42 protein-coding genes and 3 pseudogenes (1 of these 45 cut by a window edge) are annotated in these 51,600 nt (G+C 66.5%); 22 read left to right on the forward strand and 23 right to left on the reverse strand.

Annotated features, from left to right (window positions below; translation table 11 throughout):
- On the reverse strand, positions 1-135 hold the 5' end (the start) of the coding sequence (groES, locus tag F7R19_RS04265; protein ID WP_061958978.1) for a co-chaperone GroES. Its footprint begins 156 nt before the window's first position; 135 of the gene's 291 nt are visible here — the first part of the coding sequence; its start codon is at positions 133-135; the stop codon falls past the left edge of the window.
- 336 nt (positions 136-471) lie between these two features.
- Here groES and F7R19_RS04270 point away from each other — a divergent pair, with 336 nt between their 5' ends.
- Positions 472-2,790 (forward strand): patatin-like phospholipase family protein, encoded by a 2,319-nt coding sequence (locus F7R19_RS04270; RefSeq protein WP_150979498.1) that lies wholly within the window; start codon positions 472-474, stop codon positions 2,788-2,790.
- Positions 2,791-2,916: 126 nt separating this feature from the next.
- Here F7R19_RS04270 and F7R19_RS04275 read toward each other — a convergent pair whose 3' ends face one another.
- The 5 genes from F7R19_RS04275 to F7R19_RS04295 form a co-directional block, all read right to left on the reverse strand.
- Entirely contained in the window at positions 2,917-4,131 is a 1,215-nt protein-coding gene (locus F7R19_RS04275; protein ID WP_150979460.1) for an alpha/beta fold hydrolase, read from the reverse strand.
- On the reverse strand, positions 4,128-5,417 hold the full coding sequence (locus F7R19_RS04280) for an MASE1 domain-containing protein (protein WP_061958975.1): 1,290 nt from the start codon (positions 5,415-5,417) through the stop codon (positions 4,128-4,130). Before F7R19_RS04280 ends, F7R19_RS04275 begins: the two co-directional genes overlap by 4 nt.
- Positions 5,418-5,535: 118 nt before the next feature.
- On the reverse strand, positions 5,536-5,820 hold the full coding sequence (locus F7R19_RS04285; protein WP_150979461.1) for an ArsR family transcriptional regulator: 285 nt from the start codon (positions 5,818-5,820) through the stop codon (positions 5,536-5,538).
- 274 nt (positions 5,821-6,094) lie between these two features.
- Positions 6,095-6,478: a cupredoxin domain-containing protein gene (locus F7R19_RS04290; RefSeq protein ID WP_150979462.1), complete on the reverse strand. Its 384-nt coding sequence runs from the start codon at positions 6,476-6,478 to the stop codon at positions 6,095-6,097.
- Between the two features lie 2 nt (positions 6,479-6,480).
- On the reverse strand, positions 6,481-7,374 hold the full coding sequence (locus F7R19_RS04295; RefSeq protein ID WP_150979463.1) for a metallophosphoesterase family protein: 894 nt from the start codon (positions 7,372-7,374) through the stop codon (positions 6,481-6,483).
- A gap of 183 nt (positions 7,375-7,557) precedes the next feature.
- On the opposite strand from F7R19_RS04295, the gene F7R19_RS04300 reads away from it, so the two are divergent.
- On the forward strand, positions 7,558-8,181 hold the full coding sequence (locus F7R19_RS04300) for an RNA polymerase sigma factor (protein ID WP_150979464.1): 624 nt from the start codon (positions 7,558-7,560) through the stop codon (positions 8,179-8,181).
- On the forward strand, positions 8,168-8,986 hold the full coding sequence (locus F7R19_RS04305) for an anti-sigma factor family protein (RefSeq protein WP_150979465.1): 819 nt from the start codon (positions 8,168-8,170) through the stop codon (positions 8,984-8,986). The genes F7R19_RS04300 and F7R19_RS04305 overlap by 14 nt, the downstream gene beginning before the upstream one ends.
- A 110-nt stretch (positions 8,987-9,096) precedes the next feature.
- Here the strand turns inward: F7R19_RS04305 and F7R19_RS04310 are convergent, their stop codons facing one another.
- The 5 genes from F7R19_RS04310 to F7R19_RS04330 form a co-directional block, all read right to left on the reverse strand.
- On the reverse strand, positions 9,097-9,717 hold the full coding sequence (locus F7R19_RS04310; RefSeq protein WP_150979466.1) for a hypothetical protein: 621 nt from the start codon (positions 9,715-9,717) through the stop codon (positions 9,097-9,099).
- Positions 9,718-9,824: 107 nt separating this feature from the next.
- Positions 9,825-12,071 carry a xanthine dehydrogenase family protein molybdopterin-binding subunit gene (locus F7R19_RS04315; protein ID WP_150979467.1) on the reverse strand — a complete coding sequence of 749 codons (2,247 nt, stop codon included), beginning with the start codon at positions 12,069-12,071 and terminating at the stop codon, positions 9,825-9,827.
- Positions 12,072-12,082: 11 nt separating this feature from the next.
- Positions 12,083-12,541 carry a (2Fe-2S)-binding protein gene (locus tag F7R19_RS04320; RefSeq protein ID WP_061958968.1) on the reverse strand — a complete coding sequence of 153 codons (459 nt, stop codon included), beginning with the start codon at positions 12,539-12,541 and terminating at the stop codon, positions 12,083-12,085.
- Between the two features lie 163 nt (positions 12,542-12,704).
- Positions 12,705-13,583 carry a c-type cytochrome gene (locus tag F7R19_RS04325; RefSeq protein WP_061958967.1) on the reverse strand — a complete coding sequence of 293 codons (879 nt, stop codon included), beginning with the start codon at positions 13,581-13,583 and terminating at the stop codon, positions 12,705-12,707.
- A gap of 183 nt (positions 13,584-13,766) precedes the next feature.
- The gene (locus tag F7R19_RS04330) at positions 13,767-14,177 is read right to left on the reverse strand and encodes a nuclear transport factor 2 family protein (protein WP_061958992.1); all 411 of its coding nucleotides are present in this window, start codon (positions 14,175-14,177) and stop codon (positions 13,767-13,769) included.
- 453 nt (positions 14,178-14,630) lie between these two features.
- Here F7R19_RS04330 and F7R19_RS04335 point away from each other — a divergent pair.
- From F7R19_RS04335 to F7R19_RS04355, 5 genes and pseudogenes are all read left to right on the forward strand, one after another.
- A pseudogene (locus F7R19_RS04335) lies at positions 14,631-18,012 on the forward strand (diguanylate cyclase).
- A 323-nt stretch (positions 18,013-18,335) separates the two neighbouring features.
- Positions 18,336-19,643, forward strand: a complete 1,308-nt coding sequence (locus F7R19_RS04340) for a dicarboxylate/amino acid:cation symporter (RefSeq protein ID WP_061958991.1) — start codon at positions 18,336-18,338, stop codon at positions 19,641-19,643.
- Between the two features lie 338 nt (positions 19,644-19,981).
- On the forward strand, positions 19,982-21,865 hold the full coding sequence (locus F7R19_RS04345) for a sensor histidine kinase (RefSeq protein WP_061958965.1): 1,884 nt from the start codon (positions 19,982-19,984) through the stop codon (positions 21,863-21,865).
- Positions 21,855-23,228, forward strand: coding sequence for a sigma-54-dependent transcriptional regulator (locus tag F7R19_RS04350; protein WP_084004172.1), 1,374 nt, complete (start codon positions 21,855-21,857; stop codon positions 23,226-23,228). Before F7R19_RS04345 ends, F7R19_RS04350 begins: the two co-directional genes overlap by 11 nt.
- Before the next feature lie 517 nt (positions 23,229-23,745).
- Positions 23,746-24,345 carry a helix-turn-helix domain-containing protein gene (locus F7R19_RS04355; RefSeq protein WP_061958964.1) on the forward strand — a complete coding sequence of 200 codons (600 nt, stop codon included), beginning with the start codon at positions 23,746-23,748 and terminating at the stop codon, positions 24,343-24,345.
- A gap of 238 nt (positions 24,346-24,583) precedes the next feature.
- On the opposite strand, the gene F7R19_RS04360 is transcribed toward F7R19_RS04355, so the two are convergent.
- On the reverse strand, positions 24,584-25,699 hold the full coding sequence (locus F7R19_RS04360; protein WP_150979468.1) for an ornithine cyclodeaminase: 1,116 nt from the start codon (positions 25,697-25,699) through the stop codon (positions 24,584-24,586).
- 9 nt (positions 25,700-25,708) lie between these two features.
- Positions 25,709-26,587, reverse strand: coding sequence for a dimethylarginine dimethylaminohydrolase family protein (locus F7R19_RS04365; RefSeq protein WP_150979469.1), 879 nt, complete (start codon positions 26,585-26,587; stop codon positions 25,709-25,711).
- A gap of 233 nt (positions 26,588-26,820) precedes the next feature.
- On the opposite strand from F7R19_RS04365, the gene F7R19_RS04370 reads away from it, so the two are divergent.
- The 7 genes and pseudogenes from F7R19_RS04370 (at position 26,821) to F7R19_RS04400 (ending at position 33,625) form a co-directional block, all read left to right on the forward strand.
- On the forward strand, positions 26,821-27,243 hold the full coding sequence (locus F7R19_RS04370; protein WP_061958961.1) for an Lrp/AsnC family transcriptional regulator: 423 nt from the start codon (positions 26,821-26,823) through the stop codon (positions 27,241-27,243).
- A 125-nt stretch (positions 27,244-27,368) separates the two neighbouring features.
- Complete coding sequence (locus F7R19_RS04375; RefSeq protein WP_150979470.1) at positions 27,369-28,505, forward strand: HPP family protein; 1,137 nt, start codon at positions 27,369-27,371, stop codon at positions 28,503-28,505.
- An 89-nt stretch (positions 28,506-28,594) separates the two neighbouring features.
- Positions 28,595-29,698: an AI-2E family transporter gene (locus F7R19_RS04380; protein WP_061958989.1), complete on the forward strand. Its 1,104-nt coding sequence runs from the start codon at positions 28,595-28,597 to the stop codon at positions 29,696-29,698.
- A 31-nt stretch (positions 29,699-29,729) separates the two neighbouring features.
- Positions 29,730-30,413, forward strand: a complete 684-nt coding sequence (locus F7R19_RS04385; protein WP_150979471.1) for a paraquat-inducible protein A — start codon at positions 29,730-29,732, stop codon at positions 30,411-30,413.
- Positions 30,410-31,165, forward strand: a pseudogene (locus tag F7R19_RS04390) (paraquat-inducible protein A); the annotation flags it as partial. The gene F7R19_RS04385 and the pseudogene F7R19_RS04390, both read left to right, overlap by 4 nt.
- 184 nt (positions 31,166-31,349) lie before the next feature.
- Positions 31,350-32,984: a PqiB family protein gene (locus F7R19_RS04395; protein WP_061956772.1), complete on the forward strand. Its 1,635-nt coding sequence runs from the start codon at positions 31,350-31,352 to the stop codon at positions 32,982-32,984.
- Positions 32,981-33,625 carry a PqiC family protein gene (locus F7R19_RS04400; protein ID WP_150979473.1) on the forward strand — a complete coding sequence of 215 codons (645 nt, stop codon included), beginning with the start codon at positions 32,981-32,983 and terminating at the stop codon, positions 33,623-33,625. The genes F7R19_RS04395 and F7R19_RS04400 overlap by 4 nt, the downstream gene beginning before the upstream one ends.
- A gap of 10 nt (positions 33,626-33,635) precedes the next feature.
- Here F7R19_RS04400 and F7R19_RS04405 read toward each other — a convergent pair whose 3' ends face one another.
- From F7R19_RS04405 to F7R19_RS04415, 3 genes are all read right to left on the reverse strand, one after another.
- Positions 33,636-34,187, reverse strand: coding sequence for a nucleoside 2-deoxyribosyltransferase (locus tag F7R19_RS04405; protein ID WP_150979474.1), 552 nt, complete (start codon positions 34,185-34,187; stop codon positions 33,636-33,638).
- Positions 34,188-34,261: 74 nt separating this feature from the next.
- The gene (locus F7R19_RS04410) at positions 34,262-35,116 is read right to left on the reverse strand and encodes a tetratricopeptide repeat protein (RefSeq protein ID WP_150979475.1); all 855 of its coding nucleotides are present in this window, start codon (positions 35,114-35,116) and stop codon (positions 34,262-34,264) included.
- A gap of 37 nt (positions 35,117-35,153) precedes the next feature.
- Positions 35,154-37,238: a bifunctional 2',3'-cyclic-nucleotide 2'-phosphodiesterase/3'-nucleotidase gene (locus tag F7R19_RS04415; RefSeq protein WP_150979476.1), complete on the reverse strand. Its 2,085-nt coding sequence runs from the start codon at positions 37,236-37,238 to the stop codon at positions 35,154-35,156.
- 318 nt (positions 37,239-37,556) lie between these two features.
- On the opposite strand from F7R19_RS04415, the gene modA reads away from it, so the two are divergent.
- Genes modA through F7R19_RS04430 form a run of 3 tightly spaced genes read left to right on the forward strand, consistent with a single transcriptional unit; the run spans position 37,557 to position 39,806 of the window.
- Positions 37,557-38,333, forward strand: a complete 777-nt coding sequence (modA, locus tag F7R19_RS04420; protein WP_150979477.1) for a molybdate ABC transporter substrate-binding protein — start codon at positions 37,557-37,559, stop codon at positions 38,331-38,333.
- A 32-nt stretch (positions 38,334-38,365) separates the two neighbouring features.
- Positions 38,366-39,076 carry a molybdate ABC transporter permease subunit gene (modB, locus tag F7R19_RS04425; protein WP_150979478.1) on the forward strand — a complete coding sequence of 237 codons (711 nt, stop codon included), beginning with the start codon at positions 38,366-38,368 and terminating at the stop codon, positions 39,074-39,076.
- Between the two features lie 7 nt (positions 39,077-39,083).
- The gene (locus F7R19_RS04430; RefSeq protein WP_061956768.1) at positions 39,084-39,806 is read left to right on the forward strand and encodes an ATP-binding cassette domain-containing protein; all 723 of its coding nucleotides are present in this window, start codon (positions 39,084-39,086) and stop codon (positions 39,804-39,806) included.
- Positions 39,807-39,825: 19 nt separating this feature from the next.
- Here the strand turns inward: F7R19_RS04430 and F7R19_RS04435 are convergent, their stop codons facing one another.
- The 5 genes from F7R19_RS04435 to F7R19_RS04455 form a co-directional block, all read right to left on the reverse strand.
- A complete protein-coding gene (locus F7R19_RS04435; RefSeq protein WP_150979479.1) occupies positions 39,826-40,341 on the reverse strand; it encodes a class IV adenylate cyclase in 516 nt (171 codons plus the stop codon).
- Position 40,342: 1 nt separating this feature from the next.
- Positions 40,343-41,149 carry a TOBE domain-containing protein gene (locus tag F7R19_RS04440; protein ID WP_150979480.1) on the reverse strand — a complete coding sequence of 269 codons (807 nt, stop codon included), beginning with the start codon at positions 41,147-41,149 and terminating at the stop codon, positions 40,343-40,345.
- 42 nt (positions 41,150-41,191) lie between these two features.
- Positions 41,192-41,434, reverse strand: a complete 243-nt coding sequence (locus F7R19_RS04445) for an RNA recognition motif domain-containing protein (protein ID WP_061956762.1) — start codon at positions 41,432-41,434, stop codon at positions 41,192-41,194.
- A gap of 86 nt (positions 41,435-41,520) precedes the next feature.
- Entirely contained in the window at positions 41,521-42,300 is a 780-nt protein-coding gene (fabI, locus tag F7R19_RS04450) for an enoyl-ACP reductase FabI (protein WP_061956760.1), read from the reverse strand.
- 136 nt (positions 42,301-42,436) lie between these two features.
- Positions 42,437-44,776, reverse strand: a complete 2,340-nt coding sequence (locus tag F7R19_RS04455) for a DUF3141 domain-containing protein (RefSeq protein WP_150979481.1) — start codon at positions 44,774-44,776, stop codon at positions 42,437-42,439.
- A gap of 267 nt (positions 44,777-45,043) precedes the next feature.
- Between F7R19_RS04455 and F7R19_RS04460 the strand changes: the two genes are divergently transcribed.
- Both F7R19_RS04460 and F7R19_RS04465 read left to right on the forward strand, forming a co-directional pair.
- Positions 45,044-46,000, forward strand: a complete 957-nt coding sequence (locus F7R19_RS04460) for a phosphate acetyltransferase (protein ID WP_061956758.1) — start codon at positions 45,044-45,046, stop codon at positions 45,998-46,000.
- A gap of 23 nt (positions 46,001-46,023) precedes the next feature.
- The gene (locus tag F7R19_RS04465; protein ID WP_150979482.1) at positions 46,024-47,247 is read left to right on the forward strand and encodes an acetate/propionate family kinase; all 1,224 of its coding nucleotides are present in this window, start codon (positions 46,024-46,026) and stop codon (positions 47,245-47,247) included.
- A gap of 69 nt (positions 47,248-47,316) precedes the next feature.
- On the opposite strand, the gene F7R19_RS04470 is transcribed toward F7R19_RS04465, so the two are convergent.
- Positions 47,317-48,069: a tyrosine-protein phosphatase gene (locus F7R19_RS04470; RefSeq protein ID WP_317851301.1), complete on the reverse strand. Its 753-nt coding sequence runs from the start codon at positions 48,067-48,069 to the stop codon at positions 47,317-47,319.
- A gap of 326 nt (positions 48,070-48,395) precedes the next feature.
- Between F7R19_RS04470 and F7R19_RS04475 the strand changes: the two genes are divergently transcribed.
- Together F7R19_RS04475 and F7R19_RS04480 are read left to right on the forward strand one after the other, a co-directional pair.
- Positions 48,396-49,916, forward strand: coding sequence for a DASS family sodium-coupled anion symporter (locus F7R19_RS04475; RefSeq protein ID WP_150979484.1), 1,521 nt, complete (start codon positions 48,396-48,398; stop codon positions 49,914-49,916).
- Between the two features lie 80 nt (positions 49,917-49,996).
- Positions 49,997-51,046 carry an Ldh family oxidoreductase gene (locus F7R19_RS04480; RefSeq protein ID WP_150979485.1) on the forward strand — a complete coding sequence of 350 codons (1,050 nt, stop codon included), beginning with the start codon at positions 49,997-49,999 and terminating at the stop codon, positions 51,044-51,046.
- 153 nt (positions 51,047-51,199) lie between these two features.
- On the opposite strand, the pseudogene F7R19_RS29660 reads toward F7R19_RS04480, so the two are convergent.
- Positions 51,200-51,600: pseudogene (locus tag F7R19_RS29660) on the reverse strand (T6SS phospholipase effector Tle1-like catalytic domain-containing protein); the annotation flags it as partial.

Consider the following 51,600-nt stretch of genomic DNA (forward strand, 5'->3'; position numbering starts at 1 on the left):
CGGGCCGATGGCGAGCACTTCGCCTTGATCGGGCTTTTCGGCTGCATTGTCGGGAATCACGATGCCGGACGCGGTCTTGGTTTCGTTGTCCAGACGCTTCACGATCACACGGTCGTGCAGAGGACGCAGGTTCATACGGACTCCTAGATACAAAAAGTGAGATTTGATTCACAAATGGCCGTCATGGTCAGGCGGCCATCAAGTTTTCAGTCTACCGCCGGGGTCGGCTGTTAGCACTCTCCCCCAGGGAGTGCTAATTATAGGGACGGGGTGAGTCGTTTTCAAGACAACGACTTAATGGGGGTATACCCGAGGCCGCGTGGGAATTGCGTCGATCCCCGCGACACCCTACCCTGCGAGGCGTCCGGCGTGTCGTCGCAAACCCCCGCCGCCGCGTTTGCCTGTGTGGCGCCGCGCGCGCCGCGCACCGCCTCTCGTCCCACCGCACCTTACCCGTCCGACGCCATCGTCATGTCAAGTCTCGCCATCGGGCAGCGCCGCATCGCGTCGCGCTGTCTTGCCATGTTTTGCCTTCTGCTCGCGCTGGTCGCGATGCGGCAGGCCCACGCGCAGGATCCGGCCAGCCCGCAAGCGGCGCGGGCCGCACCCGACGGCGTCCGACCGCGGGTCTGCGTGGTGCTGTCCGGCGGCGGCGCGCGCGGCTATGCGCATATTGGCGTGCTCAAGGCGCTTGAGCGCATGCGCGTGCCGGTCGACTGCATTGCCGCCACCAGCATGGGCGCCGTGGTAGGCGGGCTGTACGCCAGCGGGATGTCAGCCGATGAACTCGACGCGCGGCTGTCGCGCACCAATCTGAGCGACATCGTGTTCGACCGCAACGAGCGCGCGCAGCTGCCGCAGGCGCTGCGCGAAGATGACTTCCAGTATCCGATCGGCATCTCCGCCGGCATCGGCGACGGCCGCGTCAAGCTGCCGGTGGGCCTGGTGCAGGGCAACAAGCTGTTTACGCTGCTGCAGGACTGGACCGCCGCCTGGCCCGGCGATGTCGATTTCAACACGCTGCCCATCCCGTTCCGGACCATCGCCACCGACCTGGGCACCGGCGCGCCAGTGGTGCTCAGCCGTGGTTCGCTGCCGCGCGCGATCCGCGCCAGCGTGGCCGTGCCCGGCCTGTTCGCGCCGTTCAGGCTCGATGGCCATACGCTGGTCGATGGGGGCCTGGTCAGCAACCTGCCAGTGCAGATGGCGCGCGACATGGGCGCCGAGGTGATCATCGCGGTCAACGTCGCCACGCCGCTGGATGATCCTGCCACGCTCGATTCGCCCGCGGCCGTCACGCAGCAAATGGTGACGATCCTGACCAACCAGAACGTGGCGCAGCAGAAGGCGCTGCTCGGCGCGCGCGACATCCTGCTGGAACCGGACCTGGGCACGCTGTCGTTTGCCGATTTCTCGCACGCCAAGGACAGCGTGCAGCGCGGCTACGACGCCGCGCAGGCCATGGCGCCAAGGCTGGCCGCGCTGGCGCTGCCGCGCGAAGCGTGGGACAACTACCTGACCGCGCGTGCCACCCATGTTGCCGCCAACGACCCGCGTCATATCGACGCGATCGAGGTCCACACGTCGGGCCGCATCCCGGCGTCCTATGTGAAACAGTACCTGCGCGCGCGCGAAGGCGACCGCTACGACACCGCCGCGATCAATCACGATCTGACGCAGCTGGCCACCAGCGGCGATTTCGAGAGCGTGACGCAGGACGCGGTGACCGAGAACGGACGCACCGTGCTCAAGGTGGACGCCCAGGAAAAATCGTGGGGACCGCAATTCCTGCTGTTCGGCTTCGGTATGTCCACCACCTTCGACGGCAAGGGCGCGTTCAACCTGCAACTAGGCCACCGCTATCCGTGGCTGACCCAAAGCGGGCTGGAATGGCGCAACGATATCGTGCTGGGCAGCAACCAGGCGAAGTGGCATACCGAACTGCGCCAGCCGGTGTTCGACCGCCTGGGCTTCTATGTGGCGCCGTATCTCGAATATGGCCGCAAGCATGTCGACATCTATCCGGACAACAGCCGCGACCGCAACGCCACGCCGGTGACCGCCGTGCGCGTCGACACGGCGATAGCCGGCCTTGACCTCGGCATGCCGCTGGGGCGCCTCGGAGATTTCCGGCTTGGCGCGAATTACCAGCAGGTGCGCTACCGCTCCGATTACCTGCTGACCAACGCACGCGGCGGCCAGTTCAACAACAGCTACGTGCGGCAGCCGGTGGTACGCGCCCAGTTGACCATCGACCAGCTCGACGATCCGCTCTACCCGCGCAAGGGCTACTACCTGTTTGCGGTGAACCAGTTTTCGTTCGGCGGCGCGGACAACACCTATGACGATGTGCACGCCAAGGCGTTGTGGGCCGGCAGTGTCGGGCGGCATACGCTCAATATCGCCGCCGAAGGCGCGATGACCTACAACGACCATCGCACCGACCGCAGCGTCAGCGGCGGACTGGGTTTCACGCTGGGTGGATTCCAGCGGCTGTCGGCGTACGCGCCGGACCAGTTCTCGGGCAACTATCTGCTGTACGGTCGCCTGACCTACCTGAACGAGCTGCGCGAATTCGTGCTGCCCGGCCTGCGCACCACGGTCTTTGGATCGAGCCTCGAAGTCGGCGATGTCTGGCTGACGCGCCGCAACTTCGGCAGCGGCCCGTACAAGTCGAGCGCCAGCGTGTTCATCGGCGGCAACAGCGTGATCGGGCCGCTCTACTTCGGCTTTGCGGCGGCGCCGGCCGGTGTGTGGAACGTCTATCTGCAGTTGGGCCGCGTGTTCTAGGTCGTCGCGGCAGCCGGTGTATCGGCGGGGAATCGGCCATGCGATTCGGGCGAGTCGGGCGATTCGGCGGCATAGCACGCGATGCGCCGGCCGGCGGCCGGACCCGCCGTCGAACCCTCCGACGGCTTAGCCCGGCAGCGCCTCGGCGCTGGCCTCGGACATGGCCGAGCGGTATTGCACCGCGCCGATGCGGCCGTTGCGCAGCCGCAATGTCTGCGTGCCGTGGCCCTGCATCGGCACGCCGTCTAGCAGGTACGACACGGCGATATCGACTTCCACGATCTGCCCGTCGATGCGCGGCGCGCCCGCCACGTCGATGCGCACCGTGTCGCCGCTCAGTTGGGCAATCCGCTGGAACAGGCCGATCACGGCATCGCGGCCGTTGTATTCGCCGGCCAGTGGATGATTGCCGAGGTGTGTCCAGACGATGTCCGGATCGAGTTGCGAGTACAGCGTTTCGAAATGGCGCGTGGTCAGCGCCGCGAGGTAATCGTGCACCAGTGCCGCCACCGCTTCGGCCGACATCGGCGCTTCGACCGCGCGGCGCGCGCGCATGCGGCCCGCCGATGCGTCGAGGCCGAGAAAGTCGAGCACGCTGGCCATGACCTGCTCCCGATCGTTGTCGACGCAGATCATGTGGTAGCTGTTCTCGACGATCACGCCCGTGGCCTGCGGCACGTTGGTCAGCAGGAAATCGGCCGAACGCGTCGAGGTCAGTTCGTCCTCGCGCGCATGCACCACCAGCGTCGGGGACGGCACGCGCCGCGCGCCGTCGAGCACCCAGCGGCGCAGCCGGTCGACCTGGCGGATGCAGGTGAGCGGCACCCAGCGATAGTGGAAATTGTCGCCGCGCTCGAACTTGGCCTTGACCACGGCGCGCACCAGATCGCTCTTGATGCCGAACGGCTCGTTTTCCTCCACCCGGATGCGCGCCGGCAGCAGCGGCAGGCGATAGACCACATGGCGCAGCCAGCGGTACGGCGGCGTGGACCAGCCGTCGATATAGACCGGCGTCGACAGGGCCACCAGCCGCCCCTTGCGATGCTGGCGACGTTCGCACAACGCCACGGCCAGCAGCGCGCCCATGCACATGCCGATCACGTGGAAGGTTTCGTACTGGTCCACCAGCGCGTCATACGCTTCGGCAACCGTCGCCATCCATTGCTCGGCCCGCACGGAAAGAAGATCCGCGGGCGTGCCGCCGTGGCCGGGCAGCGTCACCGCGTGCGTTTCCACGCCCGCGCGCCGCAGCACCTTGTGCATCGGCCCGAGGTCGTACTGTGTGCCGCCAAGACCGTGGATCAGCAGGGCTCCGGTACGCGGAGCCGGGTCGATCGTCATGCCGCGCGCCGTCCCTCGGTGTCATGCGAGGACGCGATGCGCCAGGCGCCGGCAATCAGCGCCACCGAATCATCCCCATCGAGCAGCGGGCCGCTCATGTCGACCACCGTCGTCACGGCCCCGGCCGGCAGCATCAGCCTGAAGGTCAGGTCGCCGCGCGCCTCGCCGTCGCTTTCGCGCAGCCAGCGGCGGCGCACCTCGGCGCGATCGTCCGGATGCACGCGCGCCAGTACGTCGTCGAGCGTGGCCAGCGACGCTTCGGCCAGGCCAAACGCGCGTTCGACACTGCCGCTCCAGCGCAGCCGTCCGCTATGCGGATCGAGGTTGTAGACCAGTTGCCCGCTGGCAGCCAGCGCCAGCTCGACGTCGTTCTGGCGGCTGGCAGCCTGCTCGTGCAATTGCTGGCGCGCCGTGCTCAGCGTGCTGATCAACAGCGTCAGCAAGGCCGCGACGGCCAGGTACAACTGCGCCACCAGCAGCGAATAGCCGTGATAGACGGCCGTGTCGGCAAACGGGCCGTCGCCCTGCGCGGTGTTGACGAGCACCAGTGCCGACAGCAGCGCCACGGCGATCGATCCGCCCCGTCCGCCCAGCAGCAGCGCAACGATGGCCGTGAAAAACAGCGGGATATAAGTCAGCGCGTACGACACATCGAGCGACAATCGCACCACGCGCGTACCGTCGAACACGACCGCCGCGGTGACCAGCACGGCAAGCAGCGCGGCAATGCCGAACACGAATTCGCCGCTGCGGCGCCCGCCCGAGCGTGCGGCACTGAAGCGCGCCCATCCGGCCAAGACCGGCGTGACGATCAGCACGCCAACGAAGTCGGCCGCCGCCCACACCTTGGCGGTGGGCCAGAACGGCACGTCCATGAACAGCCAGAACCAGCCCGCGCCGAAGACCGCGCCGCCGACGCTGCTGACCACGCCCGCCAGCAGCAGTCCGCGCAGGAACGCCAGCCCTTCGAGCGAAAACTGCATCATGTGGACCAGCGCCACGGCCAGCGCCGCAAAGCCGATCTCGTCCAGCGAAAACAACAGCATGCGGAACGCGTCGCGCCCTTCCACCACGCCCAGCAGCATCTGCGCGGCCAGAAATGCCAGACCCAGCCCCACCCAGCGGCGCGCCGGCGCCAGCATGAAGGCTGCCACCGACACACCGGCAGGCAGCCAGATATAGCCGGTGGCGGCAAATGGCCCGTTGATCTTGTGCGATGCGTAGCCGAAAACGAAATACAGGACCGCCCACAACGGCAGCGTGACGATCCGGTTCGATAGATTCACAGTTGGATTCCTGGGTGCAAGGCAAGGTACGGCGCACGCAGGCGCCGCCCTCAATGAACGGGAAATGCGGCCCGTCAGTTGACCGGGACGGGCCGTTTTTGCGCAGAAGAAAGCACAATCAGTTCAAGCCGCTGCGATCGACGTACTCGAGCGCCTCGCGCACGGCCCGACGCGCCTTGAGCACGTAGCAGACCTGGCGGTCCCGGATCACCAGCGACAGGACGTCGGCCTGCACCATTTCCTGAAAGAAATGTGCCGCGCGCCGCACCGTCAACCCGGCGGCGGTCGCCAGGGCGATGGCAGGCTGGCCCTCGTCGCCCGCCTCCAGCAGGGCGCGGCAGATTGCTGCACGGGCCGGCACCGTCAGCAACGCTAGGGTCAGGGTGCTTTCCTGGGTCTCCATGTTCTTCTCCGTCGATGGAATTGCCGCGTAGGCATCGATGATGCACCACTACGAGCCATCGCACGTCGGAAATAAGCGCCAATATGCCGGCCGTATCGCGCATACGACGCGCAATCACTGCCTGTTGCGTCAGACGATCGATTTACGGCCCGGCATCCTCCCCGGCCGCCGCCGCGCGGCGAACGGCCGTTTGCAGGTGCGCCAATCCACGGCATGGAGAAGCGCCGGGAACAAAGGGAGGCAAGGCGGCGGCCAGTCTGGCGGCCGGCCAACGCTATGCGACGTCGATCGTGCCGCCCATGCTCTCGTGGCCCGATCCGCAGAAGATGTCGCACAGGAATCCATAGCTGCCGCGCTTGGTGGGCGCGGTCAGCCGCACTTGCACCGCCTTGCCGGGCGGCAGGTCGGCGCGCACGTGCATATCGGGCGCGAAAAATCCCATGATCACGTCCTCGGCGGTAATCGCCAGCAGCACGGTTTCGCCGGGCTTCAAGACGATGCGGTCGGGAATGAAGACAAAACGGCGCGCGCGCATCGCGATCACGCGCGGCGCCGCCGCATCGCCCTGCCGGATCATCGGCACCATCACGGCGGCGGCGATCCAGCGCAGCACCGTGCGCCGCCCGACCGGCTTGCCGCAAAAAACGGGCGTCGTCATGGTCAGCCCCGTCCGGTGACCGGCTGCTCGGCCAGCCGGAACGCATCCGGTCCCGCCGCCGGCGTGGCCGCCACCTCGCGCCAACCCAGCCCCTGATAGGGATGCGCGGCGTCCCACGGCACCGGCAGGCGGCGCGGCTGCGATCCGGGCGGCGGCAGCGGAAACATCAACGACCGCGCGGCGTGATGGGCGATATGTCCGGTCATGCGGTGATGCTCCTGGTGGATATGGCCATAGAACACCGTGACGTTGGAATACGGCATCAGCGTGTCGATCACTTTGGCGCCATCGCGCGTGGCCCAATCCCACTGCGGATACAGGTCGAACAACGGCCGGTGGGTGAACACCACGATCCGCGCGTCGCGCCGCTGCTTCGACAGATCATCGGCCAACCAGGCCAGTTGCGCTTCGCCCACTTGCCCTGCGGGGTCAGATACGTTGTCCAGCACGATCGCGTGCAAACCCTTGTGATCGAAGGTGTAGTGCGTGGGCCCGAACAGTTCGCGATACGCCTCGCCGTTGTCCAGGCTGGCGTCGTGCTCGCCAGGCATCAGGTGCACCGCGCCGGCGCGCAGCGGCGCGATGATGTCGCGGAATTCGCGCATGCGGCGCCGGCGTTCGGCGGCATCGTCGGTAGTGTGGGTCAGGTCGCCCGTGAACATCACGAAGTCGGGCGGCTGCGGCAGCGCGTTGACGGCGGCGACAGCCTTGGGCAGCGTGCCGCGCGCATCGGGATTGGGCGGCCCTTCGAAGCCCCAGTGCGCGTCGGACAACTGCACGAACACGAAATCCTCGTCGCGGCCGGCGGCCCAGCCCGGCAAGGCGGAGACGAACACGGCGCCCGCCGCGGCGCCAGCCAGGCGCATCACATCGCGCCGATTCCAGTTTCGTTGCATGAAAACCTCCGTTCATGGCGTGGGTCGTGCCTGTCATACCGGGGCGCGCGCCGTTTTATTCCCTGCGGGTCTACCCCGTTGGCGCGCGGTGCGGCGCGGGAATAGAATCGGCGCAGCCCCGGTAATACGAAGGAGATGCACGCATGCCGCAGTGCCCGTTCGATCCGCTACCGAAGGACTGACTTGGACGCCGCCAACACGCGCCGCCGTTTCGAATCCCTGGTGCTGCCGCATCTGGACGCCGCCTACAACCTTGCGCGCTGGCTGTGCGGCAACGCCAGCGATGCGGACGATGTGGTGCAGGAAGCGTTTCTGCGCGCGTTCCGGCTGTTCGGCAGCTTTCGCGGCGACCAACCGCGCCCGTGGCTGCTGGCGATCGTGCGCAATACGTGGTTCACCACGTGGCAGAAGCGCCGGACGGCGGCGGAAACCGGCTATGACGAAGCCGCGCTCGATGCCTCGGGCGCGGCCTTGCCGGACTGGCACGGTGCACCGGGCGATCCGGAACAGTGGCTGCTGCGTGAGGAGGACGTGCGGCTGGTGCATGCCGCGCTGGAAACCTTGCCGGTGGCCTTTCGCGAGGTGCTGGTGTTGCGCGAACTCGAGGAACTGCACTATCGCGATATCGCACGCGTGGCCGACATTCCGGTCGGCACCGTGATGTCGCGCCTGGCGCGCGGGCGGCGCATGCTGGCCGCGGCCGTCGTAGCGCTGCGCGATGGCGCCCCGCCGCAGGCCCGGCCTGCGTCCGCACCATTGCCGGCATCGGCACAACCGGCAGGAGACACGCGCCATGGATTGCAATGAGGCCCGCCATCTGCTGCAGGCAACCGCCGACGGCGAAGTCGGCGCGGCGGACAGCGTACGGCTGGAGCGGCATCTGGAAGATTGCGACGGCTGCGTCGAAAGCCTGCGCAACCTGCAGGCCTTGCGCGCCGCCACGCGGCACGGTGCCCCCTATCATCGCGCACCGGCAGCATTGCGCGCACGGATTCTGGAAGCGCTGCCGGGCACTTCGCCCGATGCCTCGCCGGACGCCTCTTCCACCGCGGCGCAGGACGTCGCCGATATGCGCCAAGGCTGGCGCCGCTGGTTTGCATGGCCACCGGCCGCCACCGCCGCGCTGGCGGCATGCACCATCGCGGCCGTGGGCCTGAACCTGTTTCAGTACAGCACGCAGCCGTCGTCGGGCGACCTCGCGGCCAACGCGATCGTTGCCAGCCACGTACGCGGCCTGATCTCGAACCGCGCCATCGATATCGCCTCCACCGACCAGCACACGGTCAAACCGTGGTTCAACGGACGCATCGACTACGCACCCGATGTGCGGGACCTCGCGTCTGCAGGCTTCCCGCTGGTGGGGGGACGGCTCGATTATGTCGACGGTCAGCGCGTGGCCGTGCTGGTCTATCGCCGCAACCAGCACCCGATCGACGTCTTTGTGATTCCCGCCGACCGCTCGGGTGGCGCCAGGCAGCATGAACGTCAGGGATATCAGATCGACAGCTGGACGTCCGGCACGATGCGTTATTGGGCCATCACCGATGCATCGGCAGACGACTTGCGCAAGTTCATGCAGGCGTGGCGCAGCGCGCAGGGCCCGGATCGGTAAGCGATGATGTCACGCGGTCTTCGCACCAACGTCCAAGCCGAATGTCGGGATCCAAGCTGTCATTTGAGTACACAGAGACCACGCAGGCCGGAGGGCGTCGGCGCTCAAGCTCAGCCATCCATTCCGACGTAGCCGCGCGCCTCCAGCCGCTGGCGCCTGGCCTCTTCCTTCATCGTGCGGAAGTCGATAAAGCGGTGCGCCGGTAACAGCCGCGCCACCGCGGGGATGAGATTTTGCTCGCGCAATGTCGGCGGCGGAGAATAGTGCCCGCTGCCGTTGGACCATGACACGAGCCGGCCTTGGTCAAAGTCGATCTCGCCGGCATAGAGCACGTCGGCGCGTCTGGACAAGGACGTATGCCCTTGCACACCGTATCGCGGATCGGCGCCCGCCAGCGAGCCCTGCGGGGCGCCGCAATAGATCCGCCCCGGATCGGCCGCAAGGATCACGTAGAAGAACACGCCGTGTGCAGGCGGCACGGGCGCGCCGGGTACATGCGGTAGCAGGTAATAGTGCTCGGCGCTTTTGCGCTGCAGTTCGAAGACCTGCGAAGGGCGGGCGGGGACTTGATAGCCGTCGTGTTGTACGGGGATGGGTTGCATGCGCGCGCGCGCCTCGAAAATCTCCCCGATACGGTGCAATTGATCATGCGACAGCATCTCCCACCTCTCTTTCCGATGAAACCTGGGATTGTCGACGCTGGCCTTCGCGCGGCAATTGACGCTCATCATGACGCCACTGCCCGCAAAAAGAAAGAGCCCTGCCGGCAGGCAGGGCTCTTGAGCGCGACAGTCAATATCGGACTCGCCAACGGTCTGGCGCGGCCCGGATCGATGCGTCAGGTCAGCACGAACGGCAACTGACGCTGGCGCTTGCCGGTGAGGCGGAACAACGCGTTGGCCACCGCCGGCGCGATGGTCGGCGTGCCCGGCTCACCCAGTCCGGTGGGGTTGTCGTTCGACGGCACGAAGAACACATCGACCACCGGTGCATCGGGCATGCGCGGCGGCGGGTAGTCAGGGAAGTTGCTGTTCTTGACCACGCCGTTTTCGATCTCGATGGCAAACCCCGGCTTGGTCATCGACAAGCCGAACACGCAACCGCCCTGGATCTGCGCCTCGGCACTGAGCGGATTGACCACGCGATTGGCGTGCACGCCGGCGGTCACGCGATGCACGCGCGGCTCGCCCTTGACCAGCGACACGTCGACCACATACGCCACCACCGACCCGAACGACTCGTGCACGGCCACGCCCCAGGCGTGTCCCTTGGGCAGCTTCTTCTTGCCGTAGCCCGATTTGTCCACGGCAAGCTGCAGCGCGGCGCGATGGCGCGCATGCGCCTTTTCGTCGAGCCGCGCCATGCGCCATGCCACGGGATCCTGTTTGGCCGCCGTGGCCATTTCATCGGCCAGCGTTTCCTTGACGAAGGCGGTGTGCGTGTTGCCCACCGAGCGCCACCACAGCACCGGCACGTCGACCTTCGGATGATGCACGTTCAGCTGCAGCGGCAATGCGTAGTCGTTTTCGACGATGCCTTCGGTCATCGTCGCATCGACGCCATTCTTGACCATCATCGGTTCGAACGGCGTGCCGGAGATGATCGACTGGCCGACGATGGTGTGCTGCCAGCCCACCACCTTGCCTTGCGCATCGAGGCCGATGCGCGCGCGATGCACGTGCAGCGGACGGTAGTAGCCACCCTTGATGTCGTCCTCGCGGCTCCACATCACCTTGAGAGGCTCGGTATGGCCTGCGGCCACCCACGCACGCAACACGTTGGCCGACTCCACCAGATAGTCCGACGTCGGCACCGCGCGCCGGCCGAAACCGCCACCGGCCATCATCGTGTTCAACGTGACTTTCTCCGGCGACAGTTGCAGCGTGCGCGCGATGGCGCCCTGGTCGATGGTCTGGAACTGCGACCCGACCCACACCTTCACGGCAGTCACCTTGTTGCCGGACACCTCGGGCTGCATCGTGCAGTTCAGCGGTTCCATCGGCGCGTGGGCCAGGTACGGCACACGGTATTCGGCCTCGATCACCTTGGCCGCGCCGGCCATCGCGCCATCGATGCCGTCCGCCGCGCGGGCCACCGTGCCCGGCTGCGTCGCGAGCTTGCTGTACTGGTCGAACAGCGCCGCGGTGCTGACCGTGGAGCCGGTATCTTCCCAGACGATCTCCAGCGCATCGCGCCCGGTCTTGGCGGGCCAGTAGCCATTGGCGATTACCGCCACGCCCGTGCCGCCGCGATCGACATTCACCTGCATCACATCGACCACGCCCTTGACCTTGCGCGCCTTGTCCGCGTTGAACGACTTGACCTTGCCGCCGAAGCGCGGCGGGTGCGCCACCACGGCCACCACCATGCCCTTGAGCTGCACATCCATGCCGAACACGGCATCGCCATGCAGCTTGGACGCGGAATCGAGCCGCGGCGTCGGTTTGCCGACGATTCGGAACTGCGCCGGGTCCTTCAGCGCGACCTGCGCCGGCACCGGCAGGCTCATCGCCGCGTCGGCCAGCTCGCCATACGTGGCGCGGTTGGCGCCCGATGTCACCACGCCCTGCGAGGTCGTGCAGCTGGCCGGATCGACCTTCCATTTCTGCGCGGCGGCGCTGATCAGCATGGCGCGCGCGCGTGCGCCGAGTTCGCGGTATTGCTCGAACGAATGATTGAGCGCGGTGGAGCCGCCCGTCATCTGGATGCCGAACATCGGATCCTTGTATGCGTCGCCGGCCGGCGCCAGCATTGCGCGCACGTTTTGCCAATCGACGTCGAGCTCTTCGGCCAGCGCCATCGGCAATGCCGTATGCACGCCCTGGCCGAATTCGAGCCGGTTCACGGCCACGGTGACGGTGTTGTCCGGCGCGATGCGCAGGAACGCCTGCGGCGGCGTGGCCGGCTTGGCGGCGGCGCCCTGCGCTTGCGCGGACTCGACACCGGCGATACCGAGCGCCAGCCCGCCGCCGGCCAGTCCGGTGATCTTCAGAAAGCTGCGCCGCGACAGCGCGGCAGTTTTTTCTGCGCCGGCAACCGGCGCGCCGCTGCCGCCCGCGAGGGCTTCAATGCCTCGAATACGCATGGCAGTGCTCCTCAGGCGATGGCGCGCGCGGCATCCTTGATGGCCGCGCGAATCCGTTGATAGGTGCCGCAGCGGCAGACGTTACCGGCCATGGCCTGATCGATGTCGGCGTCGGTGGGCCGCGGCTTGCTGCGCAGCAGGCCCACGGCGCTCATCACCTGGCCGTTCTGGCAGTAGCCGCACTGCGCCACGTCGTGCTTGAGCCAGGCGGCCAATACCGCCTTGCCCACCTTGTCGTCGCCCATGCCTTCGATCGTGCTGATCTTGCTGCCGGCGGTGGCCGAGATCGGCATCACGCAACTGCGCGTGGCCTGTCCGTTGATATGGACCGTGCAGGCACCGCACGACGCCATGCCGCAGCCGAACTTGGTGCCCGTCATGCCGAGGTTGTCGCGCAAGGCCCACAACAGTGGCGTGGACGGATCGGCGTCCACCTCCACGGTCTTGCCGTTGAGGGTGAGGGTTGTCATTTGTGGAGCTCCTTGGGTACGTGGCCCAGTCGGTTATTCGCAAGACCGCCGGGCCGATGGCGCGCAGTATCCCTGGCCAACCCGACGGACCCGAGGAGGATAGTTCAAATAGAAAAAGCGTGCGCGCCGCCGCTCAACCCATGGGCGCGCACCGCTTCAGGGATTATTTCTGCACCAGGAACAAATAGAGCGCGTTGAGATCGGTGTCGTCCATTTTCTCGAAAGCGCTGAATGGCATGACGCGGCTGACATCGCTGCCGTCGGGCCGCTTGCCGGTGCGCATCATCGTCACGAATTGCGCGGACTGCGGATATTTTTCCATGACGCCGCCAGGCCGCAGGTTGGCCGCGGCAGGCCAGTCCGGCGGCGCGCCGGGAATGTTGCCGCCGCGAAGTTTGGCGCCGTGGCAGCCCTTGCAGGAATTGGCCACGTAAGCGCCGTATTCCACGTTGACCGCGGCGACGATCGGCGGCGATGGCGGCAGGCTATGGTCGATCTTCTCGGCGGCGTCCTTGATGACTCCCGCACCATACATGCCGCGCACAAACCACGGCAGATGAATCTCGGCGGGCTTGCCTTCGCCAGGCGGCAGGCTTTGCACATACGCCACTATCGCGCCGAGGTCGTCGTCCGACAAACGGTTGTAGTCCTCGCTGGGCATGACCAGCAGCGGTCGGCCCGAGGGCCCCACGCCATGCCGGATCGCGCGGTCCCAGTCTTCGATCCGATAGCGGGCCACGTCGGGGTTGGCGCGCGTGATGTCCGGCGCGCGGACCCGGAAGCCGTTGGCTTCGTCAAACACCTGTTTGCCCGCGCCGCCCGCCCCGTGGCAATCCATGCAACCGCGCGATTCGTACAGGTATTTGCCATGCGCGATGGCCTTGGCATCGACGGGCAACGCCACCGGCTGCACCGCCACGTCGATATGGCGGACCAGCTTGCGGCCGCCCCACCAGTAGGTGCCGCCCACGGCCAGCACGACAAAGATCGTGAAGGCCACCAGCGCGGAGCTGGCAATGCGGAAGAATCGCTTGACGTCCATGGGTATCCCCCTGTGAAGCCGCCGGATGGCTCCGCGCCGATTGGATCGGCCCGGCGCATTGCGTTCCGTGCGCGATCGTACAGAAGATGCGCGACGGCGGCCAGCACAGGGAAAGGCCGCGCCATGGCGCGGCCGGCTTCGGACCCGGTCGATTCCGTTCGATCCGGACCCTGGCCTGCCCCGTTAGCCGGCCAGACCGGCCGGTGCGCGGTCGATAAAGCCGGTCATCCCGGTCAGGCGGCCGTCGGCCGACAGCGTGGCGAAGTCGGTGCCCACCACCAACGCAGCCTCGCCGGCCGGGCCCAGCTCCCAACTGAAGCGCAGGTTTCCGCCATGGGCGTCCACTGGCGTGACGCGGCGGAACTGGAATCCGGGAAAGCGCGCCTGCACGGCGGCGATCATCGCGTCGATGCCGTCGTGGCCCTCGCCGCGCATCAGCGGATCGACATAGACCGCCGATTCGGTCCACGTCCGGCCGATCAGCGCGCGACGGCGGGCGGCGTCGGTCTCGTTCCAGGCGGCCAGATATCGGTCGGCGAGATCGACGACGTGGGCCGGGGCGGTGTTGGGCGCGTTGACGGTGTTTTCGCTCATGGTGTGCTCCTTGTGAGAATCAGCGGTGAACATCGGGTATGGCTCCATGATCGTCACCAGCCTGCCGCGGCGCGATTACGTAGGGGGTAATCGCGGACATTCACGCCAAACCCGGCACCGCGCCGCCTCCACTTTTTACGCCCGTGTCCGCCATCCGGCGTCCACTAGCCGGGCCCCTGGCGTCGGCTTCCGGCTTCCAGGGTTTCCCGGCTTCCGCCAGCTTGCGCAACGCCGCCCGCCTCGGCCATGCCGCACCGCCACGCGCCCGCCCGCGCCTTACCAAAATTCGGCGGATCGCGCCAGCCCCAACAAAGGCGTTCGCCAGCCCCTATCTTTGCTGTCGGATTCCGCCTGGCGCGACTACAGTGCCACCTACGCTGGGCGTCGTGCGGCCATCGCGCGCGTACCGGCCACGCTTTCGGCGCCCTCGCGCGCCCACTGAACACGATAGAGATGACGCCTGAAACGGCCGCGCCCCCTTCGAACCTATCGCCGCAGGCCCACAACGGGCGCTGGCGTCCGCCGATCGTGGCGGCGCTGGGATTCTTCGCGCTGGCCTCGGCCGGCATCTGGCTGGCCCGCATGCCGCACAACGCCGCCGCCCTGTGGCTGGCCAACGCATTCGGGCTGGGGCTGATGCTGCATCATCCGCGCCGCGCCGCCCCGGCGCTGCTGGCCGCGATGCTGGCGGCCAACGTCGTGGCCGACCTGATCGCCGGCTATGGCATTGGCGTGGCGCTGCTGCTGTCGATCGCCAACGGGCTGGAAATCGGCTGCTCGGCACTGCTGCTGTGGAGCATGGCAGGACGCGGCGCAGTCGGCCGTGGCGCCTCGCTGACGTCGTTCGCGCTGACGCTGGGGATTGCGGCCGCCGTGGGCCCCGCGGCGGGCGGCCTGCTGGGCGCGTGGGTCCTTGCGGATGCCTATGGCGGGTCGTTTGCCCCGATCTGGTGGACCTGGTGGAACGCCGGCGCCATCGGCATGGTGTTGCTGCTGCCGCTGATGGTGTCGTTCTCGCCCGAGCGCCTGCGCGCCTCGCGGCAGCGTCCGCTGCTGTTCCGCCTGACCGCGCTGTTCGCGCTTTGCGTGGGCATCGGCAGCGGCGCGATCAGCGCGGGACACGACCCATTCGTGGTGATGTCCCTGCCGCTGGTGATCGTGGCGCTGGCCAGCAACCCGTTCGCCACCGCATTACTGACGCTGCTGTCGATGATTGCGACCGAAATGGTGGCGCTGTCTTTCGGGCTGCCGTTGCTGGCGTCGCGCTCGGTGCCACTTTCGGGTGCGCTGCTGATGGTGTTTCCGATCTGCATCGCGTTCATGACCGAGCAGAACCGCGAGAGCAGGCTCCAGTTGCGCAGCAGCGAGCGGCGTTTTCGCCAGGCGCTCGAACATTCGGCCATCGGCATGGCGCTGGTGACGCTCGACGGCCGCTGGCAACTGGTCAACCGCGCCATGGTCGACCTGCTCGGCTATAGCGCCGAAGAACTGAGCGACCTGCCATTCCAGTTGATGACGCACCCGGACGACCTCGCCGCGGACCTGCGCCAGGTGGAACGGCTGCTGTCCGGCGAGATCGATTCCTACCGCATGGAAAAGCGCTATCGCCACAAGGACGGCCACTATCTGTGGGCGCTGCTGGCGGTGTCGCTGGTGCGCGACGAGCACACGGGCGAACCGCACCACTTCATTTCGCAGGTCGAGGACATCCACATGCGCAAGCTGGCGCAGGAACAACTCGAACAGTTGACGCGGCGCACGCAATTGGCCGTGGAAGCGGCCGGCGTGGGCATCTGGGAATGGGATTTCACGCACGCCGCGATCACCTGGGATGCGCGCATGCATGCGCTGCACGGCACGCCGCCGGAGCTGGGGCCGCCCACGCTGGCGCAATGGATCGCGATGCTTCATCCCGAGGACATCAGCCGCGTCAGCGCGGAAATGCGTGAAGCGATCCGCGGCGTGCGCCGCTTCGACACCGAATACCGCGTCGTGCGTCCCACCGGCGAGATCCGCCACGTGCGCGCAATGGCCACCACGTCGCGCCACGAGGACGACTCCACGCGCGCCCTGGTCGGCACGAACTGGGACATCACCGAGCAGCGCAACCTCACGCGCGCGCTGTTCGAGGAAAAGGAACGGCTGCACATCACGCTGCGCTCGATCGGCGACGCGGTGATCTGCACCGACCGCATGATGCGCGTCACGTTCATGAATCCGATTGCCGAGCAGTTGACCGGCTGGAGCATGGACGCGGCGATGGGCCAGACGCTGGATCAGGTGTTCCGCATCGTCGACGAAGACACCGACCTGACCATTCCGAGCCCGGTCGAGCAATGCCTGGAAACGCTGCGCCCCGCCTATCTGCAGGAAGGCGCGGTGCTGCAGAGCCTGACCGGCGAGCGCCACGACGTGCAGGATTCCGCCGCGCCGGTGCTGGCCAACGACGGCAGCGTGCTGGGCGCGGTGCTGGTGTTCCAGGACATCACCACGTCGCGCGCGTTGCAGCGCGAGCTCGCGCATTCGGCCACGCACGATGCGCTGACCGGGCTGCCCAATCGCGCCTGGTTCGAAAAGCGGCTGCGTGAAGCCTGCGAGCAGGCGCGCCTGCACGACCATCGCGCCGCGCTGTGCTTTATCGACCTGGACCGCTTCAAGATCGTCAACGACACCGCGGGCCATGGCGCGGGCGACGTGCTGCTGCGCGAACTGGGCTATGTGATCCGCCATCAGGTGCGTCCCGACGAACTGCTGGCGCGGCTGGGCGGCGACGAGTTCGCGCTGCTGCTCAAGGACTGCACCGTCGAACACGCCGAACTGGTGTGCCAGAAGGTGATCGATTCGGTGCGCGAGCGGCGCTTTCCGTGGAACGGCCGCGTCTACGACGTGGGCGCCAGCATCGGCATCGCCGCCATCGACAGCGACGTGCCGCCGGTCAGCGAACTGATGAGCCGCGCCGATGTGGCGTGCTACGCGGCCAAGGCGGCCGGACGCAATCGCGTGTCCGTATATCGCCGCGACGAAAGCGATGCGCGGCGTCACCACCGCGAACTGGAAGTGGCCGCGGGCATTCACTCGGCGCTGGAAGCCAACCGCTTCCGCCTGTATGCGCAGGAGATCCGCTCGCTGCATCCCGGCGCGGACGACGCCCGTCACGTGGAAATCCTGGTGCGCATGGTCGACGAGCAGGGCCTGCTGATCATGCCCGGCGCGTTTATTCCGGCCGCCGAACGCTACGACCTGATGGGCCATATCGATCGCTGGGTGGATCCGCAACGTGCTGCATCAGTACGGCGAACGTCTGGCGCGCGTGACGGGGCTGTCGGTGTCGATCAACCTGTCGGCCAATTCGCTTGGCGAGCCGTTCCTGTTGCCGTTCCTGCACGCCGCGCTCGACGATTCCGTGCTGCCGGCCAACCGCATCCGGCTGGAAATCACCGAAACCGCGCTGATCAACAACATGACCGCCGCCAGCCGCGTGGTGGCCGAGATGCGCAGCGCCGGCTGCACCGTGGCGCTCGACGACTTCGGCTCGGGGCTGTCGTCGTTCGCCTATCTGAAGCAGTTCCCGGTCGACTATCTGAAGATCGACGGCAGCTTCATCCGCAATCTGTCCAGCAATGCGGTCGATCGCGAGATCGTCAGCTCGATCAACGACATCGGCCATCGGCTGGGCGTGCGCACGGTGGCCGAGTGGGTCGAGGACGAAAGCACGCTGCACACGCTGCGCGCCATCGGGGTGGACTACGCGCAAGGCTATGCGATCGGCAAGCCGATGCCGCTGGAAGCCTTTCTCGACATTTGCGAGAGCGCCCCGACCCGCCTCGGCGCCTGAACGTCAGTGCGCCCGAGCGCGGGCGCGTCGCCCTCCGCATCATGCCGCGCGCCACGCGACGCGCATCCGCCATCACATCGCTCCACAACGCCGTTCGGAAATCCGGACGGCGTTTTGCCCGCACGTTCGGATTGCCGAACGACCCCTTATCGGGCACATCGTAAATCCCTTTGTATTCATCGACTTACATCTGCATCCAGACGTGCGGCGGCTGGCACGCGTCGTGCAATTCAGGCGGCCGCCGCAGGCACACGATCCGTCCGCTGAGGCAGGCAGCCATTGCCGCGCAGGACGGGCTCAGTACAAAGGAGGATGTACCCACGATGACAAAACGACTGCCAACCCTGATTTTCATTGCGATGCTGCTGGGCGTGATCGTCGGCAGCGCCGCGCACAACATGGCGCCGGACGCGGCCACCGCGAAATCGATCGCCGACCATCTGTCGATCCTGACCGACGTCTTCCTGCGGATGATCAAGATGATCATCGGCCCGCTGGTGTTTGCCACGCTGGTGTCCGGCATCGCCAGCATGGGCGACGGCAAGACCGTGGGCCGCATCGGCCTGAAGGCGATGGCATGGTTCATGGCCGCGTCGATCACGTCGCTGCTGCTGGGCCTGGTGATGGCCAACCTGCTGGCGCCGGGACATGGCATGAACCTGCCGCTGCCGCCCGCCGATGCCGCGTCCAACCTGAAGACCGGCGCGCTGAACCTGCGCGACTTCGTCGCCCACATGTTCCCGAAGAGCTTTGCCGAGGCGATGGCCACCAACGAGGTGCTGCAGATCGTGGTGTTCTCGCTGTTCTTCGGCTTCGCGCTGGGCACGCTCAAGGACGGCGTGGGCAAGCCGGTGCTGGCCACCATCGACGGGCTGGGCCACATCATGCTCAAGGTCACCAACTATGTGATGGCGTTTGCGCCGCTGGGCGTGTTCGGCGCCGTGGCCGCCGTGATCACCGCCCAGGGCCTGGGCGTGCTGGTGGTCTACGCCAAGTTGCTGGGCAGCGTGTACCTGTCGCTGGCGCTGTTGTGGATCGCGCTGATCGCCGGGGGCTACTTCTTCCTGGGCCGCGACATCTTCAGGCTGATCCGCCAGCTGCGCGCGCCGCTGATGATCGGCTTCGCCACGGCCAGCAGCGAATCGGCCTATCCGAAGGTGATCGACCAGCTCAACCGTTTCGGCGTGAAATCGCGCATCACCAATTTCGTGCTGCCGCTGGGCTATTCGTTCAATCTGGACGGATCGATCATGTACACGTCGTTCGCCGCGCTGTTCGTGGCGCAGGTCTACGGCATCCACCTGTCGCTGACGCAGCAGATCACGATGTTGCTGGTGCTGCTGGTGACCAGCAAGGGTATCGCCGGCGTGCCACGCGCGTCGCTGGTGGTGGTGGCAGCCGTGCTGCCGATGTTCGGACTGCCCGAGGCCGGCATCCTGCTGGTGCTCGGCATCGACCATATCCTCGATATGGGCCGCACCGTAACCAATGTGCTTGGCAATGCCATTGCCACGACCGTTGTCGCCAAAAGCGAGAACGCGATTGGCGCGCCGGAACTATCGGACGAGGCCGACACCTCCGAAGACAGTAGCGCCGGCCTGACACCCGTTCAGGCGCTGGCCAGCAAGTAAGCTGCGCCAGGCGTGCCAGGGCCCGGCTGCCGATCAGGCGGCCGGGCCTTTTCGCGTTTACAGCGCGGCGCGGAGCGCGGTGCGGCGCATGTCCGCTTGGTTGCCGATCCGGGCGCGATCGTGGCGCCATCGCGTGCCATCGCCGCGCATCGAGACGCCGCGATGGCTCCGCCGCCGGTCCGTGGATCGGCCGCGGTTAAGGCGAGCCTAATGCGGGGTGTGGTAAAACGTCGCCTTGCTGGTGGCGGTGTAAGCCCGTAAAAGGGCCTGGACGACGCTTGTCGACGAGCAAACTGTCCGATACGCCACCTCCGGCAACGTCCGCATTTCCGAATCCCATGATTGTGTCCCCTTCCGACGGCGCGTTGTCGCCGTGGCGCCGCGTTGCCCCGTTTGTCGCCCTGCTCGCGCTGGCCGCCCTGGTCACGGGCGCCGGCTGGCTCGGCTATCGCTATACCTTCGACACCGCGCTGGCCCGCCAGGCCGAGCGCGGGCAGGTACAGATGCGGCTCTACGCGCAGGCGCTGGAAAGCGAGCTGGCGCGCTATGACTATGTGCCAAGCCTGCTTTCGCTCGACGCGCGCATCGACGCGCTCTTGCGCGATCCGCGCTCGCCCGAGCGCGTGGCGCAGGCCAATGCATACCTGGCCGCGCTGAACGGCCGCGCCGGCACGCGTGTGGTCTATGTGCTCGATGCCAAGGGCCGCGTGCTGGCGACCAGCAACTATCAGCGCCCCGACAGCTTCCTGGGCGAAGACCTGAGCTTCCGCCCGTATTTCCGCAGCGCCATCGAAGGCCAGTTGGGCCGCTTCTACGGCGTGGGCACCACGCGCAGCGAATCGGGCTATTACCTGTCCGCGCCGCTTGGCGACCGCGACCGGCCGGTGGGCGTGGCAGTGGTCAAGATCGGACTCGAACCGCTCGAAAACCGCTGGCAGGGCAACGACAGCCAGATGCTGCTGGCCGACGAAAACGGCGTGGTGATCCTGGCCTCCGATCCGTCATGGAAACTGGCCGTGCTGCGTCCGCTGTCGGACGAACAGCGCGCCAGGCTCGACCGCAATCTGCAATACAATCGCGCGCCCTTGCCGCAGCTGGCGCTGAGCCTGGTGCGCCCGCTCGCCAACGGGCCGGCCCAGGGCGGCGACGCGCTGGTGCGTCTGCGCCAGGGCCCGCCGATGCTGGCGCAGCATCTGGCCCTGCCCGGCACCGACTGGGACCTGACGCTGCTGACCAACACCTCGCAGGCGCGCGTGGCCGCGCTCAACAGCGCGGCGCTGGCCGGCGTGCTGGCCGCCTTCGTGCTGCTGCTGGCCGCCGCGTGGAACGTGCGGCGCCGCATCGCCAGCGAACGGCAGGCGGCGCGCGCCGCGCTCGAGGCCGCCAACAGCGAGTTGGAGCGCAAGGTGGCCGAGCGCACCGCGGACCTGTCCGCTACCAACCAGCAGTTGCAGGCCGAGGTCGCCGAACGGATCCGCACCGAAGCGGTGCTGCGTCAGGCGCAGGACGGGCTGCTGCAGGCCGGCAAGCTGGCAGCGGTGGGACAGATGTCCGCCGGCATCGCGCATGAACTGAACCAGCCGCTGGCGGCCCTGCGCACGCTGTCCGGCAACGCCGAAAAATTCATGGCGCGCGGCGATTACCAGACCGCCCAGGGCAATCTCGAAAAAATCGTCGGCCTGGTGGAACGGATGGGTCGCATCACCGGCGCGCTCAGGTCCTTCGCGCGCAACCCCGCCGCGGGCCAGCGCCATGCCGCGCGCCTCGGCGAGGCGGTCGACAATGCGCTGTTCCTGCTGGAAACGCGCGTGGCGGCAATCCGGCCGCGCATCGCACGCGACATCGAGCCACATCTGGCCGTGGCGTGCGATCCGAATCGTCTGGAACAGGTGCTGGTCAACCTGATCGGCAATGCGCTCGATGCGATCAAGGACCGCCCCGATCCGCAGCTGTCGCTGCATGCGTATGAAGCGGGCGGCATGGTGCACCTGACCGTGCGCGACAACGGCCCGGGTCTGTCCGAAGCCGCTTTCGCGCGGCTGTTCGAGCCGTTCTTCACCACCAAGCCGGCGGGCGAAGGCCTGGGGTTGGGGCTGACGCTGTCGGCCGGCATCCTGAACGAAAACGGCGGCAGCCTGACCGCCATCAACCATCCCGACGGTGGCGCGTGTTTCACGCTGGCGCTGCCGCAGGCGCGCGAGGAGCACCGTCATGTCGGCTGAACCCGTGGCATTGATGCGCGACGACGACGCGACCATGGCGGACGCCCCGCAGGCGTTGCGCGTGCTGATCGTCGAAGACGACGCCGATGTGCGGCTGGGCTGCGAGCAGGCGCTCGCGCTCGAAGGCATCGCCACGCGCGCGGTGGCCAGCGCGGAAGCGGCGCTGCGTGAGGTTGAAGCCGGCTACGCCGGGATCGTGGTCAGCGATATCCATCTGCCCGGCGCGGACGGCATGTCGCTGCTGCGCACGCTGGCGGCGCGCGACGCCACGCTACCGGTCATCATGGTCACCGGCCACGGCGATATCACGCTGGCGGTGCAGGCCATGAAGCAAGGCGCCTACGACTTCCTGGAAAAGCCGTTCTCGCCCGAGCGCCTCGTGGCCACCTGCCGCCGCGCGCTGGAAAAGCGCCGCCTGGCGCTGGAGGTGGCGGATCTGCGCGCGCGCCTGGCCGGCCGCGAAGGGCTGGCCGCACGGCTGATCGGCAATTCGCCGGCCATCGAGCGGCTGCGCCAGATGATCGCCGGCCTTGGCGACACGGCGGCCAACGTGCTGATCCACGGCGAGACCGGCACCGGCAAGGAACTGGTGGCGCGCTGCCTGCACGAAGCCAGCGGCCGGCGCACGCGGCATTTCGTGCCGATCAACTGCGGTGGCCTGCCCGAGCAGTTGTTCGAGTCGGAGATCTTCGGGCACGAGGCCGGCGCGTTCACGGGCGCGGCCAAGCGGCGAATCGGCAAGATCGAACACGCCGAAGGCGGCACGCTGTTTCTCGACGAGATCGAGAGCATGCCCATGCCAATGCAGATCAAGCTGCTGCGCGTACTGCAGGAACGCGTGGTGGAGCGGCTCGGCTCAAACCAGCCGGTGCCGGTCAACACGCGCGTGGTGGCCGCCACCAAGGCCGACCTGCGCGCGCTGGCCGACGCCGGCCAGTTTCGCGCTGATCTCTATTACCGCCTGAATGTGGTCACGCTGGAGTTGCCGCCATTGCGCGAACGCCGCGAGGACGTGCCTTTGCTGTTCGAACATTTCGTCGCGCAGGCCGCGCTGCGCTTCGAACGCGAAGCGATGCCGGCCACGTCGGCCGAACTGGCCGCGCTGGTGGCATACCCGTGGCCGGGAAATGTGCGCGAACTGCGAAATCTGGCGGAGCGTCATGTGCTCGGGCTGGGCTGCGATCCGGTGCAGAACACCGCGCCGCCAGCCGCGCTGCCGCTGCCGCGCGCCGTCGAGCAATTCGAACGCGCGCTGATTGCCGATGCCCTGCGCCGTCACGACGGCAACCTGACGCGCGCCGGCGAGGCGCTGGGCGTGGCCAAAACAACGCTGTTCGACAAGGTGCGCAAGTACGGCCTGTGATGACGCACTGCATGATTTCGGTCATCGAGTGTCTCGATCTATCTGCAATGCGTGCGCAAACGCACCCAATGTACCAAATGTATGCCAACGGGGAACCCGCCCCGCGCATTGAAGGTCTGTCTCCGGTGCACAACGCCCAAGAGATAAATGTCGGTCGTCATGACATTTTGTCCACCGATTCGGCTCGATGTTCGTTAAGCAACAAAAGTGTGACGCCATCGTTGGTTTTCCCTCTGGCGGCGCTACACCATGACGCCATACTATTGGCATTGAGATGACCGGGCGTGAGTGATTGCGTCCGCCAGGCGGCAAAGATCGCCGACATCGAACGTACCGGCCACCTGAAGCCGTTGCTACGTCAACAAGCTGCAAATAAATCAACAAGACCGGCCGGGGAGCGGGTCAACATCAGGGTCAGCAACACGGCAGCCCGGTCAATGACTGACGTGGCGCGTCCGAGGGCGCCACACAGCGTGCAAGTCTCGCTGTGCTGCGGATAAATACTACGGGTGATTGGATGAAACTGGATCCAGAACTGGCTGAAAAGCCTTACTACAGCACGCGAACAGCGGCGAAGCTCTTGAACGTATCGCTGGGCACTGTCCAGAAAATGGTGGAACGCGGCGAGCTTGGCGCGTGGAAAACCAATGGCGGACACCGGCGCATTCACAAGGAAACTGTCCACCGTCTGCTGGCAAACCGGCAGGTTCCCGATACCACCATCGAGCACAACCTCGACCTGGTGGTCTTCCACCCCAACCATACCGAAGCGCAGCGCATCAGCGCCCAGTTGGGCAAGTGGTCGCTGCCGTTGAAAACCCAGGTGCTCGAGGACGTCGTGGATACCGTGATCACATCGGTCGATGCGCGGCCGCGCGTGGTGCTCTACTACGTAGAAGAACTGAACGACGCGGAATCGGCCACGATCGAGAAGCTGCAGAATTTCTTCTCGCGGCAACGCGTGATCTTCGCGGTCATCACCAATCGCCAGGCCTATGACGGCGTGGCCGATGCACTGCAGCAATGGGGCATCATGGTGTTCCTGAAGACGCCGTCGCTGGAAGAGATCAAAGGCTTTCTGCGCGCGCAGCTGATGATGGGACGCGCCGGCGCGTAGCCCACGGCAATTCCCCGACATGGCACGGCCCGGACCTACCTCCGGGCCGTTTTTCCATGGGCGGCGCTTAATGTGGCGTTAATCCGGGGACGTCGATCGGGGAAGTCGATCGGGACATAGGTTGAGTGACGTCGATCCGGGCGGCGACGATCGACGTCGCTCGCACGCGGCTACGACCGATGTCACGTCGACACATGCCCCGTCGATGCACGCCCGCGCGCGGCCCGCATCCGCGCGCTCACGCCATGACGAAACTGGCCGCCTCGCCGATTTGCGCCGGGCGCACGCCGGGTATGCCAGCACTGACATCGCCCGCCATCATCCAGCCATACAGGTCGCGCGGATCGGGCGCCATCGCAACCAGTTCCACATAACGTCCGGCGTGGCGCGCCATGGCGGCGGCATGCAGCCAGCGCAGCGCCGCATAATCCTCGAGCGCGAAGCCGACCGAATCGAACACCGTCACGTCGGCATCGTTGACGCGCCCCGGTGCCGCTCCGCTCAGCACTTCCCACAGCTCGCTCACCGGCGCCTCTGGCCATTGCTGGATCTCGCCTTCGATGCGCGATTGCGGTGCGTACTCGACCACAATGCGCGCACGGCGCAGGATATCGGCGTCAAGCTCGGTCTTGCCCGGGCAGTCGCCACCCACCGCATTCAGATGCATGCCCGGCCGCACCATTTCGGCGCGCAGGATCGTGGCGCGCGTCTTGTCGGCAGTGACTGTGGACACGATATCGGCCCCCTGCAAGGCGTCGTCGACCGATGTCGCGGCATGAATCGACAAACCCGCCACACCTGCCAGATTTCGCATCAATCGCGCCGTGGCCGACCCATCGATGTCGAACGCGCGGACCGTATCGACACCCAGCATGGCGTGAAACGCCAGTGTCTGGAATTCGGCCTGCGCGCCATTGCCGATCAACGCCATGGTGCGCGCGCCCGGCCGTGCCATGGCCTGCGCGGCCAGCGCCGATGTCGCCGCGGTGCGCAGTGCGGTGGCCAGCGTCAGATCAGCCAGCAATATTGGAAAGCCAGTCGCCACCTCGGCCAGCATGCCGCACGCCATGACCGTGGGCAGCGCGAGTTGCGCATTGCGCGGGTGCCCGTTCACGTACTTGAAGGCGTAGTGCGTGCCGTCGCTGACGGGCATCAGCTCGATCACGCCGACGCTCGAATGGCTTGCCAGTCGCGCCGATTTTTCGAAATCGGCCCAGCGGGAGAAGTCCTGCCGGACGCACGCGGCCACCTGGACGATGGCTTCGGCCACGCCGATGCCGCGCACCAGTGCCGCGACATCGTTCGCGTCAAGAAATCGCGTCATCGCGATGGGTTTCGCAAGCGCTGGTTTCATGGCGGCTCCTCATGCGGCCACCGCGCGCCGCACCGGTGCGCTGGTGCGGTCCAGCCGCAGCGTCATGCAATAGGCGCCGCCGCCGGACATCATGTACGGTGCAAGGTCTACCTCGCGCAGCCGATAGCCGCGCCGTCCCAATTCATCGCGCAGATGCGGCGTAGTGCGCGTCATCACCACCTGATCGTGCAGATTCACCGCATTGACACTGAAGTGGCGCAGATCGTCCTCGGTGGCTTCGATGCGCTGCGCCACCGGCACGCGCGCATGCAGCGCCTGCAGCGCGGCGGCCGTGAAAGCCGGTGGGTAGTAGAGGATCTCGCCCCCCGCCAGCGGACAGAAGCAGACATCGAGGTGATAGCTTTGCTCGGTGGCCAGTTCCAGCGCCACCACGTCGCGGTCGAAATGGCGCGACAGCGCCGCGGCCGCCTTGCGCGACGAGCGTGGGCCGAAGCCCGCCCAGAAGTGGCCACGCTGCGCATCCCAGATGCAATCGCCCGCGCCTTCCTGGTAACACCCCTCTGGCAACATCGCCACGCTGTCGATCAGTCCGCGCGCGCGCAGCGTATCGAAGATGGCGGCGAACGGCGCTTCCTCGCCGCGCCGCTGCGGATAGCGGAAGCGCGCCAGCACGGCCTTGCCGTCGAGCACCACGGCTGCATTGGCCGGAAACACCATGTCGGGCTGACCCGGCGCGCCCTGCGCCACCTCGACGGCAAAGCCCGACGCCTCCAGCGCGTGCCGCAGCGCCTCGAACGACGCCACCGCCTGACGGTGCATGCCGCGCGGATCGCGCGACCACGCCTGCGGATCCATCCACGGATTGATGCTGTAGGACACGTCGTAATGCGTCGGGGCGATCAGCAGAATGGTGGGACGGTCTATCACGGCGGCGCTCCTCGGTTGACGGATTCCTCGATATCGGACTTGTCTGGCTCGGACGGCTGGGACACGCGGCGCAAAGCCGGCGGCGCGCGGCGGGTGCCATGCTGTGGATTGTGATGCCCACGTGTGCCAACGAATAGTTAGCAAACTGGACAAATTGCTATGTTCGCTAAACAATTCGCCGCATCTGGCTGGCAATTTGCCAGCATCGCCGCGAATGGGCCTGGGAGAGCGTGATGGATGCGACGGATCGTCAACTGCTGGGGCTACTGCGTGACAACGCACGCACGCCCGTAACGGCGCTGGCCAAGGCGCTGCGCGTGTCGCGCGCCACGGTTCAGAACCGCATCGAGAAACTGGAAAAGGACGGGCAGATCGTCGGCTACACCGTGCGGCTCAAGCCCGAGGCAGAACCACACCGGATCCGCGCATGGATGACGGTGGCCGTGGAAGGCAACAAAGGGCGCCAGGTGCTGCAGGCGCTGCGCGGCGATCCCAGCGTGCAGACGCTGCACACCACCAACGGCCGTTGGGACATCATCGCTGAACTGCGTGCCGACACACTGGAGCAGTTCGACCGCACGCTCGACCGGATCCGCCTGATCGACGGCATCGCGGCCACCGAGACCAGCATTTTGCTGTCGAGCTACAAACTCTGACCGATGCAGGGCCACGTTGCCCGACCGGCCTGCGGCCAGCGATATATATCACGTCATGATATATTCGCCTGCCCGCGCCACGCGACGTGGCGCCCCAACGCCCCTGCCCCCGCCCACCGACTTCGATGCCCACCGCATTTGATCCATCCCGTTCCTTTGCCGACGCGCGTGCGTGGTTACGCACTTTCGTCCCGATGCCGATTACGGCCAGCCGCCGCGAGCGCATCAAGAGTTGCGTGGGCGCGTTGATCGGACTGTTTCTGACCGAGTGGATCAGTCGCCAGTTTCTGCAAGGCTTCAACCCGTGGTTCATCGCCCCGATGGGCGCATCGGCGGTATTGCTGTTCGGCGTGCCGGCCAGTCCGCTGGCGCAGCCATGGGCGATCGTCGGCGGCAATCTGGTGGCCGCGACGGTGGGCGTGGCCTGCGCGCAGTGGATTCCCGACCCCGGACTGGCGGCCGGCGTGGCGGTGGCCGGCGCCATCGCGCTGATGTTCCAGTTGCGTTGCGTGCACCCGCCCAGCGGCGCAGTGGCAGTGACCGCGGTGTTTGGCGGCCCGGCCGTGCACGCGCTGGGATTCGGCTTCGTGGTGATGCCGGTGGCGATCAATTCGATGTTGCTGCTGCTGACCGCGCTGGCGTTCAACAACGTCACCCGCCGCCGCTATCCGCACCGCCCGCCGGAAACCGCCACGCAACATCACACCAGCGACGCGCCGCCCAGCAAGCGGCTTGGCGTCACGCGGGCCGACCTCGACGCGGTGTTGCAGGCGCGCGGCGAATTCCTCGATATCGAAGAAGATGATCTCGAAGCGATCCTGGTGGCGGCGGAGCTGCGCGCCTATTCGCGCCGCTTTGGCGATGTGCGCTGCGGCGACATCATGTCGCGCGACGTGGTGGCGGTGCGTCCCGGCCAGCTCGCCGCCGATGCGGCCGCGCTGCTGACGCGCCATCACATCAAGGCGCTGCCGGTGGTGGATCGTCAGCGCCGTCTGCTGGGCATCGTCACGCAGAGCGACTTCTTCCGCGCGCATCGCGTCAACTCGCGGCGCGTCAATGGCGCGGTGCGCGACCTGATGACGCGAGCGGTCGTCACGGCGCGCGCCGACCAGCCGATTGTCGATCTGGCGCAGGCCTTTTCCGATGGCGGCCTGCACCACGTGCCGGTGCTCGACGCCGACAGGCGCGTGGTCGGCATGGTCACCCAATCGGACCTCGTAGCCGCCCTGCTGCACAACACCGGCGTGGCCACGGCCGACTGACGCAAGGGAAAACCCCAAAGCCCGCTCATCGAATTCCGCTATGCTTACGGCGTTCTCGCAACATGGACGCCGTGGGCCGGCGCACGACGATGAGTTCCGGACAACTGATTGAAAAGCTTGCCGCGGTTTTTGCATTGATCGTGCTGATCGGCGGATCGCTGCTGGTGCTGGCGCCATTCGCCACCGCGCTGCTGTGGGGCGCGATCCTGGCCTACAGCTCGTGGTACCCGTATACGGTGCTGACGCGCTGGCTGGGCAATCGGCGCGGCCTGGCGGCGCTGCTCTGCGTGCTGATCGCCACGGTCATCGTGCTGGGCCCGTTCGTCTATGCCGGCGCAAGCTTCTCCGCACATATCGACGAGCTGACTGCACTGGTCAACCGCTACGCCGAACGCGGGCTGCCGCAGTTGCCCGAGTGGCTCAGCAGCCTGCCGTATGTGGGGCCGCAACTGCAATCGGCCTACGATCAGGTGATCCACGCCGATTCCGACATGGTGGCCAACCTGCGCAAGCTGATCGCACCCGTTGGGCATGCGCTGCTGGGCGCGGGCCTGTCGATCGGCGCCGGGCTGGGCCAGTTGGCGCTGTCGATCGTGCTGGCGTTTTTCTTCTATACCGGCGGCGAGCTGGCCGTCGACTGGGTGCGCGGCGGCATGCGCCGGGTCGCGGGCGAGCGCGCAGACCACCTGCTGGCGCTGGCCGGGGGCACGGTCAAGGGCGTGGTCTACGGCGTGCTCGGCACGGCGTTCGTACAGGCCGTGCTGGCGGGCGTTGGCTTCTGGATCGCGGGCGTGCCCGGCGCGGCCATCCTCGGCTTCATCACGTTCTTCCTGTCGGTGGTGCCGATGGGGCCGCCGCTGGTGTGGATTCCCGCCGCGCTGTGGCTCTATCACGGCGGCGAAACCGCCTGGGCCATCTTCATGGTGGTGTGGGGCGGCGTGGTGGTAGGCATGGCCGACAACGTGATCAAGCCGCTTCTGATCAGCAAGGGCACCAGCCTGCCGCTGATCTGGATCATGATGGGCGTGCTTGGCGGCGCACTGGCATTCGGCTTTCTCGGCGTCTTCCTGGGCCCGACCATGCTGGCGGTGGCCTATGCGCTGCTGCGCGACTGGACCGTCGGGTCGCAGGAACGCCCGGCCGTCACTGCGGTCACACCGGCACCGCCCACGCAGCTGACCCCTGACGCATGATCCGCCCCGCGCAACTGCCGACATCCAACGCATGACGCAACCGATCGCAACGCCCGGCGACCCGACGCAGGACCTGCACCGGCTGGTGGCGTGCGAGTACTGCGATGCGCTCCATGAGCGCACTGCGCTGGAACCGGGCGAGCGCGCCGTGTGCGTGCGCTGCGGCGGTGCGCTGTATCGCGAAAGCTCGCGCGCCTACCGTCGCCTGCTGCCGCTGGTGGTGACGGCGCTGATCCTGTTCCTGATCTCGAATACCTATCCGATCGTCGAGATGGACCTCAAGGGCGTGCGGACCGCGACCACGCTGTGGGGCGCCGTGCAGGCGCTGCATGCCGACCACATGACGCTGGTGGCGATGCTCGTGTTCGGCACCACGATCCTGTTTCCGCTCTCCGAGATGCTGATGATGTGTTATCTGCTGGTGCCGATGGCGCGCCGGCACATGCCGCCCGGGTTCGAGCGCATCGTGCGCGGCATCCGCCAGACCCGGCCGTGGGGCATGATCGAGGTCTTCATGATCGGCGTGCTGGTGACGGTGGTGAAGCTGTCGACCATGGCGCAGGTGCTGCCCGGCGTCGCGCTGTGGTCATTCGGCGCACTGGTGGTGGTGCTGGCCGCCATGCTGTCGTTCGATCCGCGCGACCTTTGGCATTACCTCGAACCGGCCGGTGCCGACGAAGTGCCGCCGCAACCGCCGGTGAACCCATCGCCATGAGCCTGCCGCCACCGGAACCGCCTCGGCCAGCCGGCGCGTCGCGCAAGTCGCGCGCGGCGCTGGCGCGCGAGCAGTTGGCGCGGTCGCGCCGCCTGGCCGCCGGCGTGGTGGCCGACCTGACCGACGACGACGAGGACCAGCCGCTGCCGCAGGTACCCACGGCGGCGTCGCGCGGGCTGCTGTCGTGCCACGCCTGCGACCTCGTCAGCCCGATCGCGCTCGAAGGCGAGCCGTGTCCGCGCTGCGGCGCAACGCTCCATCATCGCAAGCCCGCCAGCGTGGCGCGCACCTGGGCCTTCCTTCTGGCTGCATATATCCTGTACATCCCCGCCAATCTGCTGCCGGTGATGGTGACCGAGTCGATCCTCGGCACGCAGCGCGACACCATCATGTCCGGCGTGATCTATCTGTGGCTGTCCGGATCGCATCTGCTGTCCGGGGTGGTGCTGATCGCCAGCATCGTGGTGCCGCTGCTGAAGATGATGATCCTGACGCTGCTGCTGGTCTCGGTGCACTTCGGCTCCGGCTGGCGGCTGCGCCAGCAGACCCGCCTGTATGGGCTGGTCGAGATCATCGGGCGCTGGTCGATGCTCGATATCTTTGTCGTGGCGCTGCTGGCCTCGCTGGTGCGGGCCGGTGCGCTGGCCACGATCATCCCCGGCGGCGGGGCGCTGGCCTTTGCCTCGGTGGTGGTGCTGACCATGCTGGCGTCACTGAGCTTCGACCCGCGCCTGCTGTGGGATTCGCTCGAACGCGCGCGGCCAGGCGACGCCAATCCAGGCGACGCCGCACCAAATCCCGCGCCGAATCCCGCGCCGAATGGCGCGACCAGGACTACAGCAAACGTTGCGGCACATACCGCCGCCCATGCCGACACCCGCGCGGACGTGAACATCCACCGTCCGCCGAATCTGCCGAATCTGCCGGAATCCGACAATGCCCGATCCTGATCTCCCTTCCCCACCCTCCGGCGTGCCGCAACCCACGCGCAAGCGGCGCGCGCGCTGGCTGCCGTCGCTGGTCTGGCTGATTCCGATCGTCGCGGCCGTGGTCGGCATTTCGCTGCTGATCAACACGCTGGCGTCGCGCGGCCCGGAGATCACCGTCACGTTCAGCACGGCCGAGGGCCTGACGCCGGGCAAGACCGCCGTGCGCTACAAGGACGTCGATATCGGACTGGTCAAATCGGTACGGCTCGCCTCGGACCGGTCCCATGTCGCGGCCATTATCGAACTGACCAAGGACGCCGAAAGCTTCGCGGTCAAGGACACGCGCTTCTGGGTGGTGCGGCCGCGCTTTGCCATCAGCGGCGTATCCGGCCTGGAGACGCTGCTGTCGGGCGCCTACATCGGCGTCGATGCCGGCAAGTCCGCCGAGAGCCGGCGCAGCTTCACCGGACTGGAAGTGCCGCCGGTGGTCACCACCGACGCCTCCGGACGGCAGTTCGTGCTGCGCGCGCAGGACCTCGGGTCGCTCGATATCGGCTCGCCGGTCTACTATCGTCGCGTGCAGGTTGGGCAGGTTGTCGCCTACCAGCTGGAGCCGAACGGGCGCGACATCACGCTGCGCGTGTTCGTCAACAAGCCCTATGACAAGCTGGTCACTGCCGACACGCGCTTCTGGCACGCCAGCGGCGTCGACCTGAAGCTCGATGCCAGCGGGCTGAAGTTGTCCACGCAGTCGCTGGTGACGGTGCTGCTCGGCGGCGTGGCGTTCCAGGCGCCGGACAACAGCGACGCACAGGAAGCCGCAGCCGAAAACACGCAATTCCTGCTGGCCGCGGACCAGGGCGAAGCAATGAAGGAACGCGATGAAATTGCGCCCGCGCTGGCCGTGCTCAACTTCGACCAGTCGGTACGCGGCCTGACGCCGGGTGCTCCGGTCGACTTCCGCGGCGTGATCGTCGGCCAGGTGCGCTCGATCGGCATCGAATACCAGCGCGACAAGAAAGCCTTCCGCATGCCGGTGGTGGTGGAGTTATATCCATCGCGCATGGGCTTCCGCGAACGCGACGTGGTGGATCAAGCGCGCAAGCACGTCATCGTGCAGGCGCTGGTCAAGCGCGGCATGCGCGCGCAGTTGCGCACCGGCAACCTGCTGACCGGCCAGCTTTACGTGGCGCTCGACTTCTTCCCGAAGGCGCCGCCGGCCAAGGACATCGACGTCAACGCGCCGATGCCTGAATTCCCGACCACGCCCGGCACATTCGACGAACTGCAGGCCAAGCTTGGCGATATCGTCAACAAGATCGACAAGGTGCCGTTCGACCAGATCGGTCAGGAAGCCCGCACCGCCATGGTGTCGATGAACAAGATGATCGACACCGCCGACAAGCTCGTGGCGCAGCTCAACGGCGACGTGGCGCCGCAGGTGCTGGCCGCGCTGCAGGACGCGCGGCGCACGCTGACGGCGGCCAACGGCACGCTGGCGTCCGACGCGCCGCTGCAGCAGGACACGCGGCGCATGCTGCAGGAACTGACGCGCACCGCGGTGTCGCTGCGTGCGCTGACCGATTATCTGGAGCGGCACCCCGAAGCACTGCTGCGCGGCAAGACGGAGAAGGACAAATGAAACGCACGCTGATGGTTGCTTCGATGGCATTGGCCGCTGCATGGCTGGGCGGCTGTGCATCGCCCGAACCGCGCTACTACACGCTGGCCAGCGGCGGCGCAGCGCAGGCCGCCACGGCAGGCGCTTCGAGTGGCCCATCGCGCGCCGCGCCGGCCACGGCCCAGCCGGTCTGGATCGAGGTCGCGCCGGTAAGGGTGCCAGAACGGCTCAATCGCGCGCAGTTTGTGGTGTCCGACGGCGATGCCGGCCAGATCAGGCTGCTGGACCTGTCGCGCTGGTCCGCGCCGCTGCCCGACGAACTGCGCGATGCGCTGTCGCAGCAATTACAGACGCAGTTGGGCGCGGTGGATACCTACCAGCAAGGTTTGTCCGATGTGGAGCCCGTGTTCCGCGTCACGACCGAAGTGGTCAGGCTTGACGCCAGCATGGGCCAGCGCGCCTCCGCGACCATCGTCTGGGCAGTGCGCCGCCTGCCCGATGGCAAGGTGCTGAGCGGCCGCACGGAATCCGATCTGCCGGCGCCGGGCGAGGCCGACGGCTTGGTGAACGCGTATCGCCAGATCGTGGCGGCGACCGCTGCGGAGATTGCCGGCGGCGTGCAGTCGCTGCGCGTGCAGAGCGGCAACCCGCCGCTGCGCTGAGCGTTCGCGCCTAGTCCTCCGGACCGCCCTGCATTGACGCCTGCGCGCGCCGCGCGATGCGCCGGCGGTCCGCTTCGGCCATCGCGGCAAGACACGCCTCGGCATCGCCATGCACCAGCCGCACGCTGCACGCGAGCATCAGGTTGATCGGCAGACCGAAATTCTCGACCACATAGCCGCGCGCATCGCGCGCCTCACCATCGTCGTCGGTAGAGTCGCGCACGCGCTCGATCAGCGCGCGCGCGTCGGCGGCATAGCCCCACACGGGCTTCTGCAACGCCACGGCAAAGCCGACTTCGAACGCCGTGCCGCTGTCGGGCTCGCCGGGGCCGCGAAAGTCGTCGAGGTTGGCCATCACGATATCGGCGCGCCGGATCAGCGCGACATTAGCCTCGTAGATCCATTGCGCGGTGTCGGGGCCGGACAGTCCTTGCGGCGCGGCCTTGTCGAGCGGATACAGCCCTTCGAAGCCATGCCGCGCGCAGAGCGCCTTCAGATGCTCGCCCCAGGCGAGCGCATCCTTGCGAAATACGTCGAAACCGGCGAGGTAAATGGTCTTCATGGGCGCCTCCGTGGGGACGGCATGAAGCATACCGCAGGCCTTGCCCGCTCGCGCCGAATCCGCCTGGCCGAACGCTAGGGATTGAGCGCTGGATGCTTGAGCGCGTGCGCGGCCTCGGCCATGTGCTGGCGATAGTTCTCGGCGTCGGGTGCGAGGCCCAGTTCGCCGTCGCGATACGCCATCGCCAGCGCCTGCGTGGCCGCCGGATGCTCGCGTTCGGCGGCGGCCTGATACCACGCCAGCGCACGCGCGTCGTCGCGCGGCACGCCGTCGCCTGCGCGGTAGGCATTGGCCAGCAGGAACATCGCCTGCGCCACCCCGCCTTCGGCAGCTGCCTGCAGCCAGCGCGCCGCTTCCGCCGGATTGGCGTCACGACCATGGCCGCCGCGATACAGCAGGCCCAGATAGTAGGCGGCGCCGACATCGCCCGCCTGCGCAGCCGGCTGCAACTGCTGCCATGCCAGCGCAAAATCGGCTTGGCCCGACGCCAGTCCGCCGAGCATCGCGGCCTTGCCAAGCACGAATTGGGCGCGAACGTGGCCGGCTTCGGCTGCCATGCGCAGCCCGCGCTCGCCTTGCGCTCGCGCGGCGGCGTCGGACTGCGACATCAGCGTTTCTCCCAGTGCAGCGCGCGCCGCCGTCTCGCCCGCGGCGGCAGCCATGGCAAGCTGGCGCAGCGACGGCGCATCGCCCGTGGAGGCGGCCAGCCGCTGCCATTCGGCGATTTCGATCTGGCGCGCGTCGGATTTGTGCCGCCAGAGCGCCGCGCCGGCGACGCCCGCCGCAGCGATCGCCACAGCCAGCGACGCCGCGGCAAACAGCGGATGCATGCGTGGCAGGCGCCGTGCCGTGCCGCGCACGGCCGGCACGGCGGCGCCGGCCGCGTGGGTGGTGATGGTGGCGCTGGCGCCGGAAACAGTGGCTTGCATCGTTGCGATCGGGGACGGAATGGGCGGCCGCGCCGGCTTACTGGTTGAGGTCGATTTTGTACTTCGACAGATTCTTGCCGGACCCGTCGTCGGCGGCCAGCAGCGTGACGCCTGCCACGCCGCCTGCCACGGCCAGCGCCTGCACGCCCACCGCGGAACTGAACACCACGTCGCCAGCGGTGGCCACTTTGGTGAAGTGCCAGCTGCGCGCGCTGCCGTTGGTGGCGCGCGTCAACGCCCCGACATTCTTGATGTACGAAATCAGCACGTCGCGGTTGGCATCGGGCGACGCGTAGACCGTCTTGGTGCCGTCGAGCCCCGGGAAGTTGCCGCCGCCGCTGGCGCGATAGTTGTTGGTCGCCACGATGAAGTTCATCGCGGACGTGACCGGCGCGCCCTGGTACGTCAGGTTCTTGATGCGGCTACCCACGGGCTGGGTCACATCGATCTCATACTGCATGTCCGGGTCGGTAAACATATCGAAGTTGTAGCCCGGGAAGGTGCTGATCAGCGGCTGCTCGGTGGTTTTTGCCGGATCGATCTGGTTGAACCGCTTGGCAGCCGTTTCCAGCCACGCCTTGACCTCGTCGCCATTGACCTTCACCGCATACACGGTGTTCGGATACAGGTACAGGTCGGCCGCGTTGTTGATGGCCAGATTGCCCGCGGCAACGTCGGTGTAGTCGTTACCGCCGCCAAAGCCGCTCTTGAACGGCGCCGACACTGACAGCACCGGCAGCGACGCCAGCGCCGGCAGGTTTGCGGCGATGTAGTCCTTCACATACGCGGCCTGCGCCATGTTGACGATCTGGATCGCGCCGGGGTCGCCCACATCGGCGAAATAGCTCGTCATGCGGTAGTTGGTCGAGCCGATCGGCGTCTTCACGTACTGGATGGTGGCCTGGTGCTCCGTGTCGATCGCGGGCGCGACGCTGGCGTCGGCCGCCACATAGGATTTGTCGGCGTTCTGGATCGAGCGCGCTTCGACCTTTGTATTGGCGCGGTCGACATTCCATTTCTTGCCGTCATGGTTCAGCGCCAGGTTGACGACGCCAAGATGCTTGCCCCAGTAGTTGGCCATGACCGTCGGCACGCCATTGACCGTGCCCTTGACCTTGTCGACGCCCGGCAGGTTGAATTGGCCTACCGTGCTGGCGGCATCGGGGAAGATCTGGTGCGAGTGGCCGATCAGCATGGCGTCGACGCCATCGACCTTCGACAGGTGATAGCTGCCGTTTTCCATCGTTGGCGAATAGGTCGAATTATCGAGTCCGCCGTGCGAGATCACCACGATCAGGTCGGCGCCCTTTGCGCGCATCTCGGGGATATATTTCTGCGCGGTTTCCACCACGCCTTCGGTGTAGACCTTGCCGTCGAGCCAGCGTTTGTCCCAGCTCAGGATCGCGGGCGGCGCAAAGCCGATGATGCCGACCTTGACCTGCGCGGACACAGGTTCGCCGTCGGGGCCCGTGGCGCTGAGCGTGCGGGTCAGGATCGCATACGGCTGGAACAGCGGCTGGCGCGTCTTGACGCTGTAGACGTTGGCCAGCACCTGAGGAAACTTCGGTCCGGCGCAGGTGGTTTGCGCGGCCGGCTCGGGCAGGCCGTCGACGTTGAAGCGGTTGCCGGTGACCTGGCTCAGATACTGCAGGCCATAGTTGAATTCGTGATTGCCGATGCCGCCGCCGTCATAGCTGGCCGCGTTCATCACCTTGTACATCGCCAGCGTTTCATTGCACGACAACGGCTTGACCAGCGCCTGGTAGTCGGACAGCGCCGTGCCCTGGATCGTGTCGCCGTTGTCGAGCAGCAGGCTGTTCGGGAATTCCTGGCGCGCCGCCTTGATCAGCGTGGACACGCGCTCGAAGCCCAGCGACTTGTCTTCGGCCAGCTTGAAGTAGTCATAGCTGAGGACGTTGGTGTGCAGGTCGGTGGTCTCCAGCAGCGCCAGGGTGGTCTTGGTGCCGGCGGCGATTTGGGCGGGCGTGCCGTTGCCGCTGTTATTGCCGCCGTTGCCGTTGTTGGCATTGTTGTCGTCGGAGCCGCAGGCAGCCAACGCCAACGCCGTTACGCCGGCCAGCGCGGCGATGCCCGCCGCGGTCCGGATGCGATGAAATTGCATGGTTCGGATTCCCTGTGATGTGTTTTTTGTTTGTCTGCCGCGCCTGCAATTGTGGGAATCCGCGATGGCAGGAAAGTGGCGAAACGGCGTCATTCTCGTGACAATCGTCACAATATGGCAAAAACCACATATTTATCGGCCGCATCGAACTTGCGGAATCAACGATGCTGACGCGCCGGCAACATCACGCACCGGTGAAGAACGGTATCCATTCGGCGAATTGACGCTGCGCTATATACGCGCTTATATTGCGAAGGTGCGCCCTTGTGCACGCCGCCCCGCGTGGCGCCCATCCCTCCGAACCTGCCTGCATCCGTCATGAGCCTCCGTTCCCTGCCCCTGCTGCGTCGTGCCGCCTCCGCCGCCACACTGGTCGCCCTGACGCTGGGCACGTCCTCGGCGTTTGCCGCCGATCTGGTGGTGTCGGCCGCCGCCAGCCTGACCAACGCCTTCAGGCAATTGGGCGAGCAATTCGAGCATGCGCACCCGGATACCAAAGTCGTGCTCAACTTCGGCGCGTCCGACGTGCTGATGCAGCAGATCATCAAGGGCGCGCCGGCCGACGTGTTTGCGTCCGCCGATCAGAACGCGATGGACAAGGCCGAGGCCGAGAAGGTGGTGCAAGCGGCGACGCGCAAGGATTTCGCGGCCAATGCGATCGTGCTGATCGTGCCGCACGACAGCCGCCTCAACATTGCGACGCCAAAGGACCTGGCGCGCGCCGACGTCAAGCGTATCGCCTACGGCAATCCGGCCTCGGTGCCCGTGGGCCGTTACACCCGCGGCGCGCTGGAAGCGCAGGGCCTGTGGGACGCTGTGGCCGCCAAGGGCGTGCCCGCGCAGAACGTGCGCCAGGCGCTCGATTACGTCGCACGCGGTGAAGTCGACGCCGGCTTCGTGTTTGCCACCGACGCCGCCGTGATGGCCGACAAGGTCAAGGTAGCCGCCCGCGTGCCGACGACCACGCCGGTGACCTACCCGATCGCCGTCACTGCGCAATCGAAGCAGGCGCAGCAGGCCAACGCCTTCGTGCAATATGTGCTGTCGGCCGAAGGCCAGGCCACGCTGGCCCGCTTCGGCTTCCAGAAACCCTGAGTCTGATTGCCACACCGTTCGGGATGCCGCAAATGGACGCCGTCTGGGTACCGTTACTGCTGTCGCTGAAGGTTGCCGGATGCGCCACGCTGCTCAACGCGATCCTTGGCGTGGCGGCGGCCTTCGCGATCGCGCGCTGGCGCTCGTCGGCGCGCGATGTCGTCGATGCGCTGCTGACGCTGCCGCTGGTGCTGCCGCCGACCGTGCTGGGCTACTACCTGCTGGTGCTGGTGGGCCGGCGCGGTGTATTCGGCGCGTGGATGGAAAGCATCGGCATCGAACTGGTCTTCACGTGGCAAGGCGCGGTGCTGGCGTCCACAGTTGTGGCGTTTCCGCTGGTGCTCAAGTCGGCGCGCGCCGCATTCGAAGGCGTCGACCATCAACTGGAAAACGCAGCGCGCGTGCTGGGCATTTCCGAGGCCGGCATTTTCTTTCGGGTGACGTTGCCGATGGCAATGCCGGGTATCGTCGCCGGCGTACTGCTGGCCTTTGCGCGCGCGCTGGGCGAATTTGGCGCGACGCTGATGATCGCTGGTAATCTGCCGGGCCGCACGCAGACGCTGTCGGTTGCCATCTACGAAGCCGTGCAGGCCGGCAACGACGACACCGCCAATCTGCTGGTGCTGGTGACGTCGGTCACCTGCATCGTGCTGCTGGTGATTGCCGCGCGGCTGGTGCCGCCCACGCGGCGCGGCGATGGCTACGAGCGCCGCAGGTTCCGGCGCGAAGCCGCAGCGAGGTGAGATCGCCATGACCATGGAGATTTCCATTCGCAAGCGCATGGCATCGCAGGATCGTCATTTCGTGCTCGATATCGGCTTCGCTTCGGACAGCCGCCGCATCGCACTGTTCGGTCCATCGGGCGCGGGCAAGAGCCTGACGCTGCGCGCGATTGCGGGATTGATGGCACCGGACAGCGGACGCATCGTGCTGAATGGCCGCACGCTGTTCGACAGCGAAACCGGCATCGACGTGCGCCCGCAGGAACGCCGCGTCGCGTACCTGTTCCAGGATTACGCGCTGTTTCCGCATCTGACCGTGGCGCAAAACATTGCGTTTGGGCTCAGGCGCGGCTGGCGCAATCCTTCGCGACGTGGCTTGCCGCCCGAGGCCGCGCGCTGGGTCGATGCGTTTGGGCTCGGCGAGATCGTCGGCCAGTATCCGGCGCAGATATCGGGTGGACAGAAGCAGCGCGTGGCGCTGGCGCGCGCACTGGCGGCGCGGCCCGATATCGTGCTGCTCGACGAACCGTTCTCGGCACTCGATCCCGCGCTGCGCGTGCGCATGCGTAACGAACTGCGCGCGTTGCAGGAAAGCCTGGACGTGCCGATGTTGATGATTTCGCACGATCCGCAGGACGTGGAAGTGCTGGGCGATCACGTACTGGAAATCCGCGACGGCCGCATCTTTGCCGGCGGACGCGAGCACCGGCACCCGCCGGTCTACGCCCAGCAGCCGGCACGGATCGCCTGACCAGTCTCGCGCCGTATCCTCAAGCGCGGGCTTGCAGCAGATCGACGTAGGCGCCTTCGATCAGCGCGTCCGGCGCCACCCCGAGTTGCGCCATCAGCGCATGGGCCTCGGTCACGCCGGCATCGAGCGGCTCTCCGTCGCGCAGCACCACTTCGAGTTCCAGAAAATCGCCCAGCCCTTCCACGCGATCCAGGTGCACGCGCGTGCGCCCTACCAGGAAGAGCGTGCGCACCTTGCGAACGCGTCCGCCCGCGCCATGTGCGGCGGTCAACGCGGCGCGCAGCGTATCGGGCGACGCGGTGGGCGACAGGATGTAGAAACTTTCCTTCGGCCCTGCCTGGTCGGGACGCGCATAGAAGATCAGCTCTCCGCGCGCGGCGCTGAAGGCGCGCAACTTCAGGCGGCCGTTCGGGCACGGGAAAAACGTATCGTCCTGCTCGATGCGTTCGGGCCCGTGCGTGGCGATGGCCGCGGCGCGCGGCGTCAGTGACTCGACGCTGTCGATGCGCGCCTTGATTTCGATATTGCGCGCCATGTCAGATCATCGTGCCCAGGATCACGCTCGACGCCTTGAATATCGCCAGTGCGTGCACGCCCGGCTTGAGCTCCAGATCGTGCATCGCCGTGTTGGTGATGATGGCTGCCACAGTGCCGCCGCCATCGAGATCGAGTACGACCTCGGCATTGACGGCGCCCGGCGCGATGCGCGCGACGGTGCCGGCCAGCTGGTTACGCGCCGATAGCCGCGTGCCCGGATCGGGCAGGCCAATCATCACCGACGACGCCTTGACCAGCGCGAACGCCTCGGCGCCCGGCGCCAGTTCCAGGGCCTCGACGCTTTCATGCGTCAGCGTGGAAACGATATGCTGCCCGCCGGCTAGCACCAGCGTGACCTCGTCATTGACTGCGCCGGGGCGCACGGTCTGCACACGGCCGAACAGCTTGTTGCGGGCACTGGTCTTGATCATGAGACGGTGGATCAGGTGGATATCGTCGACGTCGGCATCGGACATCGCGCTGCCGGCCTTTTCGAGCTGGGCGAGAAATCGTGCGTGCTCGGCTTCCATCGCGTGATACGTGCGGATCAGCCGCGCGGCGCGTGCGGTCAGCTTTGTACCGCCGCCGCCCTTGCCGCCTGCCACGCGCACCACCAGGGCCTCGCCCGCGCTGTTGTTCATCGCATCGATGGCATCCCACGCATGCTTGTAGCTGATGCCCACCGCGCGCGCGGCAGCTGTGATCGAGCCGTGCTCGCCGATGGCGGACAGCAGCGCGATGCGATCGCGGCCGCCCCAGTCCTGCTTGCCGGCGCGAAACCAGATGGCGCCCTGGAGTTCCAGCATGAGCTGACGTGTCCGAGAATGAAGATGCGGTATGGTACCGCGCTAGCTCTGGTGTGCGGGGATATACCAGCGCATGATGCTGCCGGCGAAGTATTGCTTGTCGAACTGCCGCAGCAGGCGCCACGCGGTGAACGGGTCCACCGCCAGATCCATCCATGCCCACGGGTGGTTTGGATCGCCATCGCGCACGATCTCGACCGAATTGACCGGCGCATACTGTTTGAATTTTTCGCGCAGCATTTCCTCGGTCACATCTCGATGCAGCCCGCGAATCAGTACCTGCATTGCATCTCCTGTAGGGAAGTGCGGATGGCTGTATTGTAGGCCGCGCCGCGCATCGCGGCGGCCGGGCGATGCGGCTATCGCACGTTTCAGGCCATGATGTGCACGCCACCATCCACGTACACCGTATTGCCCGACACGCGGCGCGCGTACGGCGTTGCCAGATAGGCGGTAGCGAACCCGACGTCCATGATGTCGACCAGTTCGCCCAGCGGCGACCGCCCCGCCGCTTCGGCCAGCAGCAGATCGAAATCCTTGAGGCCCGACGCGGCGCGCGTCTTCAGCGGCCCCGGCGAGATGGCATGCACGCGGATGCCTTGGGGCCCGAGTTCATGGGCCAGATACCGGCAACTTGCCTCGAGCGCCGCCTTGACCGGGCCCATCAGGTCGTAGTTCGGCACTACGCGGTTGGCGCCGTCATAGCTCATCGCGAACAGCGTGCCGCCTTGCGTCATCAGCGGCGCCGCGCGGCGCGCCATGCGGATGAAGGAATGACACGAGACGTCCATCGCGCGTGCAAAGCCCTGCGCCGAGGAATTCAGCAGACCGCCCTGCAGGTCGGCCTTGGGCGCAAACGCCACCGAATGCACGACCGAATCGAGCCGCCCCCACGTTTGCGCGATATGCGCGAACAGCGCGTCCATCTGCGCGTCGTCCTCGACATTGAGCGGCATCAGGATCGGCGCGCCGATCTGCGCGGCCAGCGGCGCCACGTGCGGGTACGCCTTGTCGTTCAGGTAGGTCAGCGCCACTTCGGCGCCGAGTTCATGAAAAGCGCGCGCGCAGCCCCACGCGATCGAATCCTCGTTGGCAACGCCCACCACCAGCACGCGGGCGCCGCGCAGCGGCGGGTTGGGTACTTGCACCATGGGAAGCCTCCGATTGCGATGACGGCGCACCCGCGTATAAGCCGGCGACGCCGTGTCGGCAGGCGCGCCGCGCTGCAGCACGCCTGCCGGTGGAACAACTGCTGCATGTCCTTGCTGGATGTGCGGGGACGATGGGTCAGGCTTCGGCCTGCGGGCTAGCCCGTCCGTTGCCGTGATCGGTGCCCAGGACCTCCGCGACTTCGCGATAGCGCGCCAGCCACTCGTCATCGAGCGGCCCGCCCACCGTCAGCACACGATGCGCCAGCACCATGATGCGGCGCCGCTCCTTCATGTCGGGCACGATATCGGGCAGCGCCTTGAGCGCGGCGTCGGGATCGAGGCTGACGACATAGCTCTGCCTGCGCACGGCATCCTTGAACTGCGCCAGCGTGATGCGCTTTTCGGGCGGGTTCTCACGCGCGAGTTTGCGCAGCAGATTGAAGGGACGTTCCTCGATGGCCGATCTCCCCTGCGTGACGTAAGACAGGATCCGCAGGAACGCGTCGAGCGACGTGCCGGAACCGATATGCCGCAGCGCCTCGCGCTGGCGCAGTTCGGCCACTTCCTTGCGCAGCGCGCTGATGGCCGGGGATTCGGCGCGCTTGGGCCGGTCCGTCATGCCCAGCATCGCCGGCAGCCACGGATTGGCGTAGAGCGCTTCGAACGTGCGCTCCTGCCATGCGTCGCGCGCGTCGCGATACTGGTCGAGCGAGCGCACGATCTGGTCCGACACGGCCTGTTGCATCGCCAGGAACGGATTGTCCGGCGAGACCGGCTGGCGGGCCTCGCGCACCGCCGGCGCCATCGCGGCAACCCACTGCATCCACGGATTGGTGTCGCTGGCGAGCGACCGCTCGAGCCGCGACGGGTGGATAGCCCGCACCGCTTCCGCGGTGGTCTCGTTCGCCAGCGCGCGGACCACCGGCGAGGCGAATGTGTCGTACAGATGCTGGTTGATCTCGGCCACGCGGCGCACGACTTCGAACGGCTGCTCGTCGGCGCGGCCGTCGTCGAGCGCCAGGATATCGTCGATGGTGCGCCGTTCGAAGCGCACCAGATAGCGCCCTTCCAGCAGATCGCGGTGCGGCGCGTCGGGCGCGACGTCCTCGATCTTTGCCTCGTAGAGACCCGGCGGCAGCACATCGATCAAGTCCAGCGCGCTGAACAGTTCGGAGTGTTCCTTGTTGGCCACGCTGCCGGAAACGAAGATGCCCAGGTGGCCGATCGACGGATGCAAGCAGTAGACGATGGTCTGGTCATTGGCGACGAGTTCGTCGACGCTGGCGTACAGATCTGGAATCCAGTTCAGCGCCTGCTGCGGCGGCGTGATGTTGTCACCCCAGGACGCAAACACGATCACCGGCGAGCGCACATTACGCAGATCGATCACGGTCCGGCCATCGTCGCTGCGTACCTCGCCGGCGGTCAGATGATTGCCGACGAACAGGTTCTGCACGATCCAGTCGATCTCGGCGCGGTTCATCAGGAAGTGGCCGCCCCACCAGCGTTCGAATTCCAGGAAGCGCGGCCCTTCGGTATCGGCCTTCGCATAGACGTTGTAGAGCTTTTCCCACAGCGTGTTGGAGGGATTAAGCTTTTCGAAATTCTGCACCAGCCACGCGCCGTCGAAGCGGCCGTTGCCCATATCCGCGGCCAGCGACGAAAGCCACGTGCCGCCGAGCAGCCCGCCGGAATAGCGCATCGGATTCTTGCCGCGCACGCCCGACCAATACGCTACCGGCGCGCCGGCCAGCAGGATCGGACCAGTGACATCGGGCGCGGCGGCCGCGAGCATCAGCAGCGCCCAGCCGGCCTGACAATTGCCGACGACGAACGGCTTGCCCGGCGCATCGGGATGGCGTTCTGCCACGGTGCGCAGAAATTTGCCTTCGGTGCGCGCCACGTCCTCGATCGTCTGGCCCGGACACGGGTCGCGGAAGAACGTGATGAAGTAGCACGGATGTCCGGTGCGGATGGCGTTGCCGATTTCGCTGTCGGCCTTGAAGCCGCCAATGCCGGGGCCGTGGCCCGCGCGCGGATCCATCACCACGAACGGCCGCTTGGCGATATCGGTGGGAAATTCCGGCGACGGCACGATCCGCAGCAGCGCGTAGTTGACGGGCTTCGGCAGGTCGCGGCCATCGATCAGCATTTCGTATTCGAACGCGAGCACCGGCGGCATGCCGCTGCGTTCATGCTCGGCGGTTTCGTTGCCGCGCTGGCGCAGGATGTCGAGAAACAGGATCGACCGTTGCCACGCATCGACGCCGTATTCCCACGCGGCCTGCGCCAGCGGTGTCGCGGGCACGGGCGAAAACGCGGCAAACGGGAACGCGAACGCCGGCCATGACGGCGATGAGCCCGGGGCGCTGCTGGTATCGCTGGTGTTGCTGGTGTTTGTACTGCCGGTGGGATTGGAGGCGTGTGGGGCGCCCTGGTCAGGGCCGGACCCTGTCACAGGTTGACGTGCATTCATTTCCGTTTCTCCCGATGGATTGGCGGAGCGAGCAGGGGATGCAGTGTCACCAAGAGAAAATGGCTTGCTGCGACGCAACAGACAAAAATATACCAGTGTCCGGGCAGCATGACAACCGAAGTTACCGAACGGCGGCTGACGGCGCCGAGTATGACACTTCCCAAGCCGACACCGCGCCGCGGGCGTTCGCCTATACTTTCCCGGCACGATTGCGCAACGCAGCATCCGCCTGCCCTGCGGCGGATGCGGATAACCTGGATTCCACGCATGCAACCCACGCCGACACCCCCGACCGCCGACAAATACGCCATTCTGCTGGGACGCTGCGAAGGCTTGCCGCCGATCCCCACAGCAGTGGCGCACCCGTGTGACTATTCATCGCTGGACGGCGCACTGGAGGCCGCGCGGCTGGGGCTGATCGTGCCGATCCTGGTTGGGCCCGCGGCACGTATCCGCGCCGTGGCGCAAGAGCACGGCCTGGCACTTGGCGACACCGTGATCATCGACGCGCCCCACAGCCATGCCTCGGCTGAAGCCGCGGTCGAAGCGGTGCGCACGGGCCAGGCGGAACTGCTGATGAAGGGCAGCCTGCATAGCGACGAGCTGCTCCACGCGGTCACGCGCAGCACCAGCGGCCTGCGCACCGCGCGGCGCCTGTCGCATGTGTTTGCCATGGATGTGCCGAGCTACCACAAGCCGTTGTTCATCACCGACGCGGCGGTCAACATCTTTCCCACGCTCAACGAAAAAGCGGACATCGTGCGCAACGCCATCGACCTGCTGCACGTGCTTGGCATCGAGCGCCCCAAGGTGGCAATCCTGTCCGCGGTGGAAACCGTGACCGACAAAATCCCTTCGACCATCGACGCTGCCGCGCTGTGCATGATGAGCCTGCGCGGACAGATCGAAGGCGGCCTTCTCGATGGCCCGCTGGCGTTCGACAACGCCATCAGCAGGGCGGCGGCCGATACCAAGGGCATCAAGTCCGAAGTGGCGGGCGACCCCGACATTCTGCTGGTGCCCGATCTGGAAGCCGGCAACATGCTGGCCAAGCAGCTGACGTTTCTGGCCGGCGCGGAGGCCGCGGGCATCGTGCTGGGCGCGCGCGTGCCGATCATCCTGACCAGCCGCGCCGACAGCGTGCGCGCGCGCATCGGCAGTTGTGCCATCGCCGTATTGCTGGCGCACGCGCGCCGCATCGGCGACGCCACCGCTACCGTCTGAAGAGCGAACAAGGAGAGTTGCGCGTGGCCACTTTGCATCCCGTCATTCTTGTCGTTAACGCCGGTTCGTCCAGCGTCAAGGTGTCTGTCTACATGGTGCCGGATTCCGCGCACGACAACGCCGACATCCAGCCCGCGCTGGCCGCCCACGGCCAGATCGAAGGCATTGGCGTGGCGCCGCGCCTGGTGGCGCGCATGGCCGATGGCCGCACCGTCGCCGACGAGTCGTTTCCGGTCGAACAGGTCGCCGATCACGATGCGGCATTCCGGCTGATCCGCCTCACGCTGAGCATCGGCCTGCGCGACACGCCGCCGGTGGCGATCGGGCATCGCGTGGTACACGGCGGCGCCGATTTTGCCGACGCGGTGCGCATCGACGACGCGGTCATCGAGAAGCTCGAAGCGCTGGTACCGCTGGCGCCGCTGCATCAGCCGCACAACCTCACGGCGATCCGCGCAATCCGCGGGGCGGTGCCCGACCTGCTGCAGGTGGCGTGCTTCGATACCGCGTTTCACGCGGGCCACGATCCGCTGGCGCAGCTGATGGCGCTGCCGTACGAATTTTACGAGCGTGGCATCCGGCGCTACGGATTCCACGGCCTGTCGTACGCCTATATCGCGCGGCAGCTTGGACAGGTGGCGCCCGACGTGGCCGATGGCCGCGTGATCGTCGCGCATCTGGGCAACGGCGCGAGCCTGTGCGCGATGCGCGGCGGCAAGAGTGTGGAATCGACCATGGGGCTGACCGCGCTGGACGGCATGCCGATGGGCACGCGCTGCGGCTCGATCGATCCCGGCGCGGTGTTGTGGCTGGCCGCGCAGGGCATGAGCGCCGACGAGATCCAGTCGATGCTGTACGGCCAATCGGGGCTCAAGGGCATTTCCGGAATCAGCAGCGACATGCGCGCGCTGCTGGCCAGCGACGCGTTGCGTGCGCGGCTGGCCGTCGATTTCTACGCATACCGCGCCGCACAGGAAATCGGCAAGCTGGCGGTGACGCTGGGCGGGCTCGACGCGCTGGTCTTCACGGCCGGCATCGGCGCCAATTCGCCCCAGGTGCGCGCGCGCATCTGCGCGCAGTTGACCGGCCTGTTCGGCATCGTGATCGATGAGGCGGCCAACAACGCCAACCGGCAACTTGTCAGCCACGCCAATTCGCGCGTGCCGGTCTGGGCACTGCAGACCGACGAGGAAGGGATGATCGCGCTGTCGACCGCGCGGATCCTGCGCGACAACGGCGGACTATAGCGACATCTGGCGCATCGTTTCACCGCGTGGCGGCTGCAAAAGGGGCAAGGTGCTTGCGCAGCCGCGCGTTTACGCTTCCAGGTAGTGCGCGCGCAGACGCCCGATATCGACGCCGAGTTGCCCGGTGACAAAACGTTCGACGCCGCCGTAGGCACGCTCCATCGCATCCATCGACGCTTCCAGATACTCCGGCCGCACCTCGAGCAACGGCCGCATCGCATCGGCCGACACACCGGCCTGCGACATACCCGCGAGGATCCTGTCGTTGAAGCGCTGGTTCCAGTGATTCGATTCCAGATAGTTCGCCACGATGTCGTCCTGCCTCACGCCCAGCGCGGCGAGCAGCAGCAGCGTGGCAAAGCCGGTGCGGTCCTTGCCCGCCGTGCAGTGGTAGTACAGCGTCTGGCCGGCCTCGGCATGACGCATGAACGTGCCGAACGCATCGCGGTAGCGCATCGGGAAATCGCGGTACACGTCGAGCATGAAACCGTGCATTTGCGCGGCGTTGCTTTCGCGCAGGCGCGGCATCAGCACATCCATCGCCATGGAGCCGTCCAGCACGGGCACCGCCAGCCAGCGGAAGCGCTCGCCGAAGCCGGCCTCGTCCGGCGACTTCTCTCCCGGTGATCGAAAGTCCACCACGATGTCAAGGCCGAGCGCGTGGAGTTTGTCCAGATCGGCAGCACAGCCCAGCGCCGGATTGGCGCTGCGATACAACTTGCGGCGTTTGACCTGAAGTCCGTCAAATCCGATCAACCCGCCCAGGTCCCGCGCGTTGACGATGGTCTCCAGTGCCAGGCACGTCCGCATGTCCGGCTTCATTGACTTGTCATTATCTGTTTGCATATCTCTCAGGCGTACAGTCGTGCACGCGTACGAAAACGTTCAGCATTGGCGTCAATTATTTCAGATCGTTCCGTCGGTGGGCACCCTGCGTCGGCGGATGTCCCGCGAACCGTTGCTACGACTGAAACAAGCCATTTAGCTTGACAAATATCGATGCCAACGCGAATTGATCCAGGACAATTCCAAACCGCTCATCACCTTGGCAGCACCCCCGTCGGCTTCACATAATGCCCGTATGTCGAACGCGGCGACCCTGCGTCGCGACAAGTCCGACAGAGTGTTCCACACAAGGGATGTCAAGCATGTCCGATAACACCTCGCCTGCCCCACCCGGCAGCGCCACAGCGGCAATTGCCGCGCCCGCCACCCCCAAGCTGCGCATTCACTGGGGCCTGTATCTTGCAGTGGCCGTCCTGATCGGCGCGCTGATGATCCCACTGCCGGCCGATCTGCCCGTTGCCGGTCACCGCATGCTGGCGATCCTCGCCTTCGCCGTGGTCGTGTGGATCACCGAAGCGGTGACCTACGAAACCAGCGCCATCATGATCACGTCGTTGATGGCGGCGCTGATCGGCTTCGCGCCGATGGTCAACGACCCCGACACGATGTACGGCACGTCGCGTGCGCTTGGCATGGCGCTGGCCGGATTCTCCAACACCGCGCTCGCGCTGGCGGCCGCCGCGCTGTTCATTTCGGCGGCAATGACCGTGACCGGGCTGGACCGGCGCATCGCACTGGTCACGCTGTCGGCAATCGGCACCAGCACACGGCGCATCCTGATCGGCACCATCGCGGTGACGATCATCCTGAGCCTCGTGGTGCCCAGCGCGACGGCGCGCAGCGCCTGTACCGTGCCGATCATGATGGGCGTGATCGCCGCGTTCGGCGTCGACAAGAAATCCAATATCGCGGCGGGCATCATGATCATGGTGGCGCAGGCCACCAGCGTCTGGAACGTCGGCATCCAGACCGCCGCCGCACAGAATCTGCTGACCGCAGGCTTCATGGACAAGCTGCTTGGCGAACGTGTCACGTGGCTGCAATGGCTGATCGCCGGCGCGCCGTGGGCCATCGTGATGTCGGTGGTGCTGTACTTCCTGGTGCGGTGGCTGCTGCCGCCCGAGACCGACGCCATCGCCGGCGGCAAGGAAGCCGTGGAGCGCGAACTCGCCGCGCTGGGTCCGATGACCGGCCCGCAAAAGCGCCTGGCCGCAGTGGCCATCGGCCTGCTGCTGTTCTGGGCCACCGAAGGCAAGCTCCATGCATTCGACACCGCCACCATCACCTTCGTGGGCCTGGTGATCCTGATGATGCCGCGCATCGGCGTGATGGACTGGAAGACCATGCAGCAACGCACGCCATGGGGCACGCTGATCGTGTTCGGCGTCGGCATCAGCCTCGGCTCCGCGCTGCTGACCACGCAGGCTGGACAGTGGCTCGGAAAGTTCGTCGTCACGCATTCCGGTCTGGCCAACCACGGCACGATCCTGATCTTCGCCATTCTGGCGGCCTTCCTGATCCTGATTCATCTGGGCTTTGCCAGCGCCACGGCGCTGACGGCCGCGCTGCTGCCGATCCTGATCTCGGTGCTGCAAACGCTGCCAGGCGACATCAACAAGATCGGCATGACGATGCTGCTGGGCTACACGGTCAGCTTTGGCTTCATCCTGCCAATTAATGCGCCGCAGAACATGGTCTGCCTGGGCACCGATACCTTCAACGGCAAGCAATTCGCGCGAATCGGTATCCCGGTCACGATCATCGGCTACCTGCTTATGCTGGTGTTTGCCAGCACGTACTGGCGTTGGCTCGGCTGGATCTGATCAACGACCGCACCGCTGCCGCCGCTCGACCCTCTATCAACCCGACCCGGATCGACAACGCCCGGAAAGACGCCCCTGCCATGAAGTTATCGCTCAATAGCGCGCGCAGCTTCGCGCGCGACATCCTGGTCGCCCAGCAGGTGCCGGCCGACATCGCCGACGATGTGGCCGAGCATCTGGTTGAATCCGACCGCTGCGGCTATATCAGCCACGGCCTGTCGATCCTGCCCAACTATCGCCGCGCCATCGTCGGCAACAACGTCAACCCGGAAGGCCGCGCCGAATGCGTGCTCGACCGCGACATGATGATGGTGTTCGATGGCCACGGCGGTTTTGGCCAACATGTCGGCAAGACCGTGATGCAGCAGGCCATCGAGCGCGTGCGCCAGCATGGCCATTGCATCGTCACGCTGCGCAAGTCGCACCATCTGGGCCGCATGGGCCACTATGGCGAAATGGTGGCCAACGCCGGTTTTGTCCTGCTGAGCTTTACCAACGTGATCAACCGGCCGCCCGTGGTGGCGCCCTACGGCGGGCGCGTGCCACGCCTCACCACCAACCCGCTCTGCTTTGCCGGACCGATGCCGAATGGCCGGCCGCCGCTGGTAGTCGACATCGCGACGAGCGCCATCGCCATCAACAAGGCGCGCGTGCTTGCCGAGAAAGGCGAGCCCGCGCCCGAGCACAGCATCATCGACGCCGATGGACACCCGACTACCGACGCATCGGTCATGTTCGGCGATCATCCGGGGTCGCTGCTGCCGTTCGGCCTGCACAAGGGCTATGCGCTCGGCGTAGTGGCCGAACTGCTGGCTGGCGTGCTGTCCGGCGGGGGTACGATCCAGCCCGAAAACCCGCGCGGTGGCGTGGCCACCAACAATCTGTTCGGCGTGCTGCTGAACCCCGAGTTCGATCTTGGCCTGAACTGGGAGCGCGGCGAGGTCGAGGCTTTCATCAAATACCTGCACGACACGCCGACCGCCCCGGGCTTCGATCAGGTGCAATATCCCGGCGAATACGAAGCCGCCAACCGCGCGGCGGCATCGACGCATCTGGAGATCAACGCGAATATCTGGCGCAACCTCGAGGCGCTGGCGAAAGATCTTGGAGTGGATGCGCCAGCGGCGTAGGGCCATTTCGGGAAGCCGAATGCCTGAAACGGCGCACGCACGGTCGTGGCGTTTATCGATCCACGCGATGGATTCCCGACGATCGCTGTTTGACCGATTTAGTCACTGATATCGCCACGTTCGCCATGCAATCCGAAACGCAAACGGCCGATCTCATCGAGCTTCGGACAGGGTGAGTGGTTCCGCTGGCAATGGGCGCACCGTCGCGTGCGCCGTCATGCTTTCGGGCGCCGAGATCGCAACGATCTGGCGTGGCAGCAAATATCCGCCACCATCGATGCGGATAAAACCGGCGCGTGAATCATGCACATACCGATCGAAGAATCGGATCAGATTCGCGGACAGTTCGGGCGGATTCAACCACGCCTTCCAGTACGCCAGTTCATCTGCGGAGAGCGGTTCGTTTGTCACGCGTCGCCCGCCCGCCGTCTCGATCGTGCGCAGGTATTCGCTGCGGTCGGTGTTCCAGAGCCGGGTCAGATAGGAACGCCAGTTCATCGTATCGGCCTCGACCTTCAGGCGTCCGTGGTACTGCTGGATTCTTTGCAGTGCTT

It is taken from the genome of Cupriavidus pauculus, from assembly GCF_008801835.1.
Taxonomy (GTDB): domain Bacteria; phylum Pseudomonadota; class Gammaproteobacteria; order Burkholderiales; family Burkholderiaceae; genus Cupriavidus; species Cupriavidus pauculus.

What these genes read in the sequence shown, in the direction of transcription:
- F7R19_RS04310 (WP_150979466.1), bottom strand. Translation starts at nt 9,717, where the DNA reads ATGATGAGCGTCAATTGCCGCGCGAAGGCCAGCGTCGACAATCCCAGG.
- F7R19_RS04360 (WP_150979468.1), bottom strand. Translation starts at nt 25,699, where the DNA reads ATGAAACCAGCGCTTGCGAAACCCATCGCGATGACGCGATTTCTTGAC.
- modA (WP_150979477.1), top strand. Translation starts at nt 37,557, where the DNA reads ATGAGCCTCCGTTCCCTGCCCCTGCTGCGTCGTGCCGCCTCCGCCGCC.
- F7R19_RS04470 (WP_317851301.1), bottom strand. Translation starts at nt 48,069, where the DNA reads ATGAAGCCGGACATGCGGACGTGCCTGGCACTGGAGACCATCGTCAAC.
- fabI (WP_061956760.1), bottom strand. Translation starts at nt 42,300, where the DNA reads ATGGTGCAAGTACCCAACCCGCCGCTGCGCGGCGCCCGCGTGCTGGTG.
- F7R19_RS04370 (WP_061958961.1), top strand. Translation starts at nt 26,821, where the DNA reads ATGGATGCGACGGATCGTCAACTGCTGGGGCTACTGCGTGACAACGCA.
- F7R19_RS04340 (WP_061958991.1), top strand. Translation starts at nt 18,336, where the DNA reads ATGACAAAACGACTGCCAACCCTGATTTTCATTGCGATGCTGCTGGGC.
- F7R19_RS04400 (WP_150979473.1), top strand. Translation starts at nt 32,981, where the DNA reads ATGAAACGCACGCTGATGGTTGCTTCGATGGCATTGGCCGCTGCATGG.
- F7R19_RS04355 (WP_061958964.1), top strand. Translation starts at nt 23,746, where the DNA reads ATGAAACTGGATCCAGAACTGGCTGAAAAGCCTTACTACAGCACGCGA.
- F7R19_RS04445 (WP_061956762.1), bottom strand. Translation starts at nt 41,434, where the DNA reads ATGCAGGTACTGATTCGCGGGCTGCATCGAGATGTGACCGAGGAAATG.
- F7R19_RS04435 (WP_150979479.1), bottom strand. Translation starts at nt 40,341, where the DNA reads ATGGCGCGCAATATCGAAATCAAGGCGCGCATCGACAGCGTCGAGTCA.
- F7R19_RS04460 (WP_061956758.1), top strand. Translation starts at nt 45,044, where the DNA reads ATGCAACCCACGCCGACACCCCCGACCGCCGACAAATACGCCATTCTG.
- F7R19_RS04380 (WP_061958989.1), top strand. Translation starts at nt 28,595, where the DNA reads ATGAGTTCCGGACAACTGATTGAAAAGCTTGCCGCGGTTTTTGCATTG.
- F7R19_RS04330 (WP_061958992.1), bottom strand. Translation starts at nt 14,177, where the DNA reads ATGAGCGAAAACACCGTCAACGCGCCCAACACCGCCCCGGCCCACGTC.
- modB (WP_150979478.1), top strand. Translation starts at nt 38,366, where the DNA reads ATGGACGCCGTCTGGGTACCGTTACTGCTGTCGCTGAAGGTTGCCGGA.
- F7R19_RS04405 (WP_150979474.1), bottom strand. Translation starts at nt 34,187, where the DNA reads ATGAAGACCATTTACCTCGCCGGTTTCGACGTATTTCGCAAGGATGCG.
- F7R19_RS04410 (WP_150979475.1), bottom strand. Translation starts at nt 35,116, where the DNA reads ATGCAAGCCACTGTTTCCGGCGCCAGCGCCACCATCACCACCCACGCG.
- F7R19_RS04415 (WP_150979476.1), bottom strand. Translation starts at nt 37,238, where the DNA reads ATGCAATTTCATCGCATCCGGACCGCGGCGGGCATCGCCGCGCTGGCC.
- F7R19_RS04285 (WP_150979461.1), bottom strand. Translation starts at nt 5,820, where the DNA reads ATGGAGACCCAGGAAAGCACCCTGACCCTAGCGTTGCTGACGGTGCCG.
- F7R19_RS04430 (WP_061956768.1), top strand. Translation starts at nt 39,084, where the DNA reads ATGACCATGGAGATTTCCATTCGCAAGCGCATGGCATCGCAGGATCGT.
- F7R19_RS04320 (WP_061958968.1), bottom strand. Translation starts at nt 12,541, where the DNA reads ATGACAACCCTCACCCTCAACGGCAAGACCGTGGAGGTGGACGCCGAT.
- F7R19_RS04315 (WP_150979467.1), bottom strand. Translation starts at nt 12,071, where the DNA reads ATGCGTATTCGAGGCATTGAAGCCCTCGCGGGCGGCAGCGGCGCGCCG.
- F7R19_RS04385 (WP_150979471.1), top strand. Translation starts at nt 29,730, where the DNA reads ATGACGCAACCGATCGCAACGCCCGGCGACCCGACGCAGGACCTGCAC.
- F7R19_RS04290 (WP_150979462.1), bottom strand. Translation starts at nt 6,478, where the DNA reads ATGACGACGCCCGTTTTTTGCGGCAAGCCGGTCGGGCGGCGCACGGTG.
- F7R19_RS04395 (WP_061956772.1), top strand. Translation starts at nt 31,350, where the DNA reads ATGCCCGATCCTGATCTCCCTTCCCCACCCTCCGGCGTGCCGCAACCC.
- F7R19_RS04295 (WP_150979463.1), bottom strand. Translation starts at nt 7,374, where the DNA reads ATGCAACGAAACTGGAATCGGCGCGATGTGATGCGCCTGGCTGGCGCC.
- F7R19_RS04345 (WP_061958965.1), top strand. Translation starts at nt 19,982, where the DNA reads ATGATTGTGTCCCCTTCCGACGGCGCGTTGTCGCCGTGGCGCCGCGTT.
- F7R19_RS04270 (WP_150979498.1), top strand. Translation starts at nt 472, where the DNA reads ATGTCAAGTCTCGCCATCGGGCAGCGCCGCATCGCGTCGCGCTGTCTT.
- F7R19_RS04475 (WP_150979484.1), top strand. Translation starts at nt 48,396, where the DNA reads ATGTCCGATAACACCTCGCCTGCCCCACCCGGCAGCGCCACAGCGGCA.
- F7R19_RS04455 (WP_150979481.1), bottom strand. Translation starts at nt 44,776, where the DNA reads ATGAATGCACGTCAACCTGTGACAGGGTCCGGCCCTGACCAGGGCGCC.
- F7R19_RS04480 (WP_150979485.1), top strand. Translation starts at nt 49,997, where the DNA reads ATGAAGTTATCGCTCAATAGCGCGCGCAGCTTCGCGCGCGACATCCTG.
- F7R19_RS04275 (WP_150979460.1), bottom strand. Translation starts at nt 4,131, where the DNA reads ATGACGATCGACCCGGCTCCGCGTACCGGAGCCCTGCTGATCCACGGT.
- F7R19_RS04305 (WP_150979465.1), top strand. Translation starts at nt 8,168, where the DNA reads ATGGATTGCAATGAGGCCCGCCATCTGCTGCAGGCAACCGCCGACGGC.
- F7R19_RS04325 (WP_061958967.1), bottom strand. Translation starts at nt 13,583, where the DNA reads ATGGACGTCAAGCGATTCTTCCGCATTGCCAGCTCCGCGCTGGTGGCC.
- F7R19_RS04350 (WP_084004172.1), top strand. Translation starts at nt 21,855, where the DNA reads ATGTCGGCTGAACCCGTGGCATTGATGCGCGACGACGACGCGACCATG.
- F7R19_RS04375 (WP_150979470.1), top strand. Translation starts at nt 27,369, where the DNA reads ATGCCCACCGCATTTGATCCATCCCGTTCCTTTGCCGACGCGCGTGCG.
- F7R19_RS04440 (WP_150979480.1), bottom strand. Translation starts at nt 41,149, where the DNA reads ATGCTGGAACTCCAGGGCGCCATCTGGTTTCGCGCCGGCAAGCAGGAC.